Annotated in this window: 43 protein-coding genes and 1 riboswitch (1 of these 44 running past the window's edge); of the genes, 25 read left to right on the top strand and 18 right to left on the bottom strand. The window is 72.5% G+C overall.

All coding sequences use genetic code 11. The annotated features are described in order from the left end of the window. Window positions 1-310: 310 nt before the first annotated feature. The gene (locus ACFZBX_RS26760) at window positions 311-1,258 is read right to left on the bottom strand and encodes an enhanced serine sensitivity protein SseB C-terminal domain-containing protein (protein ID WP_391536330.1); all 948 of its coding nucleotides are present in this window, start codon (window positions 1,256-1,258) and stop codon (window positions 311-313) included. Window positions 1,259-1,433: 175 nt separating this feature from the next. Beyond that, window positions 1,434-2,216 carry an enhanced serine sensitivity protein SseB gene (locus tag ACFZBX_RS26755; protein ID WP_391536329.1) on the bottom strand — a complete coding sequence of 261 codons (783 nt, stop codon included), beginning with the start codon at window positions 2,214-2,216 and terminating at the stop codon, window positions 1,434-1,436. Between the two features lie 190 nt (window positions 2,217-2,406). After that, window positions 2,407-2,513, top strand: a riboswitch (glycine riboswitch). Window positions 2,514-2,732: 219 nt separating this feature from the next. On the opposite strand from ACFZBX_RS26755, the gene gcvT reads away from it, so the two are divergent. The 5 genes from gcvT (at window position 2,733) to ACFZBX_RS26730 (ending at window position 7,982) form a co-directional block, all read left to right on the top strand. Next, on the top strand, window positions 2,733-3,854 hold the full coding sequence (gene gcvT / locus ACFZBX_RS26750; protein ID WP_391536328.1) for a glycine cleavage system aminomethyltransferase GcvT: 1,122 nt from the start codon (window positions 2,733-2,735) through the stop codon (window positions 3,852-3,854). A gap of 96 nt (window positions 3,855-3,950) precedes the next feature. Next, on the top strand, window positions 3,951-4,337 hold the full coding sequence (gene gcvH / locus ACFZBX_RS26745; protein WP_391536327.1) for a glycine cleavage system protein GcvH: 387 nt from the start codon (window positions 3,951-3,953) through the stop codon (window positions 4,335-4,337). 80 nt (window positions 4,338-4,417) lie between these two features. Then, a complete protein-coding gene (gene glyA, locus ACFZBX_RS26740; RefSeq protein WP_391536326.1) occupies window positions 4,418-5,686 on the top strand; it encodes a serine hydroxymethyltransferase in 1,269 nt (422 codons plus the stop codon). 188 nt (window positions 5,687-5,874) lie between these two features. After that, window positions 5,875-7,242 (top strand): L-serine ammonia-lyase, encoded by a 1,368-nt coding sequence (locus ACFZBX_RS26735; protein WP_391536325.1) that lies wholly within the window; start codon window positions 5,875-5,877, stop codon window positions 7,240-7,242. Between the two features lie 161 nt (window positions 7,243-7,403). Then, window positions 7,404-7,982 carry a CAP family protein gene (locus ACFZBX_RS26730; protein WP_391536324.1) on the top strand — a complete coding sequence of 193 codons (579 nt, stop codon included), beginning with the start codon at window positions 7,404-7,406 and terminating at the stop codon, window positions 7,980-7,982. Between the two features lie 133 nt (window positions 7,983-8,115). Here the strand turns inward: ACFZBX_RS26730 and ACFZBX_RS26725 are convergent, their stop codons facing one another. Beyond that, window positions 8,116-8,355 carry a VOC family protein gene (locus ACFZBX_RS26725; protein ID WP_391536323.1) on the bottom strand — a complete coding sequence of 80 codons (240 nt, stop codon included), beginning with the start codon at window positions 8,353-8,355 and terminating at the stop codon, window positions 8,116-8,118. A 356-nt stretch (window positions 8,356-8,711) separates the two neighbouring features. On the opposite strand from ACFZBX_RS26725, the gene ACFZBX_RS26720 reads away from it, so the two are divergent. Beyond that, the gene (locus tag ACFZBX_RS26720; protein WP_391536322.1) at window positions 8,712-9,269 is read left to right on the top strand and encodes a DUF4240 domain-containing protein; all 558 of its coding nucleotides are present in this window, start codon (window positions 8,712-8,714) and stop codon (window positions 9,267-9,269) included. 407 nt (window positions 9,270-9,676) lie between these two features. Here ACFZBX_RS26720 and ACFZBX_RS26715 read toward each other — a convergent pair whose 3' ends face one another. The 4 genes from ACFZBX_RS26715 to ACFZBX_RS26700 all read right to left on the bottom strand — a co-directional run bounded on the left by ACFZBX_RS26715 (window position 9,677) and on the right by ACFZBX_RS26700 (window position 14,665). Further along, a complete protein-coding gene (locus ACFZBX_RS26715) occupies window positions 9,677-10,174 on the bottom strand; it encodes an ATP-binding protein (protein WP_391536321.1) in 498 nt (165 codons plus the stop codon). 192 nt (window positions 10,175-10,366) lie between these two features. Then, window positions 10,367-11,638 carry an Ig-like domain-containing protein gene (locus ACFZBX_RS26710; protein ID WP_391536320.1) on the bottom strand — a complete coding sequence of 424 codons (1,272 nt, stop codon included), beginning with the start codon at window positions 11,636-11,638 and terminating at the stop codon, window positions 10,367-10,369. A 174-nt stretch (window positions 11,639-11,812) separates the two neighbouring features. After that, on the bottom strand, window positions 11,813-13,033 hold the full coding sequence (locus ACFZBX_RS26705; protein ID WP_391536319.1) for an Ig-like domain-containing protein: 1,221 nt from the start codon (window positions 13,031-13,033) through the stop codon (window positions 11,813-11,815). Between the two features lie 234 nt (window positions 13,034-13,267). Next, window positions 13,268-14,665, bottom strand: coding sequence for an Ig-like domain-containing protein (locus tag ACFZBX_RS26700; protein ID WP_391536318.1), 1,398 nt, complete (start codon window positions 14,663-14,665; stop codon window positions 13,268-13,270). A gap of 670 nt (window positions 14,666-15,335) precedes the next feature. Between ACFZBX_RS26700 and glgX the strand changes: the two genes are divergently transcribed. The 4 genes from glgX to ACFZBX_RS26680 all read left to right on the top strand — a co-directional run bounded on the left by glgX (window position 15,336) and on the right by ACFZBX_RS26680 (window position 22,212). Continuing rightward, window positions 15,336-17,552, top strand: coding sequence for a glycogen debranching protein GlgX (glgX, locus tag ACFZBX_RS26695; protein ID WP_391536317.1), 2,217 nt, complete (start codon window positions 15,336-15,338; stop codon window positions 17,550-17,552). A gap of 84 nt (window positions 17,553-17,636) precedes the next feature. Beyond that, window positions 17,637-19,487: an ABC transporter ATP-binding protein gene (locus ACFZBX_RS26690; RefSeq protein ID WP_391536316.1), complete on the top strand. Its 1,851-nt coding sequence runs from the start codon at window positions 17,637-17,639 to the stop codon at window positions 19,485-19,487. Then, window positions 19,484-21,352, top strand: coding sequence for an ABC transporter ATP-binding protein (locus tag ACFZBX_RS26685; RefSeq protein WP_391536315.1), 1,869 nt, complete (start codon window positions 19,484-19,486; stop codon window positions 21,350-21,352). The genes ACFZBX_RS26690 and ACFZBX_RS26685 overlap by 4 nt, the downstream gene beginning before the upstream one ends. A 107-nt stretch (window positions 21,353-21,459) precedes the next feature. Beyond that, window positions 21,460-22,212 carry a class I SAM-dependent methyltransferase gene (locus ACFZBX_RS26680; protein WP_391536314.1) on the top strand — a complete coding sequence of 251 codons (753 nt, stop codon included), beginning with the start codon at window positions 21,460-21,462 and terminating at the stop codon, window positions 22,210-22,212. Between the two features lie 62 nt (window positions 22,213-22,274). Here the strand turns inward: ACFZBX_RS26680 and glgP are convergent, their stop codons facing one another. Further along, the gene (glgP, locus tag ACFZBX_RS26675) at window positions 22,275-24,938 is read right to left on the bottom strand and encodes an alpha-glucan family phosphorylase (protein WP_391536313.1); all 2,664 of its coding nucleotides are present in this window, start codon (window positions 24,936-24,938) and stop codon (window positions 22,275-22,277) included. Window positions 24,939-25,981: 1,043 nt separating this feature from the next. On the opposite strand from glgP, the gene ACFZBX_RS26670 reads away from it, so the two are divergent. From ACFZBX_RS26670 to pyk, 8 genes are all read left to right on the top strand, one after another. Continuing rightward, entirely contained in the window at window positions 25,982-27,937 is a 1,956-nt protein-coding gene (locus tag ACFZBX_RS26670) for an alpha-1,4-glucan--maltose-1-phosphate maltosyltransferase (RefSeq protein ID WP_391536357.1), read from the top strand. Then, window positions 27,934-29,658: a maltose alpha-D-glucosyltransferase gene (treS, locus tag ACFZBX_RS26665; protein ID WP_391536312.1), complete on the top strand. Its 1,725-nt coding sequence runs from the start codon at window positions 27,934-27,936 to the stop codon at window positions 29,656-29,658. Before ACFZBX_RS26670 ends, treS begins: the two co-directional genes overlap by 4 nt. A gap of 242 nt (window positions 29,659-29,900) precedes the next feature. Further along, window positions 29,901-31,391, top strand: coding sequence for a phosphotransferase (locus ACFZBX_RS26660; protein WP_380755641.1), 1,491 nt, complete (start codon window positions 29,901-29,903; stop codon window positions 31,389-31,391). 43 nt (window positions 31,392-31,434) lie between these two features. Continuing rightward, window positions 31,435-33,849 carry a 1,4-alpha-glucan branching protein GlgB gene (gene glgB, locus ACFZBX_RS26655; RefSeq protein ID WP_391536311.1) on the top strand — a complete coding sequence of 805 codons (2,415 nt, stop codon included), beginning with the start codon at window positions 31,435-31,437 and terminating at the stop codon, window positions 33,847-33,849. Between the two features lie 49 nt (window positions 33,850-33,898). Then, window positions 33,899-34,573, top strand: a complete 675-nt coding sequence (locus tag ACFZBX_RS26650) for a hypothetical protein (protein ID WP_391536310.1) — start codon at window positions 33,899-33,901, stop codon at window positions 34,571-34,573. Window positions 34,574-34,707: 134 nt separating this feature from the next. Continuing rightward, window positions 34,708-36,855 (top strand): phosphate acetyltransferase, encoded by a 2,148-nt coding sequence (gene pta / locus ACFZBX_RS26645; protein ID WP_391536309.1) that lies wholly within the window; start codon window positions 34,708-34,710, stop codon window positions 36,853-36,855. Further along, window positions 36,852-38,084, top strand: coding sequence for an acetate kinase (locus tag ACFZBX_RS26640; RefSeq protein WP_391536308.1), 1,233 nt, complete (start codon window positions 36,852-36,854; stop codon window positions 38,082-38,084). Before pta ends, ACFZBX_RS26640 begins: the two co-directional genes overlap by 4 nt. 93 nt (window positions 38,085-38,177) lie before the next feature. Next, complete coding sequence (gene pyk / locus ACFZBX_RS26635) at window positions 38,178-39,605, top strand: pyruvate kinase (protein ID WP_391536307.1); 1,428 nt, start codon at window positions 38,178-38,180, stop codon at window positions 39,603-39,605. Between the two features lie 73 nt (window positions 39,606-39,678). Here pyk and ACFZBX_RS26630 read toward each other — a convergent pair whose 3' ends face one another. From ACFZBX_RS26630 to trxA, 4 genes are all read right to left on the bottom strand, one after another. Next, window positions 39,679-40,989, bottom strand: a complete 1,311-nt coding sequence (locus ACFZBX_RS26630) for a hypothetical protein (RefSeq protein ID WP_391536306.1) — start codon at window positions 40,987-40,989, stop codon at window positions 39,679-39,681. Further along, window positions 40,986-41,555, bottom strand: a complete 570-nt coding sequence (locus ACFZBX_RS26625) for a DUF6114 domain-containing protein (RefSeq protein ID WP_391536305.1) — start codon at window positions 41,553-41,555, stop codon at window positions 40,986-40,988. The genes ACFZBX_RS26630 and ACFZBX_RS26625 overlap by 4 nt, the downstream gene beginning before the upstream one ends. 129 nt (window positions 41,556-41,684) lie before the next feature. After that, window positions 41,685-42,347 (bottom strand): DUF6230 family protein, encoded by a 663-nt coding sequence (locus ACFZBX_RS26620; protein ID WP_391536304.1) that lies wholly within the window; start codon window positions 42,345-42,347, stop codon window positions 41,685-41,687. A gap of 616 nt (window positions 42,348-42,963) precedes the next feature. Then, entirely contained in the window at window positions 42,964-43,962 is a 999-nt protein-coding gene (gene trxA, locus ACFZBX_RS26615) for a thioredoxin (RefSeq protein ID WP_391536303.1), read from the bottom strand. A gap of 363 nt (window positions 43,963-44,325) precedes the next feature. Here trxA and ACFZBX_RS26610 point away from each other — a divergent pair, with 363 nt between their 5' ends. Beyond that, window positions 44,326-44,979: a TetR/AcrR family transcriptional regulator gene (locus ACFZBX_RS26610; RefSeq protein WP_391536302.1), complete on the top strand. Its 654-nt coding sequence runs from the start codon at window positions 44,326-44,328 to the stop codon at window positions 44,977-44,979. A 72-nt stretch (window positions 44,980-45,051) separates the two neighbouring features. On the opposite strand, the gene ACFZBX_RS26605 is transcribed toward ACFZBX_RS26610, so the two are convergent. From ACFZBX_RS26605 to ACFZBX_RS26595, 3 genes are all read right to left on the bottom strand, one after another. Next, window positions 45,052-46,737 (bottom strand): methylmalonyl-CoA mutase, encoded by a 1,686-nt coding sequence (locus ACFZBX_RS26605; protein ID WP_391536301.1) that lies wholly within the window; start codon window positions 46,735-46,737, stop codon window positions 45,052-45,054. Between the two features lie 177 nt (window positions 46,738-46,914). After that, entirely contained in the window at window positions 46,915-47,283 is a 369-nt protein-coding gene (locus ACFZBX_RS26600; protein ID WP_391536300.1) for a DUF3817 domain-containing protein, read from the bottom strand. 50 nt (window positions 47,284-47,333) lie between these two features. Then, window positions 47,334-47,873, bottom strand: a complete 540-nt coding sequence (locus ACFZBX_RS26595) for a MarR family winged helix-turn-helix transcriptional regulator (RefSeq protein ID WP_391536299.1) — start codon at window positions 47,871-47,873, stop codon at window positions 47,334-47,336. 490 nt (window positions 47,874-48,363) lie between these two features. On the opposite strand from ACFZBX_RS26595, the gene ACFZBX_RS26590 reads away from it, so the two are divergent. Together ACFZBX_RS26590 and ACFZBX_RS26585 are read left to right on the top strand one after the other, a co-directional pair. After that, window positions 48,364-50,001 (top strand): M4 family metallopeptidase, encoded by a 1,638-nt coding sequence (locus ACFZBX_RS26590; protein ID WP_391536298.1) that lies wholly within the window; start codon window positions 48,364-48,366, stop codon window positions 49,999-50,001. Between the two features lie 405 nt (window positions 50,002-50,406). Continuing rightward, window positions 50,407-52,014, top strand: a complete 1,608-nt coding sequence (locus tag ACFZBX_RS26585) for a M4 family metallopeptidase (protein ID WP_391536297.1) — start codon at window positions 50,407-50,409, stop codon at window positions 52,012-52,014. Between the two features lie 114 nt (window positions 52,015-52,128). Here ACFZBX_RS26585 and ACFZBX_RS26580 read toward each other — a convergent pair whose 3' ends face one another. Then, window positions 52,129-52,446, bottom strand: a complete 318-nt coding sequence (locus ACFZBX_RS26580; protein ID WP_391536356.1) for a DUF3817 domain-containing protein — start codon at window positions 52,444-52,446, stop codon at window positions 52,129-52,131. A 194-nt stretch (window positions 52,447-52,640) separates the two neighbouring features. Here ACFZBX_RS26580 and ACFZBX_RS26575 point away from each other — a divergent pair, with 194 nt between their 5' ends. From ACFZBX_RS26575 to ACFZBX_RS26560, 4 genes are all read left to right on the top strand, one after another. After that, window positions 52,641-53,279: an AIM24 family protein gene (locus tag ACFZBX_RS26575; protein ID WP_391500530.1), complete on the top strand. Its 639-nt coding sequence runs from the start codon at window positions 52,641-52,643 to the stop codon at window positions 53,277-53,279. Beyond that, window positions 53,279-53,929, top strand: coding sequence for an AIM24 family protein (locus ACFZBX_RS26570; protein ID WP_391536296.1), 651 nt, complete (start codon window positions 53,279-53,281; stop codon window positions 53,927-53,929). The genes ACFZBX_RS26575 and ACFZBX_RS26570 overlap by 1 nt, the downstream gene beginning before the upstream one ends. A gap of 275 nt (window positions 53,930-54,204) precedes the next feature. Then, a complete protein-coding gene (locus ACFZBX_RS26565; RefSeq protein WP_391536355.1) occupies window positions 54,205-55,017 on the top strand; it encodes an AIM24 family protein in 813 nt (270 codons plus the stop codon). A gap of 119 nt (window positions 55,018-55,136) precedes the next feature. Beyond that, window positions 55,137-55,661, top strand: coding sequence for a MarR family winged helix-turn-helix transcriptional regulator (locus tag ACFZBX_RS26560; RefSeq protein ID WP_391536295.1), 525 nt, complete (start codon window positions 55,137-55,139; stop codon window positions 55,659-55,661). A 48-nt stretch (window positions 55,662-55,709) separates the two neighbouring features. Here the strand turns inward: ACFZBX_RS26560 and meaB are convergent, their stop codons facing one another. Further along, window positions 55,710-56,666 carry a methylmalonyl Co-A mutase-associated GTPase MeaB gene (gene meaB, locus ACFZBX_RS26555; protein WP_391536294.1) on the bottom strand — a complete coding sequence of 319 codons (957 nt, stop codon included), beginning with the start codon at window positions 56,664-56,666 and terminating at the stop codon, window positions 55,710-55,712. Between the two features lie 155 nt (window positions 56,667-56,821). Continuing rightward, window positions 56,822-57,671, bottom strand: the 3' portion of a protein-coding gene (locus tag ACFZBX_RS26550) for an acetyl-CoA C-acetyltransferase (RefSeq protein ID WP_391536293.1). 344 nt of this gene lie beyond the right edge of the window; 850 of the gene's 1,194 nt are visible here — the last part of the coding sequence; its start codon lies off the right edge, out of view — the gene reads right to left on this strand; its stop codon occupies window positions 56,822-56,824.

The raw sequence follows: 57,671 nt of genomic DNA, 5'->3' as shown, positions 1-57,671 counted from the left end.
GGCTTCACGTGGATCATGCGGTCCGTCAGCGCGTTCGCCTTTGTGAGGCGCCAACCACGCGCGGCGGCTGTTGCAGAACTCTCTGCCATCCGAACTGGCTTGCGCCAGCCCTGACAACCGACAGATGCCCAACTGTGATCTGTCCGCATGCACCTCCACGATCTTCGGCATATCCCTCTTCACACAGCTGTAACAGCCATGTCAAGATGGCCGCCTGGCACTTCGCAGAGAACGTCCGGAAAAACACCGAAACCGGCCTGACATGACGTCAAGCCGGTTCCGGTGAATGATGTTTGGCGCCTCCGCCCGGTCAGCGACCGGGGTAGCCGGGCCACGGCTGCTGCGGCGGCGGCTGCTGCCCCGGCCAGCCCTGGGCCGGCGGATGCGTGCCGTAGCCGAAGCCCTGCCCCTGGGCCGGCCCCTGCTGCGAGGCGTACGGCGGCGGAGGCACCGGCGGGTACGGACCCGTCTGCGGTCGGCCGTGCCCGGCCGCCTCCCGGTCGTAGAACGGGCGTGCGTTGGCCCGCATCCACAGCGCCACCGGGTCGTACTCGTCCGCCATGGCCACCGTCGAGACCGCGAGCCCCTCCGGCGCGACCGCGATCGCGCGCTGCATCAGCGCCCGCACGGCCTCCACGGTGGGCGGCGAACTCTCGTACAGGTCAAGGCCGATGGCCAGGTACGGTTCGCCCACCGACGGGCGCACCCAGGCCCGGCGCAGCGCCTTCACCGCGCGCACCTCGACCGCCTGCCGCTCCAGCAGCGCGAAGAACTGCTGCGCCGGCACCTGGGGCTCGCTCAGCTTCAGCGGCCCGGCCGGCAGCCGGTCCAGCCCGGCGGCGACCCGCCGCAGGTCCGCCCACGGCACGCCCACCCCGCCGCCCGGGGCGTGCGGGTTCAGCCAGAGCCCCCACCGGGTCCGGTACAGCGAGGCCGCGATCTCCCGCCCGGAGATCACCTCGTGCGCCCGCGCCCAGCCGGACGCCGCCAGCTGCTCGGGCGAGGTGACGGCCGGCGCGTACCCGTGGCCGCTGATCTCCATGTTCCCGTACTGGGCGTCCGCACTGCCCGGCGTGCCGTGCCAGAGCAGCATCCAGACCCGGCCCTCGGCGAGCGCGTGCAGCATCGTCTCGTAGGCCTCGTAACGCTCCGGCGCCACCTCGCGCAGCGCGCGCTCCAGCGCGCCCGGATCCGGGCGTCCGGTGGGCGCCTGGCCCCAGGGCCCCGGTGCACCGCCAGCTACCGATCCCGCACTCATGCGCCCACCTCGCTGCGCTTCTTCGTTCCTCGTCCGTCACCGGCGGCCCGGCGGCCGTCAGCACGAACCCTATGGGGCGGCCGCCGACCGCCGCCACGCCGACGTGCCAGGGTTCGCACCGCCACCCCGCCCGCACCCCGTCCGGCGGATGCCGGGGGGACGGCCGGAGGCCGGATCAGCCCCGCACGTAGAACGGCGCGACCCGGTTCACCAACCAGTCGACCACCGGATCGTCCGCGAGGTCGAGCAGTACGAGGTGGACGCCGCCGGGCAGCGGCGCGGTTCCCAGCGCCCGCCCCAATGCCCCGTTCACCGCAACCGGGTCGGCCGGGGCCAGCGGATCCAGCTGGACGCCCACGAACATCACGGTCGGCTCGCCCTCGACGCTCGCCAGCGCCCGCCGCGCGGTCAGCACTCCCGGCAGCGCGGCGAGTTCGCCGCGGCAGGCGGCCAGGAACGCCTCCGGGTCCTCCCCCGGCACCGGCTCGCGCAGCGCCACCCGGCCGCCCTGCGGCGCGTCCGGGTCGCCGTCCCAGCGGTCCTCGCGCGGCCCGCGGCGCAGCTCCGCCACGCCCTCCGGCGGCACCGGGATGCCCACCGCCGCCTCGGGGTTGACCGCGATGCCCACGCCCAGCGGCAGGCCGCGGGCGAACTCCCAGACCGGGGCGACCGCGAAGGCCATCCCCGGCGCCTGCTGGAGGAACACCTCCTGGGAGGAGAACACCGGGACATAGGGGTCGCCGGCCAGTTCGATCGTCGGCAGGTCCAGCGATCCCCCCTGCGGGTCGCCGCCCGACGGCAGCGGGATCCACACCTGGCTGCGCGCCAGCACCTCGATCACCCGGGGGGTGGCACCCGGGTCGCCGAGCGCGGCGGTGAGCACCTGCTCCAGCTCGTTGGCCGGCCACGCGCCGCCCGGCGGCGCCGACTCCGGCCCGCCCCACCCTTGCTGCTCCACCGGGTACCCCATCCGCCGCCGTACCGTCCTCTGCTCTCCGATGCCCGCAGCCTAGCGTTTCGGCCCCCCGCGCCGGGCTGCCAGGCCGGACGTGAGGGAGTCCCCCCTCCCCTCATCCGTGCGGACGTGCCATGATGTGCGCGTCTGCGGTGGCATCCACCCAGGCCCCTCCAACTCCATACCGGCCGCTCGAACCCGCGCGGGAGAGTCCGGAGCGCCCCCGTCAGGAGGCCCAGCCGGCGCCGAAGGAGCAAGTCCTCCCCGGAATCTCTCAGGCACCCCTACCGCACGGGTTAGGCACATCTGGAAAGCGGCGCACGGCCCTGCCGTCCGCCCACCCACGGTGCAAGCCGCCATGCTGTCCCTTGCAGGGCAGGTGGACGGTGAAGCTCTCAGGTTCGACGACAGATGGGGAGACCCAGCCGCCGCATGCCCGCGCGCAGGGTCCACCGCCCCTGAGCAGGGTCGGCCCCGGCGCGCGCACCCCTGAGTGCCCCGACCGAGGAGTTCCTGGCCATGTCGTCCCTCCGCCTCACCGCGCTCGACGCGCTGCATCGCGCCCTCGGCGCCACCATGACCGACTTCGCCGGCTGGGACATGCCGCTGCGCTACGGCAGCGAGCGCGAGGAGCACCTCGCCGTCCGCACCAAGGCGGGTCTGTTCGACCTCTCCCACATGGGCGAGATCACCATCACCGGCCCGCAGGCCGGCGAGATGCTGGACCACGCCCTGGTCGGCTTCGTCTCCGCGCTCGGCGAGCTGCGCGCCCGCTACACGATGATCTGCGCCGAGGACGGCGGCATCCTGGACGACCTGATCGTCTACCGCCTGCGCGAGGACGCCTTCCTGGTCGTCGCCAACGCCTCCAACGCCCAGCTGGTGCTGGACGAGCTGATCGCCCGGGCCAAGGGCTACAACGCGGTGGTCTCCGACGACCGCGACGCCTACGCGCTGATCGCCGTCCAGGGCCCGGAGTCCACCGCGATCCTGGCCGGCACCACCGAGGCCGACCTGCCCGGCCTGAAGTACTACGCGATCCTCCCGGCCCAGGTGGCCGGCCGCGACGTGCTGCTCGCCCGCACCGGCTACACCGGCGAGGACGGCTTCGAGATCTTCTGCAACCCGGGCGACGCCGAGCAGATCTGGCGGGCGCTGACCGAGGCAGGCGCCGACCGCGGCCTGATCCCCTGCGGCCTGTCCTGCCGCGACACGCTGCGCCTGGAGGCCGGCATGCCGCTGTACGGCCACGAGCTGTCCACCGACCTGACCCCGTTCGACGCGGGCCTGGGCCGGGTCGTGCGCTTCGACAAGACCACCAACGAGGGCGCCTTCGTCGGCCGCAAGGCCCTGGAGCGGGCCGCCGCCGAGGCCGAGGCCAACCCGCCGCGGGTGCTGGTCGGCCTGGTCTCCGAGGGCAAGCGGGTGCCGCGCGCCGAGTACACCGTGGTCTCCGCCGACGGCGAGCCGATCGGCCGGATCACCTCCGGCGCGCCCTCCCCCACCCTGGAGAAGCCGATCGCGATGGCCTACGTGGACGCGGCCCACGCCACCCCCGGCTCCACCGTCGCGGTGGACGTGCGCGGCAAGCACGAGCCGGTCCAGGTCGTGGCGCTGCCGTTCTACAAGCGCGCCCGCTGACCCTTCCCCACCTGTTTCCCCCGCTTTCCCCCGCGAGGAACGTCCGCGCGCCGGGCCGCTTCGTCGTACCCGCTTCCCATCCTGGAGAATGACGCCATGAGCACCAACCCCCAGCACCTGCAGTACACCGAGGAGCACGAGTGGCTGACCGCCGCCGACGCCGACGGTGTATCCACGATCGGCATCACCCAGCACGCCGCCGACGCCCTCGGTGACATCGTCTACGTGGAGCTCCCCGAGGTGGGCGCCACCGTGACCGCCGGCGAGACCTGTGGCGAGCTGGAGTCGACCAAGTCGGTCAGCGACCTGTTCTCCCCGGTGACCGGTGAGGTCACCGAGGTCAACGAGGACGTCAAGAACGACAACAGCCTGGTCAACGGCGAGCCGTTCGAGGGTGGCTGGCTGTTCAAGGTCCGCGTCGAGTCGACCGGCCCGGTGCTGACCGCCGACGAGTACACCGCGCTCACCAACCCCTCGGCCTGAGCCAGCGCCGGGGCGGCCGCCGCACCGCGGCCGCCCCGCGCCCGGCCCTCCTCCCCCTCTCCTCCCGGGAAGACCCCACCATGACGGTTCTGAACCAGTCCCTGCACGCCCTCGACCCGGAGATCGCCGCCGCGGTCGACGCCGAGCTGCACCGCCAGCAGACCACCCTGGAGATGATCGCCTCCGAGAACTTCGCCCCGGTGGCGGTCATGGAGGCCCAGGGCTCGGTGCTGACCAACAAGTACGCCGAGGGCTACCCCGGCCGCCGCTACTACGGCGGCTGCGAGCACGTCGACGTGGTCGAGCAGATCGCGATCGACCGGATCAAGGCCCTGTTCGGCGCCGAGCACGCCAACGTCCAGCCGCACTCCGGCGCGCAGGCCAACGCCGCCGCGATGTTCGCGCTGATCAAGCCGGGCGACACCATCCTGGGCCTGAACCTGGCCCACGGCGGCCACCTGACCCACGGCATGAAGATCAACTTCTCCGGCAAGCTCTACAACGTGGTGCCGTACCACGTGGACGGCAAGAGCAGCCAGGTCGACATGGCGGAGGTCGAGCGCCTCGCCAAGGAGCACCGGCCGCAGCTGATCATCGCCGGCTGGTCCGCCTACCCGCGCCAGCTCGACTTCGCCGAGTTCCGCCGGATCGCCGACGAGGTCGGCGCGCTGCTGATGGTCGACATGGCCCACTTCGCCGGCCTGGTCGCCGCGGGCCTGCACCCCAACCCGGTGCCGTTCGCGGACGTGGTCACCACCACCACCCACAAGACCCTGGGCGGCCCGCGCGGCGGCGTCATCCTCTCCAAGGCCGAGCACGCCAAGAAGATCAACTCCGCGGTCTTCCCCGGCCAGCAGGGCGGCCCGCTGGAGCACGTCATCGCCGGCAAGGCCGTCGCCTTCAAGGTCGCCGCCTCGGAGGAGTTCAAGGAGCGCCAGCAGCGCACCCTGGACGGCGCCCGGATCCTCGCCGAGCGCCTGCTGCAGGCCGACGTCACCGAGGCCGGCGTCTCCGTGCTGTCCGGCGGCACCGACGTCCACCTCGTCCTGGTCGACCTGCGCAACAGCCAGCTCGACGGCCAGCAGGCCGAGGACCGGCTGCACGAGGTCGGCATCACCGTCAACCGCAACGCCATCCCGAACGACCCGCGCCCGCCGATGGTCACCTCCGGCCTGCGGATCGGCACCCCGGCGCTCGCCACCCGCGGCTTCCAGGCCGAGGACTTCCGCGAGGTCGCCGACATCATCGCCGAGGCCCTGAAGCCGGCCTTCGACGAGGGCACCGCCGAGGCGCTGAAGGCCCGGGTCACCGCCCTGACCGAGAAGTACCCGCTCTACCCGAACCTGTAGGTCCTCCCGTTCGGCGGCCGGTGACCGGGCTCACGCCGTCCGGACACCGGGGATTCCGGGGCACCGCGCACACTGGAGAGTGCGCGCGGTGCCCCGTCCCGTGTCAGCCGCCGACCGCGCCCCTCCCGCCACCGCCGTCCTCCCTCCCTGCCGGCACCACCCACGAGACCAGACAAGGACGTCCCTCCGTGGCCATCAGCGTCTTCGACCTCTTCTCCATCGGCATCGGTCCGTCCAGTTCCCATACGGTCGGCCCGATGCGCGCCGCCCGGATGTTCGCCCGCCGCCTGAAGTCGGAGGGCCTGCTGACCGAGGTGACGGCCGTCCGCGCCGAGCTCTACGGCTCGCTGGGCGCCACCGGCCACGGCCACGGCACCCCGAAGGCGGTGCTGCTGGGCCTGGAGAACCACTCCCCGCGCACGGTCGACGTCGACCAGGCCGACCGCGACGTCGAGCGGATCACCGCCGAGAAGCGGATCAACCTGCTCGGCGTCCACGCCATCGACTTCGACCCGGACAGCCAGCTGGTGCTGCACCGGCGCCGCTCGCTGCCGTACCACGCGAACGGCATGACCCTGTGGGCCTTCCGGGCCGACGGCTCCACCGCGCTGGAGAAGACCTACTACTCGGTCGGCGGCGGCTTCGTCGTCGACGAGGACGCCATCGGCGCGGACCGGGTCAAGCCCGACGACACCGCGCTGAAGTACCCCTTCCGCACCGGCGAGGAGCTGCTGCGCCTCACCCGGGAGACCGGCCTGTCCATCTCCGGCCTGATGCTGGAGAACGAGAAGGCCTGGCGCACCGAGGAGGAGATCCGCGCCGGGCTGCTGGAGATCTGGCGGGTCATGCAGGAGTGCGTCCGGGCCGGCATGTCCCGCGAGGGCATACTCCCCGGCGGCCTCAAGGTGCGCCGCCGCGCCGCCGCGGCCGCCCGCGCGCTGCGCGCCGAGGGCATCGGTCCGGCCAACGCGATGGAGTGGGTGACCCTCTACGCGATGGCGGTCAACGAGGAGAACGCCTCCGGCCGCCGGGTGGTCACCGCCCCGACCAACGGCGCGGCCGGCATCATCCCCGCCGTCCTGCACTACTACCTGAACTTCATCCCGGGCGCCGACGAGGACGGCATCGTCCGCTTCCTCCTCGCCGCGGGCGCGATCGGCATGCTCTTCAAGGAGAACGCCTCGATCTCCGGCGCCGAGGTCGGCTGCCAGGGCGAGGTCGGCTCCGCCTGCTCGATGGCCGCCGGCGGCCTCGCCGAGGTCCTCGGAGGCAGCCCCGAGCAGGTCGAGAACGCCGCCGAGATCGGCATCGAGCACAACCTCGGCCTCACCTGCGACCCGGTCGGCGGCCTGGTCCAGATCCCCTGCATCGAGCGCAACGGCATGGCCTCCGTCAAGGCCGTCACCGCCGCCCGGATGGCCCTGCGCGGCGACGGCCGCCACCACGTCTCCCTCGACAAGGCGATCAAGACCATGAAGGAGACCGGTGCGGACATGAAGATCAAGTACAAGGAGACCTCGCGCGGCGGCCTCGCCGTCAACGTCATCGAGTGCTGACGCCTCCCCCGGCACGTCCCCCGGCCCGTTCCCCCGGCGGCGCACCGGGCCGGCCGCACGCTCGCCCGGGCGGGTGAACCCCTCCGGGGCCCGGACACCCCGGGCCCCGGAGGGTGCCATGGTGACCGGGACAGCACCACACGAACCCCGGGGGAACGTGCATGACCAGCACCCGCTTCGGCGTCCGCACCCTCACCACCCTGCTGCTGGCCGCCGCCGTCGGCGCGGCCGGCACCGGGCCGGCGGCGGCACGCGCCGCACTGCCGGACGCCACCGACGAGGCCTTCGCCGAGGACTGCCTGCGTGCCCACAACGAGTACCGCGCCCGCCACGGCGTCCCGGCGCTGACCCTGGACCCCACCGTCCAGGACTACGCCAGGGCCCGGGTCGCCCGGCTCTCCACGTACGAGGGGCTCTCCGGCGGCCACGACGGCCTCGACCCCGCGTACGGGGAGAACCAGTCCTGGTTCGGCAACAGCGCCGCCGTCCGGGCCGGCTGCCGCCAGGCCGTGGACAGCTGGTACGGGCAGCACCGGAACTACGACTACCAGCGGCCCGGTTTCGCCAACTCCACCGGCCTGTTCACCCAGGTGGTCTGGAAGTCCTCCACCCGCCTCGGCTGCGCCCGCGCCTTCGGCCACGGCAGCACCTGGTACGAGACGTACGTCGTCTGCAACTACGGCCCGCCGGGCAACGTCATCGGCCAGTTCCCGGAGAACGTCCTGCCCCCGCGCGCCTGAGCCGGCGGCTCCCCCGGTACGGCACCCCGGGCAGGTGGACACCCCACTGCCCGCGGTCCGGCCCGCCCCCGCCCGCCGGCAAACCTCCGCCGCGGCGGCGTCCGGCGGGCGGCCCGGGCGGCGAAGACTGTGGTCACGGCGGCAGCCGCCGTGCGGAGGCCCGGCACAGCGGTTCGTCCGGCGTGAGGTCCTCCTGGTGGGTCAGGAAGGCCCGGACGTGGCCCGAGGGGTCCTTGAGGACGGCCGTGCGGTCGCCGTGGAACATGTCCGTCGGCGGCTGGAGCACCTCGGCGCCGGCGGCCGCGGCGCGCTCGGCGAGGGCGTCCACGCCCGGCACGTAGGCGTGCAGGACGACGCTCGTGCCGCCGAGCACGGACGGGGCGGTGAGCGGCGCGCCGTCCGCGACGTCCCCGGCATCAGGACGGAGCGCCCGATGCCGATCTCCGCGTGCGGCACGCCGCCCCCGGGCGCCTCGATCCGGATGTCCTCGCGCGCCCCGAAGGCCCGCACAGGAAGTCGATCACCGCGGCGGCGTCGCCGACCATGACGTGCGAAACGGCCGCGTACCGGTAGCGCTCGGGAACGAGGCCGTCTCGGCACTGGTCATGACGGTTCCCCCTCGGCAGTCGCCACCGGTCGTCCACCGGCGGCCCGGGGAACACCGTGGAAATTGAAGCCGACTTGAGGTCAAGCGCCCCGCTGTCGGACCCGTCTGCGAAGGTGTGGCCCATGACCACGGAATCCCCCTCGCCCGACCTGCTGCCGCTCGACGCGTTCTGGGCGCTGATCGCGGACGCCGGCGCCCGGGCCGCGTCGGAGCCGGAGTTCGCCGACCGTTTGACCGAACTGCTGACCGGGCGGTCCCGGGACGAGGTCGTCGCGTTCGAGCGCCGGTTCACGGCGCTGCACGACGCGCTGTACCGCTGGGACGTGTGGGCCGCCGGGTACCTCATCGGCGGCGGATGCTCGGACGACGCGTTCATCGACTTCCGCACCGGGGTGATCGCCCTCGGCCGGGACCGGTACGAGCGCGTCCTCGCCTCGCCCGACAGCCTCGCCGGACTTCCGGGGGAGCCTGAGGAGTTGGAGGACCTCTTCGACGAGGCGGCGAACTACGCGGCGACGAGGGCGTTCGAGGCCGTGCACGGCAACGAGGAGGAGTGGCACGAACTGCTCTCGGCCCGCCACCCCGCCGCCCCGCACGAGCCCGTGGGCGAGGACTTCGACTTCGATGACGACGAGGAGATGCGGCGCAGGCTCCCGGGCCTGGCCGCGCTGTTCCTGTGACTTCCCGCGACGCCGCCCGTCGGCCGGCCCCGGGCAGCCCACCCGGAAGCCCGGCAGATAGTGCCGATCATGAATAATCTCAGGCCGCGGCGTGAACCTATGCAAATTCCCAAGGTGAACTAGGTTACAAACCTTGAAATCGAAGCCATCCGGTTTGCCCACATGCTGAGATCCATGCGATAGTCGAAGTGTCCGACGGCGGACGTCACCAACCTGACGCGCACCGCCGTGGGCAGATGACTTCGGCTGGCCCGACCTGGCACGGCCGACGCCCATCGCGCGGCACGCACCCCCTTGGCCGGCGCGATGACTTGCAGGGGCCCCCAGCCACCGGACCACGGTGATGTCGGGGGCCCCGCGTGTTTTCCCGGCCGGACGGCCGCCCCAAGCGCCCGGATCCCGCGCGCTCAGATCCGCTCGCGGACCTTCAGCTCGAACCAGACGCCCTTGCCGCGCGGCAGCAGGTCGGCGCCCCAGCGGTCGGCCAGGTCGTCGACCACCTGGAGCCCGCGCCCGCGTTCATTGGCGGGCACCGGCTCGGCCAGGATCATGCACGGCAGTGCCCGCGAGGAGTCCCGCACCTCCACCCGGACCCAGCCCGGCTTGCGCACCACGTGCAGTCCGATCGTCCGGCCGGCGGCGTGCCGCACCGCGTTGGCGACGAGTTCGCTGGTGAGTAACTCGCCGACCTCCAGGTGCTGATGGAGGTCCCAGGCCTCCAGGGCCGAGAGCACCAGTCGGCGCGCCAACGGGCCGGTCGCCGGCCGGGACGGCAGCCGCACCTCGCGCGGCGTGTCCCGGTCGCACAATCTCCCGACGTACAACTGCTCCAGCTCGTCGGAGCTGAGTCTTTCCAGCGCCGCGAGGGCGTCCTTGAACGGCTCCAACGACACGTCAGCAACCAAGCTGGATCCCGGAAGTGATGACTGATCTGTTTCGCCCCAACCCGCCATGCGGTCCATCATTGCGGAACGCAAGCGGCCGCGTACGGACAATGAGCAAACGATCACGGGTGTTTCGGCATATGCCGCGTGCAACCCGAACCCGCGTTCGGCCAGGTCGGGGTCACTATGCGCCGGGTGTCACCGGGCCGGGTGTCACCAGGCGCTCCAGTCGAGGTTCCAGCCGCCGAGGCCGTTGTCCGGCGCGACCAGGCCGCGGGTGGAGTTCTGCACGGCGACGACGTCCCCGACCATCGACCCGTCGTAGAACTTGCCCGCCGACGTGCCCGGGCCGCCGCCCTCGACGTCCTTCAGGCCCACGCAGCCGTGGCTGACGTTGTCCTCACCGAAGGCGTCGCTCCAGTAGTTGCCGTGCAGATAGGTGCCGGAGGTGGTGAGCCGCATGGAGTGCGGGGCCTGGAGGTCGTAGGGCTTGCCGGTCATCCCGGGCAGAGTGCTGGACCGCATCCGCACCACTCCTTCCTTGGACATCACGACCATGGTGCCGTTCCAGGTCGGGTGCTCGGGCGCGCCGGAGGTGATCTCGACGACCGAGCTCCGGCCGTCCTCGACCACCGTCATCAGGTGCGTCCGGGCGTCAACCGTCGAAATCCGGGATCGCCCGATAGTGAAGGGCTCGTCCCGGTCGACTCCCCCGTAGACGCCCGGTGCGATCTCCACGTTCTTCAGCCGGTACTGGACGGTGACCTTCGTGCCCGGGGTCCAGTACTTCTCTGGACGGAAGTCCAGGCGCTTCGAGCCGAACCAGTGACCCTTCACCGCGGTGCCGTCGCTGGTCCTGAAGGTGATGCCCCGCGCCACCGCCTCCTTGTTCTTCACGTCCCGGTCGAAGGTGACCGAGACGATCATGCCGACGCCGTAGGTGGCGCCGTCGTCGACGTTGTCGCCCGCCTCCGCCTCGCGCTCGGGCGTCAGCGTGGTGAAGCTGCTGTCCGCCGAGGCGACCACGCCGCCGGCGTCGGCCGCCAGCGCGCTCACCCGGTAGGCGGTGCCGACCGCGAGCGGGCCGGACGGGGTCCAGCTCGAACCGTCGGCGGCGAGGGCGCCGGCCACCTCCCGGCCGGCCGGGTCGCTCACCTTGACGGTCGTCAGGCGGCCGCCGGAGACGGCGACCTTGAGCGCACCGGCCGGGGCGACGTCCACCGCGCCGGCCTTCGGCTGGATGTCCACCACGGCCTGCGAGGCCTTGGGTGCGGCGGGCGTGCTCGTGGCGGGTGCGCTCGTGGCGGGCGCACCCGTCGCTGCGGACGGCGCCGACGAGGCCCCCCCGGCCCCGCCCGCGCCGAGCTCCGCCTTGACCGCGCTCCCGCCTCCGTTCCCGGGTCCGCTGCCGCCGCCGCAGGCGCTGGTCAGGACCAGCGCTCCCCCGACCAGACCGGCGGCCATCACCGTGCGTATCGACCTCACCGTCGGCTCCCTCCCTCGCGTTCCGGCGTCTGACAGATACACGCACCGCCCGCCGGAACGGTTGCGCCGTCCGGGGTACGACCTGCCCGGAGAACGCGACCGGCCCGGCCCCCACGAGGGGGTCGGGCCGGTCGTCGCCGCGCCGGGGCCGTCGGGCCTACCGGCGGGTGGGGCCTACCAGTTCGCCCAGCCGACGTTCCAGCCGCTCAGGCCGTTGTCGGGGGCGACGGTCTTCTCCTTGGAGTTCTTGATGACGATGACGTCGCCGATCATCGAGTCGTTGAAGAACTTGCCCGCCACCGAGCTGTCGCTGCCGCCCTTCTCGTCCTGCATCGAGATGCAGCCGTGGCTGGCGTTGATCTTGCCGAACGGGTTCGCCCAGTAGTTGCCGTGCACGAAGGTGCCGGACCTGGTCAGCCGCATCGCGTGCGGTACGTCCTTGATGTCGTACTCGGCGCCGAGGCCGACGGTCTCCGAGTTCATCCGGGTGACCTTCTCCTTGGACATGACCACCATGGTCCCGTTCCAGGAGGGGTTCTTCTCGTCGCCGAGGGTCACCGGCACGGTGTGGCTCGCACCGGACCTGGTCACCGTCATCTGGTGGCTGGCGGAGTCGGCCACCGAGACCTGGGAGCGGCCGATGGTGAACGGCTCGTCCTTGTCGATGTCGCCGTAGATGCCCGGGGAGACCTCGACGTTCTTCAGCCGGTACTTGATGGTGACCTTGGTGCCGGGCTCCCAGTACTTCTCGGGGCGGAAGTCCAGGCGCTTCGAGCCGAACCAGTGGCCCTTCACCGTCGTGCCGTTGCTGGTCTCGAAGGTGATGCCCTGCGCGACCGCGTCCTTGTTCTTGATCTCCTTGTTGAACTCCACCGAGACGATCATGCCGACGCCGTACGTGCCGTTGTCGGCGATGTTGTCGTTGGTGGAGACCTTCTTCGCCGGGGTCAGCGTGGTGAACGAGGTGGTGGACGCGGCCACCAGGCCCTCGGCATCGGTGGCCTGGGCGTTCACCTTGTACGCCATGCCGACGGCCAGCGCGGCGTCGGGCTTCCAGCCGCTGCCGTCCGCGCTGATGGCGCCCGCGACCGGCTTGCCCTCCTTGTCGGTCACCTCGACCGCGGTGAGCTTGCCGTTGGCCACGCCGACCTTGAGCGCGTCCGGGGCGACGTCCTGGGCGCCGTCCTTGGGCTCGACGGACACCACTGCGGCCGAGGTCTTCGGCGTGGTCGCGCTCGGGGCCGGCGCGCCGCCGTCACCGGAGCCCCCCGCGCCCTTGGCACCGGCCGTCGCGGGCGCGTCGCCGCCGCCGGTGTCCTTGTGATCGTCGCCGCCGCACGCCGCGGTGAGCAGCAGGACACCGCCCATCGCCAACGCCACCGCGCTCTGACGCACGCGACGGCGGGTGACGGTGGTACGTATCGCGGCGTCGGCCGCCCTAACCGGCTTCACGGTTTCTCCCCTCCCGGTGTTCATCCTGATGGACGCCCTGTTCGCCCGACGGGTTGCACCGGACCGGCGATCATTCGCACCGGGCTTCCGGCGCGGCAAGCAGGATAGCTGGGCCGAACGGGTGAATCCTGGGGAGGTTACCGGTGAACCCGGGTGAAGATCGTCCGCCCCCGACCGTCAGGGGGCGGCCGTCGGGGACGGGCTCGCCGAAGGGGCCGCGGAGGGGATCGCGGACGGGACCGCGGAAGGCGTCGGGGACCGCGTCGGGGCGGGGGCCACGGACGGGCTCGGGGGCGGACTCGCAGCCGGACTCGCAGCCGGGCTCACCGGCGGGCCCGGGGACGGCGCCGGGGAGGGCTGGAGGGCGCTCCCGGCCACCCACTGCGCCCAGGAGAGGTTCCAACCGTTCAGACCGTTGTTCGGCGGCACCACGTCCCCCGTCGCGGCCCGCACCTCGAACACGTCCCCCGGGATGGTGTGCTCGAACAGCCAGCCCGCCGGGGTCTCGCCGCTCGCCCCGCCCTTGACGTCGGCCAGGCCGATGCAGCCGTGGCTGGTGTTGGCGGTGCCGAACACCGACGGGTTCGCCCAGTAGTTGCCGTGCAGGAAGGTGCCCGAGTTGGTCAGCCGCATCGCGTGCGGCACGTCCTTGATGTCGTACTCGTCGCCCATCCCGACGGTCTGCGAGTTCATCCGGGTGACCTTGTACTTCTCGGACACCACGAGCGCGCCCCGGTACGTCGGGTGTTTGGCGTCCCCGCCCGACACCTTGAGCGTGCGCACCGTCCGGCCGCCCTGCCCGGCCCGGACGGTGAGGGTGTGGGCGTCCAGGTCGACGGTGGACACCTGGGCCCGGCCGACGGTGAACCGGACGTCCTTGCTCTGGGTGCCGAACTCGCCCGGCGCGCCCTGCACGTCCTTGAGCCGCAGCGCGACCGTCACCCTGGTGCCTGCCGGCCAGTACTCGCGGGGGCGGAAGTCCAGCCGCTGGCCGCCGAACCAGTGCGCGGCCACCTCCACCGGCGGGTCGGCGGTCACCGCGATCGCGCGTTCGACCGCGGCGCGGTCGGTGATCGCACGGCTGAACCGCAGCGAGACCGGCATGCCGACGCCGACCGTGGAGCCGTCCTCGGGGGTGAAGAAGGCGACGAAGGTGTGCGAGGGGGCCATCGTCGAGAAGTCGGCGTGCTGGACCGCCCGCAGGCCCTGGTCGTCCTCGGCGACGGCGTCCAGGGTGAACGCGGTGGCCAGCGGCAGCGGGCCGTCCGGGGCCCAGCCGGTGCCGTCCGGGGAGAGCGTGCCGGGGACCTCGCCGCCCCGGGTGTCGGCGAGCCGGACGGAGACCAGCCGGCCCTGGGCGACCGTCACCCGGACCGGGCCCTCGGGCGGCAGGTTCTGGGTGTCGTCGGCGGGTACGGCGGTGATCGTCGCCCTGGACGCCGGCGGCGGGTCGGCCGGCCCTCCGGTCGGGGCGACGTCCCCGCTCACGCCCTCCGGCACACCGTCGCCACCACCGGCACACCCGGCCAGCACCGCCAGGCAGCAGCCCAGCGCCGCCAGCCGCCGTACCCACATCCGGGGCCTCCCACCCTCGCCGTCCAACACCCCCCACAACGACGCCGATCCCCCCATGGACACGCCGCCCCGACCGACCGACTCCCACCCCAACGGAGCAGGAAGTCGGCCCCGCCGACTTCCCACTCCAGCACCCGCCAAAATCTGTAGACCGGTCGACATATTTTGCCCCGGGGGCAGCGGGCACGCACGCGCAGCGGAGTGGGAAGTCGGACCGGCCGACTTCCCGCTCTCCCCACACTCCGGAATCTGTAGACCGGTCGACATAATCCACCCCGACCACGGGCACGCGCCGGCCCGCGGGACTGGAAAGTCGGACCCGCCGACCTCCTGCTCCGGGGCGCCCCGGAATCTGTAGACCGGTCGACATAATCCACCCCGACCACGGGCACGCGCCGGCCTGCGGGACTGGAAAGTCGGACCCGCCGACTTCCCACTCCCCCGCACGCCCGCACGCCCGCACACCCAGGAATCTGTAGACCAGTCGGCATATTCCGCCCCGGGGTGGCGGGGCAGCAGGGCGGGGTGGGGGGCCGGCGGGGCGGGCTTCGCGGGTGTGTGCACGGGCGCCATCTGCCGGTAAGACGGTGTTCAGCCGCTTCCGTCCGGTGTGAACAGGGAATGAGAGTCCGCACGGGGTCCGGGACACCCCGGCAGGGAGGGCAGCGCCATGGCGTCAGGGCAGGAGTCGGCGACCGCCGTACGCGCGCAGCCCGGCGGCGCGGTGCCGTGGCCGGGCAGCCGGCAGCCGCTCGGCGCCCGCTTCCACCCCGGCCCGGACGGCCGCCCCGGCACCAACTTCGCGCTCTGGGCCGGCGGCGCCGAGGCCGTCGACCTCTGCCTCTTCGACGACGACGGCCGCGAGACCCGGCTGCGCCTCACCGAGCAGGACGCCCAGACCTGGCACGGCTTCGTCCCCGGCGTCCTCCCCGGCACCCGCTACGGCTACCGCGTGCACGGCCGCTGGGACCCGTGGACCGGCGCCCGGTGGAACCCGGCGAAGCTGCTGCTCGACCCCTACGCCCGCGCCGTCGACGGCGCCTACACCTCCCACGACGCGGTCTGCGCCGCCGTCCGCGGCTGGCCCGAGGCGGACGTCGCCGACACCGTCAGGGACAACCGCGACTCGGCCCCGTACGTTCCCCGGTCCGTCGTCGTCCGGGACGACGACGACTGGTCCGACGACCACCGCCCCAAGACCCCCTGGGCCGAGACCGTCCTGTACGAGCTGCACGTGCGCGGCTTCACCCTCCGCCACCCCGGCGTCCCGCCCGCCCTGCGCGGCACCTACGCCGGCCTCGCCCACCCCGCCGCCCTCGCCCACCTCACCGGACTCGGCGTCACCGCGGTCGAACTGCTCCCCGTCCACCACCACGTCAGCGAGGACCACCTCCAGTCCCGCGGCCTCGTCAACTACTGGGGCTACAACACCGTCGGCTACTTCGCCCCGCACGCCGGCTACTCCGCCTCCGGCTCGCGCGGCGGCCAGGTCGGCGAGTTCAAGCGGATGGTCCGCGCGCTGCACGCGGCCGGCATCGAGGTGATCCTCGACGTGGTCTACAACCACACCGCCGAGGGCGCCGAGAGGGGCCCCTCACTGTTCCTGCGCGGCGTCGACAACGCCGGCCACTACCGCCTGCCGCCCAACCGCCCGCGCGGCTACGCGGACTACACCGGCTGCGGCAACACCCTGGACACCCGCCGCCCCCCGGTGATCCGGCTGATCACCGACTCGCTGCGGTACTGGGTGCACGAGATGGGCGTCGACGGCTTCCGCTTCGACCTCGCCGCCGCCCTCGCCCGCGGCGGCGGCCCCGGCGGCGACGAGGTCACCACGGACCACCCGCTGCTCACCGCCATCGCCCAGGACCCCCTGCTCAGCCGGGTGAAGCTGATCGCCGAGCCCTGGGACGTCGGCCCGGGCGGCTACCGGGTGGGCGGCTTCCCGCCCCCGTGGGCCGAGTGGAACGACCGCTACCGCGACACCGTACGGGACTTCTGGCGCGGCGCCCGTCCCGACGTCCGGGAGCTCGGCTACCGCCTCTCCGGCTCCTCCGACCTCTACCAGCACGCCGGCCGCCGCCCGTACGCGTCCGTCAACTACGTTACCGCGCACGACGGTTTCACCCTGCGCGACCTCGTCTCCTACGACCGCAAGCACAACGAGGCCAACGGCGAGGGGAACCGGGACGGCACCGACGACAACCGCTCCTGGAACCACGGCGCCGAGGGCGCGAGCGCCGACCCCGCCGTCACCGCACTGCGCCACCGCCAACTGCGCAACCTCACCGCCACCCTGCTACTCTCCGCCGGCGTCCCGATGCTCACCGCCGGGGACGAGTTCGGCCGCACCCAGGGCGGCAACAACAACGCCTACTGCCAGGACAACGAAGTGAGCTGGCTGGACTGGTCGTTGCTGGACGACCCGGCCTGGCGCGGCCTCCACGCGTTCACCGCCGCACTGGTCCGGCTGCGCCGCCGCCACCCCGTGCTCCGACAGCGGGCGTTCTTCTCCGGCCGGGCCGCTTCTCCGGGCGGCCGGCCCGATCTGCTCTGGTTCACCCCGCTTGGCCGGGACATGACCGAGACCGACTGGTTTACGCCGTCCGCATCACTGGGCATGCTCCTGTCGGGAACCGCCATGTCCGAGCGGGACGCCTACGGCCGTCCACTGCTCGACGACAGCTTCCTGTTGCTCCTCAACGCGGGTGCGCGCCCTCTTCCCTTCGTCCTGCCCGGGGCCCCGTGGACGGCCGAAAGCACCCGCTACGAGACCGTCGTCGACACCGCCGCCGAGGGCGGCGACGGCCCCACCGGTCTACACCTCCCGAGCGACACCGTGCTGCTCACCGGCCGCTCGCTGCACCTTTTCCGGGCAACGCCCTGATCCGGCCGCGCACTTGGCCGGTAATCGACGGTTCGTTCGATACCCGGCTGAGCGATAGAGGGTATCCGGCCTATTCTCGCCGCGATGGCCAAGAACCAAGTCCTTGACACAGCCACCGACTCCGTCGCAGTGCCCGGCACCGCGCCTCCCGCGCCGCGCTCGACAGTGCGATCGCTCCTTCGGCTGTGGCCCTACGTCCGTCCGGTCCGCATGCGCCTGGTGGTCTCGGCGACCGCCGCGCTGCTCGCCTCCCTCAGCACTCTGCTCGTCCCGATCGTCCTCGGCCGGATCGTCGACGGCCCGATCGCCGAGCACGACCTCGAAGCCCTCTGGCCCCTCGCGGCCCTCCTGCTCATGCTCGGCCTCTCCGAGGCCGCCTTCTTCCATCTCCGCCGAGTCGTGGTGGCCAGACCGCTGGCCGACGTCGAGACGACGCTGCGCGGCGAGCTCTACGGCAAACTGCAGCGCCTGCCGGTCGCCTTCCACGACCGCTGGGGCTCCGGCCAGTTGCTCTCCCGCGCGATGTCCGACCTGTACGTCATGCGGACCTTCCTGTCGTTCCCGCTGGTCTTCCTCGTCGTCAACGCGCTGACCTTCCTGGCCGGCATCGCGCTGATGTTCACCCAGGACTGGCGGCTCGCCCTCATCACCCTCGGCCCCACCCTCCCGCTGTTCCTGCTCACCCGCCGGTTCGAGTCCCGCTACTCCCGCGCCACCCGCCTGACGCAGGACCGCAACGGCGACCTCACCACCCTCGTCGAGGAGTCCGTCCTCGGCATCCGCATCCTCAAGGCCTTCGGCCGCCACCGCTCGATGGCGGAGCGGTTCCACGAGCAGTCCGCCGTGCTCCGCCGTACGGAGCTGGAGAAGGCCGGCATGCTCGCCAACCTCTGGTCGATCGTCATCGGCCTGCCCGAACTCGCCCTCGGCTGCGCCATCGCCGTCGGCACCTACCTGGTCGCGCACGACGAACTCAGCGCCGGCGCCCTGGTCGCCTTCCTCTCGACCGCGCTCACCGTGCGCTGGCCGATCGAGTCCCTCGGCTGGCTGATGGCCTACTCCAACGAGGCCGCCACCGCCACCGACCGCTTCTTCGAGGTGCTGGACGAGCCCGACGCCGAGCCGGCCGAAACCGTCCACCCCGCCACCACGGCCGTGAAGACCGTCACCACCCCCGACGGCATCCGGTTCACCGGCGTCCGCTTCCGCTACCCCGACGCCCCCGCGGGCACCCCCGACCTGCTCCGCGGCGTGGACCTGCACATCCGCAGCGGCGAGACGATGGCCCTGGTCGGCGCCACCGGCAGCGGCAAGACCACGCTGACCGCGCTGCTCCCCCGCCTCTACGAGACCACCGCCGGCACCATCACCCTGGACGGCCTGGACATCCGCGACCTGGACCGCTCGCACCTGCGCGAGCTGGTCGCGGTCGCCTTCGAGGACCCCACCCTGTTCTCCACCACCATCCGGGAGAACGTGCTGATGGGCGCCCCGGGCGCGGGCGAGGACCGGCTGCGCGCCGCGCTCGCCACCGCCCAGGCCGGATTCGTCGACCACCTGTCCGAGGGCGTCGACACCGAGGTCGGCGAGCAGGGCCTGGGCCTGTCCGGCGGCCAGCGCCAGCGCCTCGCCCTGGCCCGCGCCGTGGTCGGCGACCCCGCCTTCCTGGCGCTCGACGACCCGCTCTCCGCGCTGGACGTGCACACCGAGGCACTGGTCGAACGCGCCCTGCGCGAGGTCCTCGCCTCCACCACCGCCCTGGTGATCGCCCACCGCCCGAGCACCGTGCTGCTCGCCGACCGGGTCGCCGTCCTGGCGGACGGCCGGATCGAGGCGGTCGGCACCCACCAGGAACTGCTGCAGAGCTCGGCGCGCTACCGCGCACTCATGTCGGGCGAGGCCGCCCTCGCCCCCGAGAGGAGCAACGCCCGATGACCACCGCCTGCGAGCCCGTCGACACCCTGACGGAGGACGTCCACCCGCATCCGGCCGGTCCGCACGAGGAGGAGCCGCCCGCCCCGCCGGCCGACGAGGAGGACATCCCCGTCCCGCCCGGCGCACCCGGCGCCCTGCTGCGCTCGCTGCTGCGCCCGCGCCGGGGCCGGATCGCCGCCGCGATGACGGTGATCCTGCTCCAACAGGCCGCCCTGCAGTCCGGACCGCTGCTGGTCGCCCTCGCGATGGACCGCGGCATCCCGGCGCTGCGCGACCACGACTCCGGCCCGCTGATCGCGGTGATCGCCGCATACCTGGGCTGCGCGCTGCTCAGCACGCTGTTCCAGTGGACGTTCATCAGGGTCAGCGCCCGGGTCAACCAGGACGTCCTGATGGACCTGCGCGGCCGGATCTTCCGGCACGCCCAGCGGCTCAGCCTGGACTTCCACGAGCGGTACACCTCGGGCCGGATCATCTCGCGCGCCACCAGCGACGTGGAGGCGCTGCGCGAACTGCTCTCCGAAGGGCTCCAGGAGCTGCTGACGGTCTCCCTGTCGGTCTGCTCCATCTCGGTGATCCTGCTGGTGCTGGACTGGCAGCTCGGCCTGGCCGCGCTGCTCGCCTTCCTGCCGCTGTGGCTGATCACCCAGTCGTTCCGGCGCCGCTCGCGGCTGGTCTACCGGCGCTCGCGCACCGCGGCGGCCTCGCTGATCGTCCGCTTCACCGAGACGATGAACGGCATCCGCCCGGTGAAGGCGTTCCGCCGCGAGCGGACCAACGACGCGGCGTTCGCGGTGGTGAACCAGCAGTCGGCCTCCGCCACCGCGGACAGCCTGCTGGAGGTCGCCCGGTACGGGGGGCTGTCCCGCATGACGGCCAACATCTGGACCACCGGCGTGGTGGTGCTCGGCGCCTACCTGGTCACCGACGGCTCGACCGAGCTGGGCGTGCTGACCGCCTTCGTGCTCTACCTGCACCGGCTGTTCGAGCCGATCGACCAGCTGGCGATGTTCCTGAACAGCTACCAGTCGGCCGCCGCCGCGCTGGAGAAGATCGCCGGCCTGCTCGCCCACGAGCCCACCGTGGCCGAGCCGGCGGCGCCCCGGGAGCTGCCGGCCTCGGCCATCAAGGGCCGGGAGGTGCACTTCGAGAAGACCCGGTTCGCCTACCGGACCGGCGCGGAGGTGCTGCCGCCGTTCGACCTGCTGCTGCCGGCCGGGCAGACCGTCGCCGTGGTCGGCGCCACCGGCGCCGGCAAGTCGACGGTGGCCAAGCTGCTCGCCCGGTTCTACGACCCGACCGAGGGCCGGATCACCCTGGACGGGGTGGACCTGCGCGACCTGACCGGACCGGAGCTGCGGCGCGGGGTGGTGATGGTGACCCAGGAGTCCTTCCTGTTCTCCGGCACGGTCGCCGAGAACATCGCCATCGGCCGTCCGGGAGCCTCCCGGGCCGAGATCGAGGAGGCCGCCCGGGCGATCGGCGCGCACGACTTCATCGCCGAACTGCCGGACGGCTACGACACCGACGTGCGCAAGCGCGGCGGGCGGATCTCGGCCGGGCAGCGGCAGCTGGTCGCCTTCGCCCGCGCGCTGCTCGCCGACCCGGCGGTCCTGATCCTCGACGAGGCCACCAGTTCGCTGGACGTGCCCGGCGAGCAGGCCGTGCAGCAGGCGATGCGCACGGTGCTGGCCGGCCGGACGGCCGTGATCATCGCCCACCGCCTCTCCACCGTGGAGATCGCGGACCGGGTGCTGGTGATGGACCAGGGCCGGATCGTCGAGGACGGCACCCCGCGCGAGCTGATCGACGCCGCCGGGCGCTTCGCCAAGCTGCACCAGGCCTGGCGGGACAGTCTGGTCTGACGCCCGACACCCCTTAGGTAACAGTCCATAGGCCCTTTCATCCATTACCGAAAGGGCCTATGGTCGTTCCCGGGTTCACCGCCTCGGGATCACGAAGGGGAACGACCATGGTCGACCGTCACCACTGGGAGCAGTGGCAGCGCAGTTGGGACCGGCAGCAGGAGTGGTACCTGCCCGACCGCGAGGAGCGGTTCCGGGTGATGCTCGACGTGGTGGAGGCGGTGGCCGGGCCCGCCCCGCGCGTCCTCGACCTCGCCTGCGGCACCGGCAGCATCACCGAGCGCCTGTTCGCCAGGCTGCCCGGCGCCACCGGCGTCGGCGTGGACCAGGACCCGGCGCTGATGACCATCGCCCGCGGCGTCCTCGGCGACGACGAGCGGTTCACCCTGGTCACCGCCGACCTCAAGGACCCCCGGTGGGCCGAGGCCCTCCCGCCCGGCCCGTTCGACGCGGTGGTGACCGCCACCGCGCTGCACTGGCTGCCCGGCAGCGCCCTGGTCCGGCTCTTCGGCGACCTGGCCGGCCTGGTCCGCCCCGGCGGGGTCTTCCTCAACGCCGACCACATGCCCGACCCGGCGGTCCCGCTGCTCAACGCCGCCGAACGGACGCTGCGGCACGGACGCCAGGAGCGGGAGAAGGCCGAGGGCGTCCTCGACTGGGAGGGCTGGTGGATCGCCGCCGCGGCCGACCCGCTGCTCGCCGAGCAGGTGGCCGTCCGCAACCGGATGTACGGCTCGCACGCCGACGGCGAGTCGCACCCGGCCGGCTGGCACGTCGAGCGGCTGCGCGAGGCCGGCTTCGCCGAGGCCGGGGTGGCCTGGCGCTCGGTCACCGACGCCATGGTCGTCGCCGTGCGGTAGCGGTAGCGGGAGGGGCGGGAGGGAGCGGGGCACCGGCCGGACCAGCGCCCCGCTCCTTCCGCTCAGCGCAGGACTCCGGCGTCCATCCCCGCCATCTCCGGCGGCAGCGCCACCAAGCCCAGCTCGGCGGGCGAGGCCAGCCGGGGATGGGCGGGCAGCACCCGTACGGTGTAGCCGAACGGCCCGGTGCGGCAGAGCTCCAGGGAGCCCTCGTACCTGGTCCGCCCGTCGAGGTCGGGCCCGCCGACCGGCTTGAGGGCGAGCAGGCAGGCGTCGGAGATCCGGTCGGACTCGTCGACCCGGCCGGAGACCACCTGCACCTCGACGTCGGCCGGCTCCAGGGGGCCGAGCGCCACCTGCACCCGCAGGGCCAGCGCGCTGCCCAGTTCCTGCGCCTCGTCCGGGCAGTCCGCCTCGACGTGCTCCACCCGGACGACCGGCCAGGCCTCGCGCACCCCGGCCTTCCACTCGGCCAGCTCGTGGGCGGCCCGGAACGCGCCGGTCCCCGCCAGCTCGCGCTGGGCCAGCGCGGCCGGGGCGTAGAGCCGTTCGACGTACTCGCGGACCATCCGCCCGGCCAGCACCTTGGGCCCGAGGGTGACCAGGGTGTGCCGGACCATCGCGATCCACCGGTGCGGCAGGCCGTCCGAGCCCCGGTCGTAGAAGCGGGCGGCCACCTGCTCCTCGATCAGGTCGTACAGCGCGGCGGCCTCGATGTCGTCACGCCGCTCGGCCTCCCGGCTGTCCGGGTCGAGCACGCCCTCGCCCGTGTCGGCGGTGGGGATCGCCCAGCCGTTCTGGCCGTCGTACCACTCGTCCCACCAGCCGTCCAGCACCGACAGGTTGAGGCAGCCGTTGAGCGCGGCCTTCATCCCGGAGGTGCCGCAGGCCTCCAGCGGGCGCAGCGGGTTGTTCAGCCAGACGTCGCAGCCCGGGTAAAGGTGCTGGGCCATCGCCATGTCGTAGTCCGGCAGGAAGACGATCCGGTGCCGCACGGCCGGGTCGTCGGCGAAGGCGACCATCTGCTGGATCAGCCGCTTGCCGCCGTCGTCGGCCGGGTGGGCCTTGCCGGCGACCACGATCTGCACCGGCCGGGTGGGGTGCAGCAGCAGGGCGCGCAGCCGCTGCTGGTCGCGGAGCATCAGGGTGAGCCGCTTGTAGGACGGCACCCGGCGGGCGAAGCCGATGGTCAGCACGTCCGGGTCGAGCACCGAGGAGACCCAGCCGAGCTCGGCCTCGCCGGCCCCGCGCTGGCGCCAGGAGGCGCGCAGCCGGTGGCGGACCTCGTCGACCAGCTGGGCCCGCAGGGTGCGGCGCAGGTCCCAGACCTCGGCGTTGCCGATCCGCTCCAGCCCCGTCCAGCGCTGGGTCTCGCCGGTGGTCATGGCCTCCTCGGCGCGGTCGGTGCCGATCTCGGTGGCGCCGAGCCGCACCACGGCCGGATCGATCCAGGTGGCGGCGTGCACGCCGTTGGTGACCGAGGTGATCGGGACGTCGGCGGCGTCGAAGCCCGGCCAGAGGCCGTTGAACATCGAGCGGCTGACCTCGCCGTGCAGGGTGGAGACGCCGTTGGCGCGCTGGGCGAGCCGCAGGCCCATGGCGGCCATGTTGAACAGTTTGGGGTCGCCGCCGCGCCAGGTCTCGGCGCCGAGCACGAGCACCTGGTCGGCCGGGACGCCGGGCAGCGCGGCGTCGCCGGCGAAGTGCCGGGCGACCAGGTCGCGGTCGAACCGGTCGATGCCGGCCGGGACGGGCGTGTGGGTGGTGAACAGGGTGCCGGCCCGGACCGCCTCCAGGGCGGCGGCGAAGTCGAGGCCGGTGTCGGCGACCAGCTCGCGGATCCGCTCGACGCCGAGGAAGCCGGCGTGGCCCTCGTTGGTGTGGAAGACCTCGGGGGCGGGGTGGCCGGTGAGCCGCTGGTAGGCGCGCACCGCCCGGACGCCGCCGATGCCGAGCAGCATCTCCTGGAGCAGCCGGTGCTCGCTGCCTCCCCCGTAGAGGCGGTCGGTGACGTCGCGCTCGGCGGGTGAGTTGGCCTCGATTCCGGAGTCGAGCAGCAGCAGCGGGACGCGGCCGACCTGGGCCTTCCAGATGTGCGCGGCGAGGGTGCGGCCGCCGGGCAGGGCGAGGTCGACCCGGGCGGGGGTGCCGTCGGCCTCGCGGAGCAGGGTGACGGCCAGCTCGTCCGGGTCCAGCAGGGGGTAGCGCTCCTGTTGCCAGCCGTCCCGGTCGAGGGACTGCCGGAAGTAGCCGTGCCGGTAGAAGAGGCCGACGCCGACGACCGGGACGCCGAGGTCGCTGGCGGCCTTGAGGTGGTCGCCGGCCAGGATGCCGAGGCCGCCCGAGTACTGGGGAAGCGCGGCGGCGATGCCGTACTCGGGCGAGAAGTAGGCGATGGCGGCGGGCAGCGGGGCGGCGGCCTGCTGCCCGGCGCTCTGGTACCAGCGCGGGCCGGCCAGGTACTCCCGCAGGTCGTCGGCGAGGTCGCCGAGCCGGCGCAGGAACCGGCGGTCGGCGGCGAGCGCGGCGAGCCGGGCGGCGGGGACCTCCCCGAGCAGCCGCACCGGGTCCTCGCCCGTCGCGGCCCAGACGTCCGGGTCCACGGACCGGAAGAGGTCCCGGGTCTCGGGGTGCCAGGACCAGCGCAGGTTGAGGGCCAGCTCGTGCAACGGCTGGAGTTGTTCGGGCAGGACGGTGCGGACGGTGAATCTGCGGATTGCCTTCACGGCGTGAAGCGTAGCCGCGACGGATGGCATGATGGTGCGTCAGTTGGGCTATTCGGCATCCGTTCGGCCTATTGATGAGATCGCATTCGGCGCATTGGTCTGCACGGGGGGCGCGCGAGGCGCACTTTCCACAGGGCCGCGCCACCAATGCGTGAACGCCGTGGAACAGATCCATTTCCCCCGGCGGGCCCGCACCGGATCGCCGATGGAACTCCTGGCGTACCGCTGCGGAATCGGGGTCACCGGTGCGAGGATGAAGCACGGTCGTCGATGCTGCGGGGTGTGCGAAGACGGGTGGCGTTCCCCCGCGAAGCAGCACGTCCGAATCCTTTTCGCGTTGACCGTTCCTCATCCTGATTGGTCCATTCGGCGAGCATCGCGGACCGCCGCGTGTCCTCGCCCCGGCCCGGCTCGTTCACGGGTGGGCCGGGTCATCCGGAGGCGCGCCCCCGAAGGCGTGCGCCGGAACGCGCGCGGGCTCTCGGGCTCTCCGCCGCGGGCCGAGCGGGAGCGGGGCAGGTTGCCCGGAACGGCGGCGCGGGCAGGCTTCCGTCGCACGTCCTCCCCACCCAGTAGTCCTCCCGGTACTCCCCTGGCCGCTCCGGCCCGCGGGAGCCACCGCCGATCTCGGGCAGGAGTTTGGCATGCACGGCGACACGCGGGACCAGTCCACACCGGTGGCCGACACCCTCGACGCAGCGGTCGCGGAATCCGCCGGACGGATGGAATCTGACACTCGGACAGACGCGGCGATGCCGGGGCCCCGGGGCGCCGGGGCTATCCGTACGGAGCGACCGGACGAACCGGCCCGGCAACCCGGGGCCGACGAGAGCCGGGCCACTCCCCCCACAAGGGCGGAGGCACCGCGCAAGCGCACCACCACCCGCCGCAGCGCGAGCACCGCCGACCCCTCCGCCGGACCGGCCGAGGACACCGCCCCGGCCCGGGCCGCCACCGCGCGCCCCGCCCGCGCGAAGCCCGCCGCCGCCCGGAAGACCTCCGCCGGCAAGACCGCCGCCCGCACGACGACAGAGAGCGACACCGTGATCGGCCGCATCCCCGTCCTGGACGTCAGCCCGCTCGTAGACGCCGGCCGCCGCCCGGCCAAGGCCGTGGTGGGCGAGGCCTTCCCGGTCAGCGCGACCGTGTTCCGCGAGGGCCACGACGCCGTGAACGCCAATGTCGTGCTGCGCGACCCGCGCGGCCGCAGCGGCCCGTGGACGCCGATGCGGGAGCTGGCCGAGGGCAGCGACCGCTGGGGCGCGCACGTCACCCCGACCGCCCCCGGCCGCTGGTCGTACCTGGTGGAGGCGTGGTCCGACCCGGTGGCCACCTGGCGCAGGACCGCCGCGGTCAAGCTGCCGGCCGGGATCGACACGGCGCTCGTCCTGGAGGAGGGCGCCCAGCTGCTGGAGCGCGCCGCCGCCGGGGTGCCGAAGAAGGACGGCCGGGCCGTGGTGCTGGCCGCCGCCGAGGCACTGCGCGACCCGGGCCTGCCGCCGCTGTCCCGGCTGGCCGCCGCGCTCGCCCCCGAGGTGCAGGAACTGCTGGTCCGCTTCCCGCTGCGCGAACTGGTGAGCGCCTCCCGGCCGCTCCCGCTCCAGGTGGACCGGGAGCGGGCGCTGTTCGGCTCCTGGTACGAGTTCTTCCCCCGTTCGGAGGGCGCGGTGGTCGACCCGGCCGGGGTGGAGCCGCCCCGCTCGGGGACCCTGCGGACCGCCGCCGAGCGGCTGCCGGCGATCGCCGCGATGGGCTTCGACGTGGTCTACCTGCCGCCGGTCCACCCGATCGGACGAGCCTTCCGCAAGGGTCCGGACAACACCCTGACGGCCGGTCCGCACGACGTCGGCTCGCCGTGGGCGATCGGCTCTCCGGAGGGGGGCCACGACGCCGTCCACCCGGACCTCGGCACCATCGAGGACTTCGACCACTTCGTCGCCGAGGCCACCGCGCTGCACCTGGAGGTGGCGCTGGACTTCGCGCTCCAGTGCTCGCCGGACCACCCGTGGGTGAACAAGCACCCGGAATGGTTCAGCCACCGCGCGGACGGCACCATCGCCTACGCCGAGAATCCGCCGAAAAAATATCAGGATATTTATCCGATCAACTTCGACCAGGACATGGACGGAATCGTCAAGGAGACGATCCGGGTCCTGCGGTTCTGGATGGCGCACGGCGTACGGATCTTCCGGGTCGACAACCCGCACACCAAACCGGTGGTCTTCTGGGAGCGGGTGCTCGCCGACATCGCCCGCACCGACCCGGACGTCCTGTTCCTCGCCGAGGCCTTCACCCGCCCCGCGATGATGCACGCCCTGGGGAAGATCGGATTCCACCAGTCGTACACGTACTTCACTTGGCGCAACAGCAAGGCGGAACTCACCGAGTACCTCACCGAGCTGTCCGGCGACACGGCCGCCCACATGCGGCCCAACCTCTTCGCCAACACCCCGGACATCCTGCACGCCTACCTCCAGCACGGCGGCCCGGCCGCCTTCGCGATCCGCGCCGTGCTGGCCGCCACCCTCTCCCCCAGCTACGGCGTGTACGCCGGCTACGAGCTCTACGAGAACGAGCCGGCCCACCCCGGATCCGAGGAGTACCTGCACTCGGAGAAGTACGAACTGCGCCCCCGGGACTGGAGCCGCACCGACACCCTCGCCCCGCTGCTCACCGTCCTGAACCGGCTGCGCCGCCGTCACCCGGCCCTCCAGCAGTTGCGTTCGCTGCGCTTCCACCCCACCGACAACGACCAGGTGCTCGCCTACTCCAAGACCGCGCCGACCCCCGACGGCCTCACCGACCACCTCATCACCGTGGTCAACCTGGATCCCCACCACGCCCAGGAGGCCACCGTCACCCTCGACGGGGACGGGCCGTACGCGGTCCACGACGAGCTCACCGGTGCCGCCTACACGTGGGGCCGGCACAACTACGTCCGGCTCGACCCCTCAGCCGAGCCGGCCCACCTCCTCACGGTTCGGAGGAACCCAGCGTGACAGTGAACGAGCCCGTCCCCGACACCTTCCCCGAGACCTCCGAGAAGAACCTGGACCCCGAGTGGTTCAAGCGTGCGGTCTTCTACGAGGTGCTGGTGCGGTCCTTCCAGGACAGCAACGGCGACGGTGTCGGGGACCTCAAGGGGCTCACCTCCAAGCTCGACTACCTGCAGTGGCTCGGCGTCGACTGCCTCTGGCTGCCGCCGTTCTTCGCCTCGCCGCTGCGCGACGGCGGGTACGACGTCTCCGACTACAAGGCGGTACTGCCGGAGTTCGGCGACCTCGCCGACTTCATGGAGTTCGTGGACGCGGCGCACCTGCGCGGCATGCGTGTGATCATCGACTTCGTCATGAACCACACCAGCGACCAGCACCCGTGGTTCCAGGCCTCCCGGGAGGACCCGGACGGCCCGTACGGCGACTTCTACATGTGGGCCGACGACGACAAGCAGTACCCCGACGCCCGGATCATCTTCGTCGACACCGAGACCTCCAACTGGACGTACGACCCGGTGCGCAAGCAGTACTTCTGGCACCGGTTCTTCTCCCACCAGCCGGACCTCAACTACGACAACCCGCGGGTCCAGGACGAGATGATCGCCGGCCTGCGGTTCTGGCTGGACCTCGGCATCGACGGGTTCCGGCTGGACGCGGTGCCGTACCTGTTCGCCCGGGAGGGCACCAACTGCGAGAACCTGCCGGAGACCCACGAGTTCCTCCAGCGGGTCCGCAAGGAGATCGACGCCAACTACCCGGACACCGTGCTGCTCGCCGAGGCCAACCAGTGGCCGGAGGACGTCGTCGACTACTTCGGCGACTTCGCCTCCGGCGGCGACGAGTGCCACATGGCGTTCCACTTCCCGGTGATGCCGCGGATCTTCATGGCGGTCCGCCGGGAGTCCCGCTACCCCGTCTCGGAGATCCTCGCCAAGACGCCCAACATCCCGCACGGCTGCCAGTGGGGCATCTTCCTGCGCAACCACGACGAGCTGACCCTGGAGATGGTCACCGACGAGGAGCGCGACTACATGTACGCCGAGTACGCCAAGGACCCGCGGATGCGCGCCAACGTGGGCATCCGCCGGCGGCTCGCCCCGCTGCTGGAGAACGACCGCAACCAGATCGAGCTCTTCACCGCCCTGCTGCTCTCCCTGCCCGGCTCGCCGGTGCTCTACTACGGGGACGAGATCGGCATGGGGGACAACATCTGGCTGGGCGACCGGGACGGCGTCCGGACCCCGATGCAGTGGACCCCGGACCGCAACGCGGGTTTCTCCTCCGCCGACCCGGGCAGGCTCAGTCTGCCGCCCATCATGGATCCGGTGTACGGCTATCAGGTGACCAACGTCGAGGCGCAGCAAAGCAGTTCGAGTTCGCTGCTGCACTGGACGCGTCGCATGATCGAGATCCGCAAGCTCAACCCGGCGTTCGGCCTCGGCAGCTACACCGAACTGCCCTCCAGCAACCCCGCGGTGCTGGCCTTCGTGCGCGAGCACGAGGGGGACCTGGTCATGTGCGTGAACAACTTCTCCCGCTTCGCGCAGCCGACCGAACTGGACCTGAGGCAGTACGGCGGGCGGTACCCGGTCGAGCTGATCGGCGGGGTGCGCTTCCCCTCGATCGGTGAGTGGCCGTACCTGCTCACCCTCGCCGGCCACGGCTTCTACTGGTTCCAGCTCCGCCGGCCCCCCAGGCTGAGCGGAACCAGGCGATCGAAGTAACGATCCGGCACCCGCCGCAGGCCCCATCGAAGCCTCCGGGGGCGCGAGTTCGCATCCCGCGCCCCCGGTCGTCTCTGCACCACCGCGTACGGAGAACAGCCCAACGGCCACCCACACGAAGGCGTGACACCCGGGCCCACCGCTCGCGTGCCGCAGCCGCCGCGCCGCCGCAATCCGGAAGACTGACGGACCCGGCCAGACCCGTCGGGCGATCCGCCCAGCTCTTCCGGGGAAAGGGAGTCATGTCCGAAACCTCCCGTTCGCAAGCCCCCCTGCACCGTGACGCCCCAGCCGGCCCCACCGCGGCGGCCGCCCCGCGGGGCACCGGGGTCCGGAGGACCGCCCTGGGGGTCAGCGAACTCGTCCAGGCGGCGCTGCCGCTGATCGCCGAGTGGCTCCCCACCCAGCGCTGGTACGCCGGGAAGGGACGGCCGATCACCGGCCTCACCCCCGTGGTCGGCACCCCCCTCCAGGTCGGCGACCCCGCCCTGCTGCACCTGCTGCTCCGGGTCGAGCACGCCGCCACCGCCGGCGCGCCGCACGGCGACCTGTACCAACTGCTGCTCGGCATCCGCTCGCAGGGCCCCCACGGCATCGAGCCGTCCGCCGTCCTCGGCCGGCTCACCCAGGGCCCGTACGACGGGGCGGCGCTCTACGACGCGGTGCACGACCCGGAGCTCACCGGGCGGCTGCTGGAGCACCTGGCCACCGGCGACCGGTTCGGCTCGCTGTCCTTCCGCCGCACCCCGGGCTCCGGGCTCCCCACCAACCTGCCGGGCCGCGCCTCCACCGCCGAGCAGTCCAACAGCTCGGTCATCTACGGCACCTCGTACATCCTGAAGCTGTTCCGCCGCGTCCACCCCGGCACCAACCCCGACCTCGAACTCTCGCTCGCGCTCTCCCGGGCCGGCTCGACCCGCATCCCCCGGGTCGCCGCCTGGTTCGAGAGCCGCCTGGAGCGCGCCGAGCCGGCCACCCTCGGGCTGCTCCAGCGCTACCTCCCCGAGGCCGAGGACGGCTGGGAGCTCGCCCTCGACCAGGTGGGCCGGCTGAAGGGCGACCCGTCGCCGGGCAACTTCGCGATCGAGGCGCACCGGCTGGGCCGGGCCACCGCCGAGGTGCACCGGGTGCTCGCCCGCTCGATGCCGGTCGCCCGGCTGGACCGCACCCAGACCCGGCAGCTGGCGACCGCGATGGCCGACCGGCTGGACAGCGCGGTGGCCGCCGTCCCCGGGCTGATGCGCTACCGGGGTGCGCTGCGCTCGGCCTTCCAGCAGATGGCCGACGCCCACCCGGACGGCCTGCCGGTCCAGCGGATCCACGGCGACCTGCACCTCGGCCAGGCGATGCGCACCCCGCACGGCTGGGTGCTGCTGGACTTCGAGGGCGAGCCGGCCAAGTCGGTCGCCGAGCGGCGCGAGCCGCAGACCGCGCTGCGGGACGTCGCGGCGATGCTCCGCTCCTTCGACTACGCCGCCGCCCACCTGCTGGCCGGTGGGCCGCCCGACCCGGAGCTGGCGCACCTGGCCGCCGCCTGGGCGCAGCGCAACCGGACGGCGTTCTGCGCCGGCTACACCGCGGGCGGCGGCACCGACCCGGCCGCCTCGCCGGAGCTGATGCGCGCGCTGGAGATCGACAAGGCGGTGTACGAGGTGGTGTACGAGGCCCGGCACCGGCCGAGCTGGCTGCCGATCCCGCTGGCCGCGATCAACCGGCTGGCGCTCACCGTCTGACGTCCCCCGTTCCTCCCGCCCCGCTCCAAGAGAGGTCCCCGCCGTGACGCCGCTCGACCCGCCAGGCCGCACCACCCGCTCCGTGCCGGCCACCTTCCTGGCCGGCCCGGACTCCCCGAAGCGTGAGCCCGCGACCGTCCGGCGGGCCGAGCCGGCGCCCGCCCCCGGACCCGCCGCCGAACCCGCCGTCGGCCCCACCGCTCCCGAAGGAGCCGCCGAAGCCGCCGGGCCGGTGCCCGCCGCACCGGTCGCGCCGCCCGGGGCGCTGCGGCTGCCCGAGGCGCCGCTGCCGCCCGGCGAGGTGGACCGGCTGGTCCGGGGCCAGCACCACGACCCGCACGCCCTGCTCGGCGCCCACCCCGTGCACGGCGGCACCGCGATCCGGGTGCTCCGCCCGTTCGCCGAGCGGGTCGTGGTGGAGACGGAGCAGGGCCCCGTGGAGCTCACCCATCAGCAGGGCGGCCTGTTCACCGGCCTGCTGGCGGCCCCGGAGGCGCCCGACTACCGGCTGCTGGTCGGCTACCCCGGCGGCGAGCCGATCCGCCAGCACGACGGCTACCGCGCCCGGCCCACCCTCGGCGAACTCGACCTGCACCTGATCTCCGAGGGCCGGCACGAGCAGCTCTGGCAGGCGCTCGGCTCGCACCTGCGCACCGTGGACGGCGTGGCCGGCACCGCGTTCGCCGTCTGGGCGCCGAACGCCGTCGGCGTGCGGCTGATCGGCGACTTCAACCACTGGGACGGCACCGGCCACCCGATGCGCTCGCTCGGCTCCTCCGGCGTCTGGGAACTGTTCGTCCCGGACCTCGGCGAGGGCGCCCAGTACAAGTACGAGATCCACACCCGGCAGGGCTGGGTGCTGGACAAGGCCGACCCGCTCGCCCGCGCCGCGCAGATCCCGCCCGGCACCGCCTCGGTCGTCACCGCCTCGTCGCACCGCTGGCAGGACGGCGAGTGGATGGCCCGCCGGGCGCGCACCGCGCACCACCGCGCCCCGATGTCGGTGTACGAGCTGCACCTGCCCTCCTGGCGCCCCGACCTCACCACCTACCGCGCCATCGCCTCCGAACTCCCCGGGTACCTCAAGGAGTTGAACTTCACCCATGTGGAGTTCATGCCGGTCATGGAGCACCCGTTCGGCGGCTCCTGGGGCTACCAGGTGTCCGGCTACTACGCACCCACCGCCCGGCTCGGCAGCCCGGACGACTTCCGTTTCCTGGTCGACACCCTGCACCAGCACGGCATCGGCGTGATCGTCGACTGGGTGCCCGCGCACTTCCCCAAGGACGACTTCGCGCTCGCCCGCTTCGACGGCCAGCCGCTGTACGAGCCGGCCGACCCGCAGCGCGCCGAGCACCCGGACTGGGGCACCCTGGAGTTCGACTACGGCCGGACCGAGGTGCGCAACTTCCTGGTCGCCAACGCGGTCTACTGGTGCGAGGAGTTCCACGTCGACGGCCTGCGGGTGGACGCCGTCGCCTCCATGCTCTACCTCGACTACTCGCGCGACAGCGGCGACTGGAGCCCGAACCGGTACGGCGGGCGGGAGAACCTCGACGCGGCCGCCTTCCTCCAGGAGATGAACGCCACCGTCTACCGGCGCTGCCCCGGCGTGCTCACCGTCGCCGAGGAGTCCACCGCCTGGGACGGCGTCACCCGGCCCACCGACCAGGGCGGGCTCGGCTTCGGCCTGAAGTGGAACATGGGCTGGATGCACGACTCGCTGGTCTACATGAGCAAGGACCCGGTGCACCGCAAGTACCACCACAACGAGATCACCTTCTCGATGGTGTACGCCTACTCGGAGAACTACATCCTGCCGATCTCGCACGACGAGGTGGTGCACGGCAAGCAGGCGCTGGTCGCCAAGATGCCCGGCGACTGGTGGCAGCAGCGCGCCAACCACCGCGCCTACCTCGGCTTCATGTGGGCCCATCCCGGCAAGCAACTGCTGTTCATGGGGCAGGAGTTCGCCCAGGGCGCGGAGTGGCACCACGAGCAGGGCCCGCAGTGGTGGGTACTCGACCGGAAGTGGCCGGCGCACGAGGAGCACCGGGGCGTGCGCCGGCTGGTGGGCGACCTCAACCGGCGCTACCTGGAGAGCCCGGCGCTCTGGGAGCAGGACACCGCCCCCGCGGGCTTCCGCTGGCTGGACGGCGGCGCCGCCGAGGACAACCTGCTCTCCTTCGTCCGGTACGCCGCCGACGGCACCCCGCTGGTCGCCGTCTGCAACTTCTCCCCCGTCGTCCGGCACGGCCACCGGATCGGCCTGCCCGAGCTGCCCGGCCGCGACCAGCTCTGGGAAGAGGCCCTCAACACCGACGCCACGGAGTACGGTGGCAGCGGTACGGCCAACTCCCGTCCGGTGAAGGCGGATGCGGTCACCTGGAACGGCCTGCCGCGCAGCGCCGAACTGGTCCTGCCCCCGCTGGCGACCCTCTGGCTCCGCCCGGCGTGACGTTCTAGGCTCCCCGCCTGAGACGTCGGCAGCGGGCGGGGGGCCTTCTGTGGGTTTGGTGCTGGGCTGGTGCTACGTCCTGCTGCCACTGGCCTGTTGGGCCGCACTGGCCCGCACCCGGGCGACCGGGCTGACGGTCGCCGCCGTACTGGTCGCCCTCGCGGTGATCCCGGTCGGGCTGGAACGCGAGTGGTTCCACAGCCGGGCCACCGCCGAGTCCCAGTCCGGCTACCCGCTCGCCGCCGGGCTGGTGGTGCTGCTCGGCACCCTGACCGAGCGGCGCCGCCGCGGCCCCCGGCCGGCCCGGGGGTCCGTCCAGCCGGCCGCCGGGGCGACCATCGTGATCGCCGCCCACTCGCTGGTCGGCCTGGTCATCGGCCTGCTCTACCAGCTCGCCGTCCACGAGCCCTTCTCCCCGGAACGCCACGAGGTGTCGCTGCCGCGCGGCCTGGTCGTCGAGCACGACAGCGGACCCGACCACAGCTGCGGCCTGCACGCCTGCCGCCGCGACCTCGTGATCGTGAGCACCGAGGGCCTGTCCGGCGCCGAGGCGGCCCGCCGGCTGCGCGCCCGGCTGGCCGCCGACGGCTGGACCCCGGGGCCCGGGGACACCCTGGTCCACCGGCACGGCTGGCTGCTGGACAAGCGGATCACCCAGCTCTCCCTCGCCGAGCGGCCGGCCGCGGTGGCCGTCCGGCTCACCGGCCCCGACCGCTTCCCCTGATGACCTCCGGCCGTCCCGGATGACCTTCGGCCCCTTGCCCCCCGCCGGGCCGTTCTGCTCGCGAACGGGCGTTCACGGTGCGAAGGTATGGTCGATATGACCACTTCCTGAGACGACGGGACGGAGAGAGCCGCGTGGCGCGCAGCGTGTACGTGACCGGGATCGGCCGAGGGGACGGCCGGCAGGCGGTGGAGCTCGGGGTCATGGAGCTGCTCACCCGCCGGGTGGACCGGGTCGGGGTGTTCCGCCCCCTGGTGCACGCCCAGACCCCCGGGGAGGCGGGCGCGGACCACGTGGTCGAGCTGCTGCGCGCCCGCTACCGGCTGGACCTGCCGGCCGCCGAGCTCTACGGCCTCAGCTACGAGGAGGCCGCCGCGCTCCAGGCCGCGCACGGGCAGGACGAGCTGGTCTCGGTGCTGGTGGACCGCTTCCACGCGCTGGAGCGGCGCTGCCAGGCGGTCCTGGTGCTCGGCACCGACTTCGCCGACACCAACATCCCCGACGAGCTGGCCTTCAACGCCCGGCTGGCCAACGAGTTCGGCGCCGCCGTGCTGCCGGTGGTCGGCGGGCACGGCGAGGACGCCGACGCGGTGATCGCCGAGGTCCGCAACGCCCACCGCGCCTACACCGACCTCGGCTGCGAGACCCTGGCGATGATCGCCAACCGGGTCGCCCCGGCCGCCAAGCAGCCGGTCCAGCGCAAGCTCTCCGAGAAGCTGCCGATCCCCGCCTACGTCATCCCCGAGGAGCCGGCGCTGGCCGCGCCGACCGTCGCCCAACTGGTCGACGCCACCGGCGCCGAGGTGCTGATCGGCGACGCGGCCGGCCTGGCCCGGGACGTGCGCGGCTTCGTCTTCGGCGGCGCGATGCTGCCGACCTTCCTGGACGCGCTGACCGAGGGCGCCCTGGTGGTCACCCCCGGGGACCGCGCCGACCTGGTGATCGGCTCGCTGGCCGCGCACGCCGCCGGCGCCCCGCCGATCGCCGGCGTCCTGCTCACCCTCGGCCAGCACCCCGGCCCGAACGTGATGGCGCTGGCCGCCCGGCTCGCCCCCGGCACCCCGGTCGCGGTGGTCCCGGAGGGCAGCTGGCTCACCGCCGCCGCGCTGACCCACCTGGAGGGCAGGCTCTCCGCGGCCAGCCCCCGGAAGGCCGAGATCGCCCTCGGACTGTTCGAACTGCACGTGGACACCGATGAGTTGACCAAACTGATCGAGGTCGGCCGGTCCGAGCGGGTGACCCCGATGATGTTCGAGCACGAGCTGCTGGAGCGGGCCAGGGCGGCCCGCCGGCACGTGGTGCTGCCGGAGGGCACCGAGGAGCGGGTGCTGCGCGCCGCCGAGATCCTGCTGCGCCGCAACATCTGCGACCTCACCCTGCTCGGCGAGCCCGACGCCGTCCGCCGCAGGGCCGCCGCGCTCGGCATCGACCTGCCCGCCGAGGCCCCGGCCGCCGACCGCGCCCAGGTCCGGATCGTCGACCCGGCCACCAGCCCGCTGCGCCGCCAGTTCGCCGAGCTGTACGCCAGGCTGCGGGCGCACAAGGGCATGACCGTCGAACTCGCCCTGGACGTGGTCACCGACGTCTCCTACTTCGGCACCCTGATGGTCCAGGAGGGCATCGCCGACGGCATGGTCTCCGGCGCGGCGCACTCCACCGCCGCCACCATCCGCCCCGCCTTCGAGGTGATCAAGACCTCGCCGGGCGCGGCCATCGTCTCCAGCGTCTTCTTCATGTGCCTGGCGGACAAGGTGCTGGTCTACGGCGACTGCGCGGTCAACCCGGACCCGGACGCCCAGCAGCTCGCCGACATCGCCATCCAGTCGGCCGCCACCGCCGCCCAGTTCGGCGTCGAGCCGCGGGTCGCGATGCTCTCCTACTCGACCGGCACCTCCGGCTCCGGCGCGGACGTCGACAAGGTCCGCAAGGCGACCGAGCTGGTGCGCGAGCTGCGCCCGGACATCCTGGTCGAGGGGCCGATCCAGTACGACGCCGCGGTGGACGCGCACGTCGCGGCGACCAAGCTGCCCGGCTCGCCGGTGGCCGGCCGGGCGACCGTGCTGATCTTCCCGGACCTCAACACCGGCAACAACACCTACAAGGCGGTCCAGCGCTCGGCCGGGGCGGTCGCCGTCGGGCCGGTGCTCCAGGGGCTGCGCAAGCCGGTCAACGACCTGTCGCGCGGCGCGCTGGTGCAGGACATCGTCAACACGGTGGCGATCACCGCCATCCAGTCGCAGGAGCGCGGGTTGCAGCCGCGCGGTGAAGGGGGCACGGCATGAGTGCGGGCACACGGGTCCTGGTACTGAACGCCGGCTCCTCGTCGGTCAAGTACCAGCTGATCGACATGCTGGACGGCGACCGGCTCGCCTCCGGGCTGGTCGAGCGGATCGGCGAGGCCGGCGGGCGGCTGCTGCACGCCCCGCGCGGCGGCGCGGAGCGGGAGACCGTCCAGGCCTTCCCCGACCACGGCGCGGCGCTCAAGGCGGTCGCCGAGGAGCTGGCCGCCGACGGGCTGGGCCTGGACTCGCCCGAGCTGGCCGCGATCGGCCACCGGGTGGTGCACGGCGGGCTGCGGTTCACCGAACCGACCGTGATCACCGACGACGTGCTCAAGGAGATCCGTCGGCTGATCCCGGTGGCGCCGCTGCACAATCCGGCCAACATCACCGGCATCGAGGTGGCCCGGGGGCTGCGGCCCGACCTGCCGCAGGTGGCCGTCTTCGACACCGCCTTCCACTCCTCGATGCCCGAGCACGCCGCCCGGTACGCGATCGACAAGGACGTCGCCGACGAGCACCGGGTGCGCCGCTACGGCTTCCACGGCACCTCGCACCAGTACGTCTCACGGGCCACCGCGCGGCTGCTCGGCAAGGACCCGGCCGAGGTCAACGTGATCGTGCTGCACCTGGGCAACGGCGCCTCCGCCTCGGCGGTGGCCGGCGGGCGCTGCGTCGACACCTCGATGGGCCTGACCCCGCTGGAGGGCCTGGTGATGGGCACTCGTTCGGGTGACATCGACGCGGGCGTGGTCTTCCACCTGCACCGGGTGGGCGGGCTGTCGATCGACGGCATCGACGACCTGCTCAACCGCCGCAGCGGCCTGCTGGGCCTGTGCGGGGACAACGACATGCGCGAGATCATGCGCCGCGCCGACGACGGCGACGCGGACGCGAAGCTGGCCTTCGACGCGTACGTCCACCGGGTGCGCAAGTACATCGGCGGGTACTACGCGGTGCTCGGCCGGGTGGACGCGATCGCCTTCACCGCCGGCGTGGGGGAGAACGCGGCGCCGGTGCGGGCCGCCGCCACGGCCGGCCTGGAGGAGCTCGGCATCGCCGTCGACCCCGAACTCAACTCGGTACGCTCGCGCGAGCCGCGGATCATCTCCCCCGCCCTGCTCCCGTCAGGGGGCAGCGCTCGGGTGGCGGTCGCCGTCGTCCCCACCGACGAGGAGCTGGAGATCGCCCGGCAGGCCTTCGCCCTGGTGCACCGGTCGTCCGAAAACTGACCCCCCGTCGTCTCGTTCCGCGGACTCCTGGTCGGCGATTCCTCTCCATTCGCGCCGAATGCACCAATAACACGAACGGATAGACTGATCGATATGCGCCGAGCGAAAATTGTCTGCACCCTGGGTCCCGCGACGGACTCCTACGAACAGCTCAAGGCCATCGTCGAAGCGGGCATGAACGTCGCCCGCCTGAACATGAGCCACGGTTCCCACGGGGAGCACGAGGAGCGGTACCGCAAGGTCCGCCAGGTTTCGGAGGACACCGGCAAGACCATCGGCGTTCTGGCCGACCTCCAGGGCCCCAAGATCCGTCTGGCGACCTTCGCCAACGGTCCGGTGACCGTCGACAACGGCGACGAGTTCACCATCACCACCGAGGACGTCCCCGGTGACCAGCACATCTGCGGAACCACCTACAAGGGCCTCCCGGGCGACGTCAAGCCCGGCGACCCGGTCCTGATCAACGACGGCGTCATCGCCCTTGAGGTCGTCAGCGTCGACGGCCCGCGGGTCAGGACCGTGGTCGTCGAGGGCGGCGTGCTCTCGAACAACAAGGGCATCAACCTCCCCGGCGCGGCCGTCAACGTGCCCGCCCTGTCCGAGAAGGACAAGGAGGACCTGCGCTTCGCCCTTCGCCTGGGCGTCGACATGGTCGCCCTCTCCTTCGTCCGCAACGCCGCGGACATCAAGGACGTCCACGCGGTCATGGACGAGGTCGGCATCCGGGTGCCGGTCATCGCCAAGATCGAGAAGCCGCAGGCCGTCGAGGCGATGGAGGAGATCGTCCTCGCCTTCGACGCGATCATGGTGGCCCGTGGCGACCTGGCCGTCGAGTACCCGCTGGAGCGGGTGCCGCTGGTCCAGAAGCAGCTGATCACCCTGGCCCGCCGGAACGCCAAGCCGGTCATCGTCGCCACCCAGATGATGGAGTCGATGATCCACGCCTCGCGCCCGACCCGCGCCGAGGTCTCCGACGTCGCCAACGCCATCCTGGACGGCACCGACGCGGTCATGCTGTCCGCCGAGTCCAGCGTCGGCAAGTACCCGGTCGAGACCGTCCGCACCATGAGCCGGATCTGCGAGAAGGCCGAGGAGGAGCTGCTCTCCCAGGGCCTCCAGCCGCTCAACCCGGGCCGCAAGCCGCGCACCCAGGGCGGCTCCATCGCCCGCGCCGCGTGCGAGCTGGGCGACTTCCTGAACGGCAAGGCGCTGGTCGCGTTCACCAAGTCCGGTGACACCGCGCGCCGGCTCTCCCGCTACCGCTCGCCGATCCCGGTGATCGCCTTCACCCCGGACCACGCCACCCGCAACCAGCTCTCGCTGAGCTGGGGCGTCGAGGCGCACGTGACCGAGCAGGTGGACACCACCGACGAGATGGTCGCGCAGGTCGACCGCGAACTGCTGCGCATCAGCGAGCTGGGCGCGGGCGACACCGTGATCGTCACCGCCGGCTCGCCCCCCGGCGTCCCCGGCAACACCAACATGGTCCAGGTGCACCACCTGGGCACCCGCACCGCGTAAGCGGCGCGGCACACGCCCGTGGGGCGGTCCCTCCGGACGGGAGGGGCCGCCCCACGGGCGTTGGGGGCCGGGCTCAGGCGTTCCCGGGGTAGGGCAGGTCGTCGTTGTAGAGCTGCATGCCCGGAATCCTCAGGGTGCCGCCGAACTGGCCCGACTGGATCGCGGTCACCCCGGTCAGCTCGATCCACAGCGGCAGCTGCAGCTGGCCGATCAGGTCGTACAGCCACTGCGGCAGCGGGCCGTCCGGGGTGAGGCTGAGCTCGCCCAGGTCGATCGGGACCGGCAGGCCGAGCACCTCGGACAGGTGGCCGGAGAGCCGCTCCACGTACATGGTGATCGGGCCCTTGCGCATGGTCGAGACCGAGCCGGGCGCGCCCTTGACGTGGAAGGTCCTGCCGTTGCCCTCCAGTGTCGACATGTGCAGGTTCTCGATGTCGACGCTCTCCACCTCGAACTTCAGCACCCGCTTGGTGCCGGTGGGCGTCCGGACGTTGACCACGCCGAGCAGCACGGCGTGGTTCAGGGCGAGCCGGGTGGTCTGCAGGGTCCAGTTCTGGTCCGGCACCAGGATCGGGTTGTCGGCCGGCTTGCCGCCGGGGGCCAGCGCCTTGGTGTCGACCAGGCAGTTCGGGTCCTTCGACGGGGTGGCCGAGGGGCTGCCGGAGGCGGTCGGCTTCGCGGAGGCGGACGGGGTGCCGGACGGCTTCGGGGTGGCCGGTGCCGTCGACGCGCTCGGGGTGGCGGGCGGGGTCGGCGGGGTCGTTCCCGGGGTGGCGGCGGGCGTGGGCGCGGCGGTGCCGGTCGGTGTACCCATCGGCTCGGCGGTCGGCGTGCCCGTCGGTGCCGTCGGTGCCGTCGTGGCCGGGGTCTCGGCGGTGGGCGCCCCGGCGGTGGGGCTCGCCGGGCCGCCCGGGGAGACCAGGTCGGTGACGCCGCCGACGATGTCGTCGACGAGCCCGGCCTGGACGACCCCGCCGCCGGAGGTCGCGGTCGGCCCGGCGGTCGCGGTCGCCGTCGGTTCCGGCGTGGCCGTCGGGGCCGTCGGGGCCGCGGTCGGAGCGGGCGCCCCGGTGGCCGGGGCCTCCGGCAGCGGGACGGACGGACCGGGGATCGGCGGCGGCAGCTCGCTCTTGGGCACCGGCGTCTCGGCCACCACGGGCGTCCGCGGCACGGTGTCCGGTGCGGTGGCACACGGCTTGCCCGCGGTGGACTCGGCGATCGCCGGGTTGGGGGTGTAGGCGGCGGCCATCAGCAGCGCGGTCGGCACGGCGGCCATCGCCAGCGCCCGTCCGCGCAGCCGGACCCGCACCGGTGTGCGGGGCGCCGCATGCCGGGGCGGGCGCCGCGCCGGGGGCTGCGGAAGCTCCTCGCGCGGCTCGCTCACCGGACCTCCTTGGGCTCGCCGGCCTGCTGCGCCGGGACGGTCCCCTCGACGGCGGCCGGGGACCGCTCGACGGCGGGCTCGTAAGCGGGCTCGTCGACGACCGCCTCGGCGACGGGCGCGGCAACGGCCTCGGCCTCCGCCTCGGCCGGATCGGCGTCCGGCAGCGGCGCCCAGGCGATCATCAGACCACCGCCGATCAGCCCCGGCAGGACCGACAGCCCGAAGCCGCCCAGGTTGGAGACCGGGATCGAGACCAGGGTGAGCAGGGTGGTGGCGATGCCCGCGAAGACCCGGACCACCGGCTGGAACCAGCCGGTCAGCCCGAGCACCACCAGCAGCACCCCGATGATCAGCGAGCCCGCGCCGGCCGTGGTGGCCATGGCGATCGTCATGCCGTTCAACGACAGGTTGGCGTACGGGAAGTACATGATCGGGAGGCCGGCGAAGACGGCCAGCAGCCCGCCCCAGAACGGCCGGGAGCGGCGGAAGTCACGGAACACCCGGCGTACCCACCGGAAGGGGTTCTCGCGTTCGACGGGCCGCGGCTCGGCAAGGGTGCTGGACACGATGCAGCTCCTCGATGAGGTGACGAGGTGAAACAGAAAGGGGGAGTCCGGGGACGGCGGCCCGTGCGGCCGCCGTCCCCGGCCCCCGACCCGCCGTCAGGCGGTCAGCCGGTCAACCGAGGGACCGGCTCAGAAGCACTCGTGGCCCGCGTCGGTGTAGAGGTTGAGCTTCAGGCCCTTGAGCTTGAAGGTGCCCGCCGAGGTCGCCCACGCCGTCTGCTTCGCGCCGTACAGGTCGGCGGTGTCGGCGGCCTGCGCGAAGCCGGTCTTGCCGCTGGGCAGGCCGGTACCGAGCGCGGACGTCCAGTTCTTGGTCGCCGTGCCGGTGAGGGTGGAGGCGTCCTGGCCGATGTTGATGTTGCCGAACTCGGCGTCGGCCTCCAGCGAGTCGAGGTCGATCAGCAGGTTGGCGGCCTCGACCTGGCGCTCCTGCTGCTCGCTGTCGCCGGCCTCCAGGCGGAGGGTGACCTTCGGGAGCTTGAACGGCAGCGGGATCACGTTCGGGTCGGTGACCAGCGACTGGCACAGGCCCTTGATCCGGGCGGTGTCGAAGGCCGAGACGGCGACCGGGTGGGTCGTCTTGTCCTTCTCGACGTCGATCGCGCCGAACTGCGCGAACTTCGTGCCGTGCAACTCCTTCGCGGAGACCTTGAACTGCTGGCCCGAGATGCTGAACGAGGCTGCGAGCGCGCTGTTCGCCAGGCCGACGCCGACCGCGGCGGTGGCCGCGAGGCTCGGCACCATCACCAGGGCGAAGCGCTTCCAGCGGGTCTTGCCATAGGTCTTGGACATGCGTGTCCTCCTTCTGGGACGTACATCTCCGGCTCCCCGGTGGCGGGTCCCGCACCGATGGGGGCCTGGGATGGGAGAGAGCTACGTCCTCGGTAGCGGAGAGCGCGGTGGCAACACCGGCGATCCCCCCGAGCGACAACCAGCGACCGCGCGGGGAGCGCGGTCGTACGAAGGACAGGAACCGCCGTGGGACGCGCGGACACCCCCCTGCCCTCTCGCCGGCGGCAGGGCCGCCGGCCGCCCGGTGGGGATCCCCTCCTCCGGGTCCGCCGACCGGCTGCCGGCGGGGGTCGAAGTGTGGGGACCGGGCGTGCCGATGCTGCTCGAATCCCGGGCGAAGCACAAGAGGTCGCATTACTGACGGGTAATCCCACACGGACGCAGATGATCATGGAATCGGCGCCATGGACACGCAGCGTTACGAAATGAAGGATTGGTGAGGGCGAAATCCCTCGGAAACATCAGTGAAACACCCGTGGACGGTCACATGTCGTGACCGTCCACGGGTGTTGTCAAGATTTGGTAAACCTCAGAGAGGATGACCGGATTGTCGCCAAATCACCTGGCGGCACCGCAGGTCATCAGGCGTGTCACCGGCCTTGTCGCCGACCGGAGTTCAGAACAGCACCCGGGCCAGCGCCTGGCGCGCCGCGGTGACCCGCGGGTCGTCCGGGCCGATCACCTCGAACAGCTCCAGCAGCCGCAGCCGGACGGCGTCCCGGTCCTCGCCGAAGGTCTTGCCGACCGTCGACACCAGCCGCCCGAAGGCGTCCTCGACGTGCCCGCCGACCAGGTCCAGGTCGGCGGCCCGCAACTGGGCCTCGATGTCCTTCGGGTCCGCCGCGGCGGTCGCCCGGACGGCCTGGAGGTCCAGCCCCTCGACCCGCTGGAGCAGCTCGGCCTGGGCGAGGCCGACCTTGGCCTCGGTGTTGCCCGGCTGCTCGGCCAGCACGTTCCGGTAGGCCTGGATCGCACCGCCCAGGTCCCCCTGGTCGAGCGCGTCGTGGGCCGCGGCCAGCGCCGGGTCCTCCGGCCGGTGCGGGGCGGCGGCCTGCGCGCCCTCCTCGGCGGGCGCGCCGCCGGTGCCGACGATGCCGAAGCGCTGCTCGGCGACCAGGATCAGCTGGTCCAGCACCTTGCGGACGTTGGCCTCGTTCTCGGCGCCCTGGAAGAGCGGGACCAGCTGTCCGGCCACCACGGCCATCACGGCCGGGATGCCCTGGATGCCGAACTGCTGGGCGATCAGCTGGTTGGCGTCGACGTCGATCTTGGCGAGCACGATCCGGCCGGCGTACTCCTCGGCCAGGCGCTCCAGGATGGGGCTGAGCTGCTTGCAGGGCCCGCACCACTCGGCCCAGAAGTCGACGACCACCGGCACCTCGGTGGACCGCTGGACGACCTCGGCCTCGAAGGTGTCCTCGGTGACGTCGACGACGAGCGGGTAGCCGATCCCGGCCGGGGCCTCCCCGGCCGCTTCGCCGGCGGCGCTCTGGCGGGCCCGCTCGGCCCTGGCCTGCTCGGCCTTCTGGGCAGCCTCGCCGGCTGCCTTCACCGCGGCGAGGTCGACCGCACCACGCAGGGCGGCACTGTTGAGACGAGAATTCCGTGGCTGCATGGCACCATCCTCCCCCGCCCGCGCCGCTGGTGGGCACCAACCTCCCGGAAAACGCCCCGCGCGGGCTGCGCGGTCCCGATTCCCGGGGTGGCCGAGCCACTCCCGACAGCCTGAACCGTTCGGCGCGGATCCCCACCCGCGCCCGCGCCGCTCCCGTCCCACGGGGGCACGGCGCCTGGTCGTCGCTTTCGCTACGAGTCGTAGCGTAACTGGACCCCGGGCACCCGCCGCAACCCCTGTCCGCCCCCGCCGGACGTGAGGTGGGCCACTTTCCCCGGCGGCCCGGCTGACCTGGACACGCAAGAGTCGCTACCGTTACCAGCCCCACCCAAGTTACTTACCGGTAAATCGCAAGGAGGCCCGGTGCCGGCCCCCCAGCCACCCCTCCCGGAGAGCCCGGAGACCGCCGCCGCCCGGACCAAGGGCCGCCCGCGCAGCGCCGCCGCCGACCGCGCCATCCTGGACGCCACCCGCGAGGCCCTCGCCGAACTCGGCTGGGGCGGGCTCACCATGGGCCATGTCGCGACCCGCGCCGGCGTCGCCAAGACCACCCTGTACCGCCGCTGGCCGTCCAAGAACGAGCTGGTGGTGGACGCCGTCGCCAGCCTCTTCGACGAGCTGGTGATGCCCGACCTGGGCAGTCTGCAGGCCGACATCGAGGCGGTGGTGGACCAGCTCGCGGAGCTGCTGGCCCGCCCGGAGAGCCAGGCGGCGCTGCTCGCCCTGTTCGCCGAGGGCACCCGCGACCGGCAGCTGCGCCGGCGGATCCGGGAGGCGATCGTCGACCCGCAGAAGCGGCTGGTCCGGCAGGGCCGCGCGGCCGCCCAGGCGCGCGGCGAGCTGGCCCCGGACGTCGACGAGGCGACCACCCGCGATGAGGTCGACATCATCTTCGACACCATCGCGGGGACGGTCGAGCACCGGGTGCTGGTCAGCGGCGAGCCGATCACCCCCGAGTGGACCCGGCGCTTCACCGGCCTGCTGCTCGGCACCTACCCGGCCCCCTCGGCCGGCTGAACGCACGCGCGGAGGCCGCCCGGCACCTCTGGAGGAGGGCCGGGCGGCCTTTGCGCGTACCGGGCGACGGGATCAGAAGCGGGCGGTCTCCCGGTAGATCCCCCACTCCTCGCGCAGCGCGTTGCAGATCTCGCCCAGGGTCGCCTCGGCGCGCACCGCGTCCAGCATCGGCGGGATCATCGACGCGCCGGAGCGCGCGGCGGCCAGCATCGCGTCCAGCCCGGCCCGCACCGCGGCCTCGTCCCGGGCCGCCTTGCGCGCGCCCAGTCCCCGGACCTGCTCGCGCTCCACCTCGTGGCTGACCCGCAGGATCTCCAGTTCGGGGGTGACGCTGCGCGGGTGGCAGTTGACGCCGACGACCCGCTTCTCGCCCTTCTCCACGCCCTGCTGGTACTGGAAGGCGGCCTCGGCGATCTCGCCGGTGAACCAGCCGTCCTCGATCCCGCGCAGGATGCCGGAGGTGACCGGGCCGATCGCGTGGTCCTCGCGGCCCTTGTCCAGGATCCGCCGGAAGATCTCCTCGGCCTGCTGCTCGATCCGGTCGGTCAGCGCCTCGACGTACCAGGAACCGCCCAGCGGGTCGGCCACATTGGTGACGCCGGTCTCCTCCATCAGCACCTGCTGGGTGCGCAGGGCGATCTCGGCGGCCTGCTCGGAGGGCAGCGCCAGGGTCTCGTCCAGGGCGTTGGTGTGCAGCGAGTTGGTGCCGCCGAGCACCGCCGAGAGCGCCTCGACGGCGGTGCGGACCACGTTGTTGTACGGCTGCTGGGCGGTGAGCGAGACACCGGCGGTCTGGGTGTGGAACCGCAGCCACTGGGCCTTCTCGGTCTTCGCGCCGAACCGCTCGCGCATCCAGCGGGCCCAGATCCGGCGGGCGGCGCGGAACTTGGCGATCTCCTCGAAGAAGTCGAGGTGCGCGTCGAAGAAGAAGGACAGGCCGGGCGCGAAGACGTCCACGTCCAGGCCCCGGGACAGGCCCAGCTCGACGTAGGCGAAGCCGTCGGCCAGGGTGTACGCCAACTCCTGCGCGGCCGTCGCCCCGGCCTCGCGGATGTGGTAGCCGGAGACCGAGAGCGGCTTGTACGCCGGGATCCCGTTGGCGCAGTACTCCATCAGGTCGCCGATCAGCCGCAGGTGCGGCTCGGGGGCGAAGAGCCACTCCTTCTGGGCGATGTACTCCTTGAAGATGTCGGTCTGCAGGGTGCCGTTGAGCACCGCCGGGTCGACGCCCTGCCGCTCGGCGGCGACCAGGTACATGCAGAAGATCGGCACCGCCGGGCCGCTGATCGTCATCGAGGTGGTGACCTCGCCGAGCGGGATGCCGCGGAACAGCACCTCCATGTCGGCGGCCGAGTCGATCGCCACGCCGCAGTGGCCGACCTCGCCGAGCGAGCGCGGGTCGTCGGAGTCGTAGCCCATCAGGGTGGGCATGTCGAAGGCGACCGAGAGGCCGCCGCCGCCCGCCTCCAGGATCATCCGGTACCGCTCGTTGGTCTGCTCGGCATTGCCGAAGCCGGCGAACTGGCGGATGGTCCAGGTCCGGCCGCGGTAGCCGGTCGGGTGCAGGCCGCGGGTGTACGGGTACTCGCCGGGCCAGCCGATCCGCTCGAAACCCTCGTAGGCCTGCCCGGGGGCCGGGCCGTACACCGGCTCGACCTCGTCCCCGGAAAGGGTGGTGAAGTCCGCGTCCCGCTTGCGGGCGCTGTCGTACCGCTGCTGCCAGCGCTGCCGTCCGCGCTCGATCTCCTCGGCGTCCATGACCCCGAACTCCGCTCCGTACGGCCGCCACGCCAGCGGGCGGCACAGCTTTTAGGACGTCCTACTAATTTACTCGGACGTCCTAGTACTTGTCGACGGACACCCGGCCGCGGATGCCGGGGGCATGCGAAAGGGCGCCCTCCCCCGTGCGGGGAAGGGCGCCCTCGGGGGCTTCGCTCAGACGCCGGCCGGCTGGCGGGCGGCGGCACCGGCGGACAGCTTGTCGGCGGCCTCGGCGACCACCTTGCGCTCGGCGACGAAGGAGGCGAACGGGATGCAGCCGGCGGCCAGGAAGAAGACCATCCGGCCCAGCGGCCACTTGAGCTTCTGGCCGAGCAGGAAGGTCACCACGAAGTACCCGATGTAGAGGTAGCCGTGCAGCATCGCGACGTAGGTGGTCACGTCCTCGGCCGCGTCGAAGCCGTACTTCGCGACCATGAAGCCGCAGAACACCAGCAGTGCCACACCGGTCGCAATGGCCAGGGCCCGGTACCAGCCCAGCAGGGGGGTCGCCTTCATCGTCTTCATCGCCTCGCTCGGCAGCATCGGGGGGGTACGTCCTGATCCGCGCACCGCTCACACGAGGGTAGCCGCCCTCACGCCCCGGCCTGCGCAGGCCCCTCGCCGGGGAGCTCGGTGAAGTCGCCCGCCGCCACCCGCAGCGGGCGGAGCAGGTCGAAGACCTCGCGGCACTGGTCGGCGTCGTACTCCTCCAGGCCGAACTCCATCGCCATGAGCTCCCGGGTGGCGCCCTCGACGACCTCGCGGCCCCGGTCGGTGATCGCGGCGAGCACGCCCCGGCCGTCCAGCGGGTTGGGGCGGCGGGCGACCAGGCGGGCCCGCTCCAGGCGGTCGACGGTGTTGGTGACGCTGGTCGGGTGGACCATCAGGCGCTCGCCGATCTTGGAGAGCGACAGCTCGCCGGTCCGGCTGAAGGTGAGCAGCACCAGTGCCTCGTAGCGGGCGAAGGTCAGCCCGTACGGCTTGAGGACCGCGTCCACGCGGGAGAGCAGGATCTGGTGGGCCCGCATGATCGAGGTGATCGCCGCCATCGAGGGGACGGCCCCCCAGCGGCGGGTCCACAGCTCGTCGGCGCGGGCGATCGGGTCGAAGTCGAGAGCGAGGGGCTTGGCCACCTCCTTACCGTACCGGCGGGCAGGGCGGGGGTTACCAGGCGTCCTGATGGTGGACAAGCGCGACACGTGGCGGGAACACGCCAACCGGTTCGCCAGGTCCGTACCAGCACGTTGCGCGGGTGTGAACGGGCGCCAACCATCCCCCCGGCCCGGCCGGTTGGGCGCACGGACGGCCCCTGGCCCGCTATCAGGGTTCGGTTCGGACGGTAACCCGCTGAAAGTCGGGGTGATTCACCCCTTTTGTCACTCTGTTCACCTTCCGCCACGTTGGCGGGACCTGGCCAATCCATGAACGAGACCTGTCATTTCACTTGTTGGATTGTCATGCTTTCCGCCAGCCCCGTCCGGTGGCCACCGCCCCACTCACCGGTGACCGCCGTGGACCGCACGGAGCAGCACGTCAGCGCCCGTTCCGCCCCTCAGGTGCCAACCCCGGCACCCCGGAGCGCGGCGCGACCGCGCACACGCGGTTTTCCGGAAGGACCTGTACGTGAAGCGAAAGCTCGCAGCCGGCGCCGTACTCTCCGCCACCGCCCTCCTCACCGGCGTCATCCAGGTGAGCACCGCCGCCCAGGCCACCCCGACCCCGTCGGTCCAGGCACAGGCCGCGCAGCACCGCGCCGGCCTGATCGCGCTGGCGAGCGGTCAGGCCGGCCCGCTGACCAAGGCGCTCGGGCTGGGCGGCCAGGAGGCGCTGGTCGCCAAGGACGCCGTGGTGGACACCGACGGCACGCGCCACCTCCGCTTCGAGCGCACCTACGCCGGCCTGCCCGTGCTCGGCGGCGACCTGGTCGTCCACCAGGCCGCCGACGGCGCGGTCAAGGCGGTCGACAAGGCGGCCGGCGCGCAGATCGCGGTGCCGAGCCTGACCCCGGCGATCCCGGCCGACAAGGCCGCCGCCCAGGCCTCGGGTGCGGTGCAGTCCACCGTCGGCATCGCCGCCGACAAGGACGAGTCCCCGGTCACCGAGGTGCACCGGGCGGGCGCCGCCCAGCTGGTCGTCTGGGCCGCCGACGGCAGCCCGCGGCTGGCCTACCGGACCACCGTGGAGGGCGTCCGCGCCGACGGCACCCCCAGCAGCCGGTTGCTGGTCACCGACGCCGCCACCGGCCAGGTGCTGTCCAGCCACGAGCAGGTGCAGACCGCCTCCGGCACCGGCACCGGCGTCTTCGTCGGCACCGTCCCGCTGACCACCACCGGCGTCAGCGGCGGCTACTCGCTCAAGGACGCCTCGCGCGGCGGCCAGTCCACCAGCGACCTGAAGAACCGCACCTCCGGCTCCGGCACCCTCTTCACCGACACCGACAACGTGTGGGGCGACGGCACCGCCGCCAACCGCCAGTCGGCCGCGGTGGACGCCCAGTTCGGCGCGGCGGCCACCTGGGACTACTACAAGAACAGCTTCGGCCGCAACGGCATCAAGAACAACGGCGTCGGCGCCACCAGCCGGGTCCACTACGGCAAGAACTACGTCAACGCGTTCTGGAGCGACTCCTGCTTCTGCATGACGTACGGCGACGGCGCCGGCAACACCAACCCGCTGACCGCGCTGGACGTCGCGGGCCACGAGATGACCCACGGCGTCACCTCGGCCACCGCAGGCCTGAACTACTCGGGCGAGTCCGGCGGCCTCAACGAGGCCACCTCGGACATCTTCGGCACCATGGTCGAGTGGTCCGCCAACCTCCCCGCCGACCCGCCGGACTACCTGATCGGCGAGGAGATCGACATCAACGGCGACGGCACCCCGCTGCGCTACATGGACAAGCCCTCCAAGGACGGCGGCTCGGCCGACTCCTGGTCCTCCTCGGTGGGCGGCCTGGACGTCCACTACTCCTCCGGCGTGGGCAACCACTTCTTCTACCTGCTGGCCGAGGGCAGCGGCGCCAAGACCGTCAACGGCGTCGCCTACAACAGCCCGACCTCCAACGGCTCGACGGTCACCGGCATCGGCCGGGACAAGGCCGCGGCGATCTGGTACCGCGCGCTGACCGTCTACTTCACCTCGACCACCAACTACAAGGCCGCCCGCACCGGCACCCTGAGCGCCGCGGCCGACCTCTACGGCGCCGGTGGCGCCGAGTACAACGCGGTGGCTGCCGCGTGGAGCGGCGTCAACGTCAACTGACGCCCGCTCGAACGGCGTCCGGGGGCCCCACTGGGGAGGGGAGGCCCCCGGACGCCGCGTGCCCGCCCGCGTAGCAACGCGGACAGATGCCGACAAGCCCCGCCGCTGGCGGGAACACGCCAAGCAACGAACGCAGACAAACACGGCAACCGTCACATCCACCACCAGCCGTGGAAATCTTGGCGAGACCTGGCCAATCCCCGGTCACACCCTGTCCTTTCACGACCTGCATTGTCATGCTTCTGCCCAAAGCCCCGTCCGGACGCCCCGTCGCCCCACCCACCGACGGCGCGTCAGGCCGCACGGGAGCAGCACGTCCGCGCCCTACCGCCCCCTGGCGCCGACCCCGGTGCCCCGGTACGAGGCGTGACCGCGCACCCGCGGTTTCGTGGAAGGAACCCGCACGTGAAGCGAAAGCTGACAGCCGGCGCCGTACTCTCCGCCTCCGCCCTGCTGGCCGGCGCCATCCAGGTCGCCGCCGCCCCCGCCCAGGCCGCCCCCGTCCCGCAGCGCGAGTCGCTCATCGCGCTGGCGGGGCAGCAGGCCGCGCCGGTGGCGAAGGCGCTCGCCCTCGGCGGGCAGGAGCAGTTGGTCGTCAAGGACGTGGTGGTCGACGCCAACGGCACCCGCCACCTGCGCTACGACCGCACCTACGCCGGCCTGCCGGTCCTCGGCGGCGACCTCGTCGTCCACCAGAAGGCCAACGGCTCGATCGCCTCGGTCGACCGGGCCTTCGAGGGCCGCGTCTCGCTGCCGGGCCTCACTCCGGCGCTCTCCGCCGGCACCGCCTCCACCCAGGCCGTCGACTCGGTCCGGGCCACCGTCGGTGTCGCCCCGGCCGACGCGGACGCCTCGCCGGTCACCCGGGTCGACGGCGCGAGCGCCCCCGAACTGGTGGTCTGGGCGGGCGACGGCAGCCCGCGGCTGGCGTACCGCACGGTGGTCCACGGCGAGCGGGCCGACGGCACGCCGAGCAGCCAGCGGCTGGTCACCGACGCCGCCACCGGCCAGGTGCTCTCCACCCACGAGGAGGTACAGACCGCGGTCGGCACCGGCAAGGGCGTGCACGTCGGGGCGGTCACCCTGACCACCACCCAGAGCGGCTCCACCTACCAGCTCAAGGACCCGACCCGCGGCAACCAGTGGACCGGCAACGCCAAGAGCGGCAACGCGCTGTACACCGACGCCGACAACAACTGGGGCAACGGGCTGGCGTCCGACACCCAGTCCGCCGCGGTGGACGCGCAGTACGGCACCGGCGCCACCTGGGACTACTTCAAGAACACCTTCAACCGCAACGGCATCAAGAACAACGGCGTCGGCGCCAGCAACCGGGTGCACTACGGCAACGCCTACGTCAACGCCTTCTGGCAGGACTCCTGCTTCTGCATGACCTACGGCGACGGCTCCGGCAACGCCAACCCGCTGACCGCCGTCGACGTGGCCGGCCACGAGATGAGCCACGGCGTCACCTCGGCGACCGCCAACCTCACCTACTCGGGCGAGTCCGGCGGCCTCAACGAGGCCACCTCGGACATCTTCGGCACCCTGGTCGAGTGGTACGCCAATCTGCCGGTGGACGTGCCGGACTACCTGATCGGCGAGAAGATCAACATCTTCGGCAACGGCCAGCCGCTGCGCTACATGGACAAGCCCTCCAAGGACGGCTCGTCCAAGGACGCCTGGTACTCGGGCATCGGCGGCATCGACGTCCACTACTCCTCGGGCGTGGCCAACCACTTCTTCTACCTGCTGGCCGAGGGCAGCGGCGCCAAGACCATCAACGGCGTCGCCTACAACAGCCCGACCTCCAACGGCTCGACCGTCACCGGCATCGGCCGCGCCAAGGCCGCCGCCATCTGGTACCGCGCGCTGACCGTCTACTTCACCTCCAGCACCAACTACAAGGCCGCCCGCACCGGCACCCTGAACGCCGCCAAGGACCTCTACGGCGCGGGCAGCACGGAGTACAACACGGTGGCCGCGGCCTGGAGCGCGGTGAACGTCAACTAGGCCCTCGGGCCGCGGACGGACCACCCCCGAAAGACACGGCAGGCTGCCGGGGCCACTGGGAGAGGAGGCCCCGGCAGCCTGCCGGCGTGCCGTGGGGAGGTCGCGCGGAGGGCGTCAGGCCGTGGCCGGCGCCGCCGCCCCGCCGCGCTCCTCCTTGGCGAGCATCCGCTCGGCCACGAAGCCGCCGCCGGGCAGCACCGAGAGGATGAACAGCACGGCGCCGCGCTTGACGTCCCACTTCTGCGTCTGCCAGGCCATGATCCAGAAGACCACGTACAGGATGAACAGGATCCCGTGGACCATGCCCATCACCGGCACGGCGTTGAAGTCGGTGGTGCGCTTGAGCGCCGAGCAGACCAGCAGGAGCAGGAAGGAGACCCCTTCGGGGCCGGAGACCAGGCGCAGGCGGTGGACGGCGCTGCTGTTCACGATGGGTACCTCGATACGGGGGCTCGGAGATCGCTTGTGAACCGGCTCACAAGCATCCGCTCCATTATCACCGAGCACATGTCCGAACCCGCCGTCGGGGGTGGTACCGGAGTCCGCCCGCCCGGTTTGTCGCAGACACGTACCAGAACGCCGCCACCCCCTCCCCCGCCGCGCCCGCCGACCGCTAGATTGCGGCCGTGGCACAGTTTCGACTCCAGGGGTCAAAGACGCTCGCCGTCGACATGACCGGCGATTTCGTGAAGGCCAAGAACGGCTCAATGGTCGCTTACACGGGCCAGATGAACTTCAAGAAGCTCAGCGGGGGCGGTGACGGCCTGCGCGGCATGGTGACGCGCCGGCTCACCGGCGAGCAGATGACGGTCATGGAGGTGAAGGGACAGGGCACCTGCTACTTCGCCGACCAGGCCACCGAGATCAATCTCGTGCGGCTGAACGGCGAGACGCTGTACGTCGAGTCCGACAACCTGCTCTGCACCGAGGGCACGCTGAAGACCGGCACCACCTTCACCGGCCTGAACGGCGTGTCCTCCGGCAACGGCCTGTTCACCACCAAGGTCGAGGGCCACGGCTGGGCCGCCGTCACCTCCCAGGGGCCGGCCATCATCCTGCGGGTCTCCCAGGGCATGCCGCTGCGGGTCGACCCCGGCGCGTACGTCGCCCACACCGGCAACCTCAACCGCTCCATCAAGTCCGGCGCCGGCTGGAGCACCTTCATCGGCGAGGGCGGCGGCGAGGCCGTCCAGGTGGAGTTCACCGGCGAGGGCCTGGTCTACGTGCAGCCCTCCGAGAAGCTGACCGTCGGGGGCGACGTCTGATGGCGTTCACGAAGATCAACAGCAAGATGATCGAGGCCCGGGTCGTACCGGGCCAGCGGATGTTCAGCCAGCGCGGCGCGATGCTCGCGTACACCGGCGAGGTGCGGTTCACGCCGAACATGACCGGCGGGCAGGGCGGCGTGATGTCGATGATCGGCCGCCGGGTCGCCAACGAGGACACCCCGCTGATGACCGTCGAGGGCCAGGGCAGCGTGCTGTTCGGCCACGGCGGCCACCATGTGCACGTGATCGACCTGGCCGGCGACACCCTGTACGTCGAGGCGGACCGGCTGCTGGCCTTCGAGGGCTCGCTCCAGCAGTCCACCATGTTCATGGGCTCGCAGGGCGGCGTGATGGGCATGGTCCGCGGCCAGGTGACCGGCCAGGGCCTGTTCACCACCAAGCTGGACGGCCACGGCGCGGTCGCGGTGATGGCGCACGGCGGCGTCTTCGAGGTGCCGATCACCCCGCACCAGCCGGTGCACGTCGACCCGCAGGCCTATGTCGCGCACCGCGGCCAGGTCCAGAACAAGCTGTCCACCGCGCTCGGGTGGCGCGACATGATCGGCCGCGGCTCCGGCGAGGCGTTCCAGCTGGAGCTGTCCGGGAACGGCACGGTGTACGTGCAGGCGAGCGAGGAGAAGCTCTGATGTCCTACCCGCCGCAGCCCCCGTACGGGCAGCCGCAGGACCCGTACGGCCAGCCGACCCAGCCCGGCTACCCCGCCGCCCCGCCGCCCGGCTACCAGCAGCCCGGCCAGCCCTACCCCCCGCAGGGCCAGCCGTACCCGCCCCAGGGCCAGCAGCCGTACCCTCCGCAGGGCTACCCCCAGCAGGGCGGCTACCCGCCGCCCCCGCCGCAGGGCTACCCGGCCCAGCCCCCGCAGCAGTACGCCCAGGAGCAGTACGGCGGCGCGCAGGCCCCGCTGCCCAAGGCGCAGGACGGCTCCGGCCCGGTGGTGCACGACGCGCACAGCCTGCCGCCCAACGACAACGTCAACCCGTACGCCTTCTCGGTCGACCTCAACGGCTCGTACTTCCTGCAGAAGGGCAAGATGATCGCCTACTACGGCGACATCTCCTTCAAGGGCGTCGGCGCCGGCGCGGTCGACCGGATGCTCGGGCAGCACTTCAACTCGCCGATGCACGCGGCGGACTGGGTGGTCGCCGAGGGGCGCGGCAAGCTGCTGCTGGCGGACCGGGCCTTCGACCTCAACTCCTACGACCTGGAGGAGGGGAACCTGACGGTCCGCTCGGGGAACCTGCTGGCCTTCGAGCCCACCCTGCGGCTGAAGCAGTCGATCATCCCGGGCTTCCTGACCCTGATCGGCACCGGCAAGTTCGTCGCCGCCTCGAACGGGCCGGTGCACTTCGTCGAGCCGCCGATCCGGGTGGACCCGCAGGCGCTGGTCGGCTGGGCGGACTGCCCGGCGCCGTGCCACCACTACGACCACGACTACATGCACGGGCTGATCGGCGGAGTGCGCCGGCTCACCGGGCTGGGCGGGGCGTCCGGCGAGGAGCACCAGTTCGAGTTCATCGGCGCCGGCCAGGTGCTGCTGCAGTCGACCGAGGTGCTGATGGCGGAGCGGTCGGTCGGCCAACTGCACGCCGAGGCCGGGGTTCCGATGGGCGGGGTGCCGGGCCAGCACCCCTCGGGACACGGCTCCCAGATGCCGAACATGAACGTGCCCGGCCTCGGTAACCTGGGCAACCTCGGACGGCGCTTCGGGCTCTGACCGCGCGGCCACGGCGCGGCGGAGGCCCTCGTCGCGCCGTGGCCGGATCGCGGCGGCCGTCGGACGTCGGCACCCGGCAAAGTCGTACAACATTGAACTAAATGCGGTATCCTGGGGCCATGGAGACGCACACGATCGACCCCGCCGACATCTCTGCCCCGCCGTCCGAGCGGTCCGAGGAGGAGACCCCCTGGCTGACCGCCCGGGAGCAGCGGTTGTGGCGCGCCCACCTGGAGGTCGCCAAGCTGCTGGACTACCAGCTCAGCCGTGAGCTCCAGCCGCACAACCTGGCGATCAACGACTACGAGATCCTGGTCGTGCTCTCCGAGGCCCCCGAGCGGCGGATGCGGATGACCGACCTGGCCACCGCCACCCTCCAGTCGAAGAGCCGGCTCTCGCACCAGATCACCCGGATGGAGAACGCCGGCCTGGTGCTGCGCCAGGAGTGTCCCGGCGACCGCCGCGGCCTCTACGCCCACCTCACCGAGCAGGGCTGGGAGACCATGCAGCGGGTCGCCCCCTGCCATGTGCGCAGCGTCCGGGCCCACTTCATCGACCGCTTCTCCCCCGAGCAGCTCGACGCGATGTACGAGGCGCTGGCGCCCGTCGCCGAGCACCTGCGGGGCCTGCGCGGCCGCGGCTGAGCGGACGGGCCGGAGGCCGGCACCCACGTGCGGGGTGCCGGCCTCCGGTCAGTGCGCGGTCAGCCCGGCCACCAGCCGGTCGGCGGCACCGTACGGGTCCAGCCCGCCGGCCACCACCTGCTCGGCCAGGGTGACCAGGTGCCGGTCGCCGTGCAGGTCGCCGATCCGGGCGCGCAGCGCGGCCAGCGCGATCGCCTCGATCTCGTCGGCGGCCCGCCGCCGGCGCCGCACGGCCAGCTCGCCGTGCTCGTCCAGCCAGGCGCGGTGCTTCTCCAACGCCTCGACCACCTCGTCCACGCCCTCGCCCCGGGCCGCGACGGTCTTCACGATCGGCGGGCGCCAGTCCCCCGCCTCGCGGGCCTCGCCCAGGCCCAGCATGTGGTTCAGCTCCCTGGCGGTGGCGTCGGCGCCGTCCCGGTCGGCCTTGTTCACCACGAACACGTCGCCGATCTCCAGGATCCCGGCCTTGGCGGCCTGGATGCCGTCGCCCATCCCGGGGGCGAGCAGCACCACCGTGGTGTCGGCCTGCGCGGCGATCTCCACCTCGGACTGGCCGACGCCGACCGTCTCCACCAGGATCACGTCGCAGCCGGCCGCGTCCAGCACCCGCAGCGCCTGCGGGGCCGCCCAGGAGAGGCCGCCGAGGTGGCCGCGGGTGGCCATCGAGCGGATGAACACCTCGGGGTCGGTGGCGTGGTCCTGCATCCGGACCCGGTCGCCGAGCAGGGCGCCGCCGGAGAACGGCGAGGACGGGTCGACCGCCAGCACGCCGACCCGCTTGCCCAGCCGCCGGTAGGCGGAGACCAGCGCCGAGGTGGAGGTGGACTTGCCCACGCCCGGCGAGCCGGTCAGGCCCACCGTGTAGGCCTGACCGGTGTACGGCGCCAGCGCGGCCATCACCTCGCGCAGCTCGGGCGCGGCGTTCTCGACCAGCGAGATCAGGCGGGCGACCGCCCGCGGACGGCCCTGCCGGGCCTGCTCGACCAGGGTCGGCACATCGATCATCTGTGACTGCTCCTTGCGCCGAGGGGCCACGGCCCGGTGGGCGTGTCTGACCATTCCCGCCGGGCGCGCGACGCCAGGGCACGCACCTCGCCGCGAATGGTCAGACACGCCCGTGGCGGTCCGCAGCCCCGGAAGTTCGGTCGTTGCGTCGGTCGTCAGGCCTTGGGCACCCGGACGATCAGCGCGTCGCCCTGGCCGCCGCCGCCGCAGAGCGCGGCCGCGCCGACGCCGCCGCCGCGGCGCTGCAGCTCCAGCGCCAGGTGCAGCACCACGCGGGCGCCGGACATGCCGATCGGGTGGCCGAGCGCGATGGCGCCGCCGTTGACGTTGACGATCTCGGAGGAGACGCCGAGGTCCTTCGTCGACTGGTGGGCGACGGCGGCGAAGGCCTCGTTGATCTCGATCAGGTCGAGGTCCCCGACGGCGATGCCCTCCTTGGCGACCGCGTGCCTGATCGCGTTGGACGGCTGCGACTGCAGCGAGTTGTCCGGGCCGGCGACGTTGCCGTGCGCGCCGATCTCGGCGATCCAGCTCAGGCCCAGCTCCTCGGCCTTGGCCTTGCTCATCACGACCACGGCGGCGGCGCCGTCCGAGATCTGCGAGGAGGTGCCGGCGGTGATGGTGCCGTCCTTGGTGAACGCCGGGCGCAGCTTGGCCAGGCCCTCGACGGTGGTGTCGGCGCGGATGCCCTCGTCCTGGCTGAACACGACGGGCTCGCCGCGGCGCTGCGGGATCTCCACCGGGACGATCTCGGCGTCGAAGACACCGTCGGCCTGCGCCTTGGCGGCCCGCTGGTGCGAGGCGGCGGCGATCTCGTCCTGGACGTCGCGCGGGATGCCGAGGCGGGTGTTGTGCTTCTCGGTGGACTCGCCCATCGGGATGTTCTCGTAGGCGTCGGTCAGGCCGTCGTGCGCCATCGCGTCGAGCAGCTCGATCGCGCCGTACTTGTAGCCCTCGCGGGACTTCGGCAGCAGGTGCGGGGCGTTGGTCATGGACTCCTGGCCG

Origin of the sequence: Kitasatospora sp. NPDC008115 (assembly GCF_042957205.1) — a bacterium.
GTDB lineage: Bacteria > Actinomycetota > Actinomycetes > Streptomycetales > Streptomycetaceae > Kitasatospora.
This window is presented reverse-complemented; position numbering and strand designations above follow the sequence as displayed.

What these genes read in the sequence shown, in the direction of transcription:
- ACFZBX_RS26700 (WP_391536318.1), bottom strand. Translation starts at nt 14,665, where the DNA reads ATGTGGGTACGGCGGCTGGCGGCGCTGGGCTGCTGCCTGGCGGTGCTG.
- glyA (WP_391536326.1), top strand. Translation starts at nt 4,418, where the DNA reads ATGACGGTTCTGAACCAGTCCCTGCACGCCCTCGACCCGGAGATCGCC.
- ACFZBX_RS26620 (WP_391536304.1), bottom strand. Translation starts at nt 42,347, where the DNA reads ATGTCCAAGACCTATGGCAAGACCCGCTGGAAGCGCTTCGCCCTGGTG.
- pyk (WP_391536307.1), top strand. Translation starts at nt 38,178, where the DNA reads ATGCGCCGAGCGAAAATTGTCTGCACCCTGGGTCCCGCGACGGACTCC.
- ACFZBX_RS26640 (WP_391536308.1), top strand. Translation starts at nt 36,852, where the DNA reads ATGAGTGCGGGCACACGGGTCCTGGTACTGAACGCCGGCTCCTCGTCG.
- ACFZBX_RS26730 (WP_391536324.1), top strand. Translation starts at nt 7,404, where the DNA reads ATGACCAGCACCCGCTTCGGCGTCCGCACCCTCACCACCCTGCTGCTG.
- ACFZBX_RS26680 (WP_391536314.1), top strand. Translation starts at nt 21,460, where the DNA reads ATGGTCGACCGTCACCACTGGGAGCAGTGGCAGCGCAGTTGGGACCGG.
- ACFZBX_RS26600 (WP_391536300.1), bottom strand. Translation starts at nt 47,283, where the DNA reads ATGCTGCCGAGCGAGGCGATGAAGACGATGAAGGCGACCCCCCTGCTG.
- glgX (WP_391536317.1), top strand. Translation starts at nt 15,336, where the DNA reads ATGGCGTCAGGGCAGGAGTCGGCGACCGCCGTACGCGCGCAGCCCGGC.
- trxA (WP_391536303.1), bottom strand. Translation starts at nt 43,962, where the DNA reads ATGCAGCCACGGAATTCTCGTCTCAACAGTGCCGCCCTGCGTGGTGCG.
- gcvT (WP_391536328.1), top strand. Translation starts at nt 2,733, where the DNA reads ATGTCGTCCCTCCGCCTCACCGCGCTCGACGCGCTGCATCGCGCCCTC.
- ACFZBX_RS26605 (WP_391536301.1), bottom strand. Translation starts at nt 46,737, where the DNA reads ATGGACGCCGAGGAGATCGAGCGCGGACGGCAGCGCTGGCAGCAGCGG.
- ACFZBX_RS26660 (WP_380755641.1), top strand. Translation starts at nt 29,901, where the DNA reads ATGTCCGAAACCTCCCGTTCGCAAGCCCCCCTGCACCGTGACGCCCCA.
- ACFZBX_RS26690 (WP_391536316.1), top strand. Translation starts at nt 17,637, where the DNA reads ATGGCCAAGAACCAAGTCCTTGACACAGCCACCGACTCCGTCGCAGTG.
- ACFZBX_RS26560 (WP_391536295.1), top strand. Translation starts at nt 55,137, where the DNA reads ATGGAGACGCACACGATCGACCCCGCCGACATCTCTGCCCCGCCGTCC.
- ACFZBX_RS26685 (WP_391536315.1), top strand. Translation starts at nt 19,484, where the DNA reads ATGACCACCGCCTGCGAGCCCGTCGACACCCTGACGGAGGACGTCCAC.
- ACFZBX_RS26720 (WP_391536322.1), top strand. Translation starts at nt 8,712, where the DNA reads ATGACCACGGAATCCCCCTCGCCCGACCTGCTGCCGCTCGACGCGTTC.
- gcvH (WP_391536327.1), top strand. Translation starts at nt 3,951, where the DNA reads ATGAGCACCAACCCCCAGCACCTGCAGTACACCGAGGAGCACGAGTGG.
- ACFZBX_RS26570 (WP_391536296.1), top strand. Translation starts at nt 53,279, where the DNA reads ATGGCGTTCACGAAGATCAACAGCAAGATGATCGAGGCCCGGGTCGTA.
- meaB (WP_391536294.1), bottom strand. Translation starts at nt 56,666, where the DNA reads ATGATCGATGTGCCGACCCTGGTCGAGCAGGCCCGGCAGGGCCGTCCG.
- ACFZBX_RS26760 (WP_391536330.1), bottom strand. Translation starts at nt 1,258, where the DNA reads ATGAGTGCGGGATCGGTAGCTGGCGGTGCACCGGGGCCCTGGGGCCAG.